This is a genomic window from Streptomyces sp. ME02-8801-2C, from assembly GCF_033793965.1.
In the GTDB taxonomy this organism is placed as follows: Bacteria; Actinomycetota; Actinomycetes; order Streptomycetales; family Streptomycetaceae; genus Streptomyces.
On record NZ_JARAXP010000001.1, the window covers coordinates 673,534 to 730,432 of the forward strand.

Sequence of the window (56,899 nt, forward strand, 5' to 3'; positions counted from 1 at the left end):
GGCCCGAACGGGATCGAGTTCGTACTGAAGCGGCCGACCGCCGAGTTCCCCAACGTCCTGGCCGCGTTCGGCGCGTACATCGTGCCGGCCGGTGCCACCGGCACCGACTTCGACACCAAGCCCGTCGGTTCCGGGCCCTTCCGCTTCGTGTCCTTCGCGCCCGGCCGGTCCGCCGTGTTCAGCCGCTTCGACGACTACTGGGAGGGCGCACCGCACCTCGACGAGATCGAGTTCGTCGTCGCCAACGAGGAGTCGGCGCGGGTGAACGCGCTGCTCGGCGGGCAGGTCGAGTACGCGCATGAGCTGAACCCGACCACCGCCCGGGCCCATGAGGGCAAGGGGCAGATCGACATCGTGCGGCTGCGCAACAGCTCCATGCAGGGGTTCGCGATGAAGACCGACCGGGCGCCCTTCGACGACAAGCGCGTCCGCGAGGCCTTCTTCCTCATCGCCGACCGGCAGGAACTCGTCGACGGCGCGCTGTCCGGCGCGGGTGTCGTCGGCAACGACCTGTTCGGGAAGGGGTACGAGTACTACGCCGCCGACCTTCCGCAGCGCGCCCAGGATCTCGACCGGGCCAAGGCCCTGCTGAAGCAGGCCGGAGCCGAGAACCTCAAGGTCGCGCTGGACACCTCGACCGTCGCCGCGGGTTTCACCGAGGCCGCCGGGATCTTCCGCGACCAGGCCGCGAAGGCCGGCGTCACGATCGACGTGAAGATGGGCAGCAAGGACACGTACTGGAGCGACGTCCTCGACAACGGCACGATCTGCTGCTACCGCTCCGGCGCCATGCCCATCGAGGCCCACATCTCGCAACGGCTGCTCACCGACTCCACCACCAACGCGACGAAGTGGCACCACAAGGACTTTGACGCGCTCTACCAGCAGGCCCAGTCGACGAAGGACAAGACCGAGCGGACCGCCGTGTACGAGCGGATGCAGCGTCGGCTGTACGCCGAGGGCGGGTTCCTGGTGTGGGGGTTCGCCGACTGGATCATCGGAACCGCCAGGAATGTCAAGGGAGTTGAGGTGAAGGCGCCCGCCAACTCGCTCGACTGGGCGCGGTTCGACAAGGTCTGGCTGGCGTGAGCGGACTGCGCTCCTTCGTCGTCCGGCGGCTGCTCCTCGGCGGCGCGCAGACCGTGGCTGTAGTGCTGCTGGTCTTCGCGCTCACCGAGGCGCTGCCGGGCGACGCGGCCGTCGCACTCGCCGGGGACCAGCCCGACCCGGCGCGTGTCGCGGCCATCCGCGAGGCCATGCACCTCGACCGGCCCGCCCACGAACGGCTGCTGGACTGGGCGGCGGGCCTCGCCCACGGGGACTTCGGTACTTCGCTGACCTCGGGGCGCCCGGTCAGCGGGTACATCGAGAACGGGTTCGGTCCGACCCTGTTGCTCGCGACCATCACCGTAACCCTGTTGATCCCGCTGGGAGTTGGGCTCGGCGTGCTGGCCGCACGGCACGAAGGGCGGCTTGTGGACCGGCTGGTCAGCTTCGTCACGCTGAGTGTGTACGCCGTACCGGAGTTCGCCCTCGGGGTGCTGCTGGTGACCGTCTTCGCGCTCCGGCTCGGCTGGCTGCCGCCGACCGCCCTCGGCTACGGCACCGACCTGCTCGCACACCCCGCCGCACTGGTCCTGCCCGTCCTGGTCCTGCTGTCCCGGCCGGTCTGCTCACTGTCCCGGCTCGTACGCGCCGGCATGGTCGACGCGCTGAACTCGCCGTACGTCGCCCAGGCGCACCGGTACGGCATCCCGGGCGCCCGCGTCCGGTACGCCCACGCCCTGCCCAACGCCGTCGCCCCGGCGGCGCAGCAACTCGCCCGCACCGTCGACTGGTTGCTGTGCGGAGTCATCGTCGTGGAGGCGCTGTTCGTGATCCCGGGCCTGGGCACCGTCCTGATGAACGCCGTCGCCGAACGCGATGTGCCGGTCGTGCAGGGGCTGGCGGTGGTGTTCGGCGTACTCACCGTCGTCCTCAACCTGGGCGCCGATCTTGTCGCACACCGCTTCGCGCCCCGGGCCGGGGTGGCCGCGTGAAGGGCCGTTCGCGTTTCGTGCTCGGGGCGGCCGTCATCGGCGTACCCCTCGTACTCGCCCTGCTCGGGCCGTTGTTCGCGGGTGAACCGGGTCCGCGGGCGGTGTCGTTCACCCTCGGGGGCGGGCACTGGCTCGGCACCGACTTCGTGGGCCGGGACGTGTGGCAGCAGGTGCTGCACGGCGGCCGACCGGTGGTGGTGACCGCGCTCGCCGCGACGGCGCTCGCCTACCTCGTGGCAGTGCCGCTCGGTCTCATCGGCGCGCTCACCCACCGGAGTTGGCTGGAAGAGCTGCTGATGCGGCCCCTGGACGTGCTGATCGCCGTGCCCTCACTGCTGCTGATCCTGCTCGTGGCCTCGGTGCTCGAGCCGGGCACGGTCGGACTCGCCCTGCTGGTAGCGCTGGCCAACATCCCGGACGCGGCCCGGATCGTGCGCGCGGCGGCAGCGGAGGCAGCCGCCCGGCCGGCCGTCGAGGCGCTGCGTATGCAGGGCGAGACCTGGTGGCGCATGGCCGTCGGCTATGTGGGCCGCGCCATCCTCCGCACCCTCGCCGCCGACGCGGGTATCCGGCTCACCGGCGTGCTCTACCTGGTGGCCACGGCCGCCTTCCTCGGCGTCGGGGTCGCGCCGGATGCCGCCGACTGGGCGGTCATGGTGGACCGCAACCGCACCGGGCTGTTCGTGCAGCCCTGGGCCGTGGTCGTGCCCGCGCTGCTGATCGTCGCGCTGACGACGGGCAGCAACCTGCTCTTCGACGCGGCGCTGGACCGGCGTCCCGGCGGCGACAAGCGACCCGGCGACGCCCGACGTACCGCCGAGAAGGGACGACCGGCATGAACGCCCCCGTCAGTGCTCCTCTCGACACTCCTGTCGCCGAGATCGAGAACCTCCGCGTCGAGATCGACGGCCGCGCCCTCGTCGACGGCGTCAACCTCCGTGTCCTGCCCGGCCGGGTGACCGCCCTGGTCGGCGCATCCGGCAGCGGCAAGACCACCACCGGCCTGGCCCTCCTCGGCGAACACCCTCCCGGCGCCCGGGTGTCGGGTGAGATACGGGTGCCCGGGGGCGGGCCGGTCGGCCATGTCCCCCAGCATCCCGCCGCCGTGCTCAACCCCGCTCGCCGGGTGGGCGCCCTCCTCGACGACATCGCCCGCGAACAGGTCCGGGACCTGCCCCGCGCGGCACGCCGGACAGAGGCTCGCAGCCGCGTGCTGCACGCTGTGGCGAACGCCCAACTACCGGACGGAGAGGCCCTGTTGCGCCGCTACCCCCATCAGCTCTCCGGTGGCCAGCAGCAACGGGTGGTGCTGGCGCAGGCGTTGCTGCTGGGGGCCAGGGTCGTCGTCGCGGACGAACCCACCACCGGCCAGGACGCGTTGACGAAGCGCCGCATTGTCGACGAGCTGACAGCCGTCGTCGCCCAGGGCATCGCGTTGGTCCTGCTCAGCCACGATCTCGACGTCGTCCGCGCACTGGCCGACGAGGTGCTGGTGATGCGTGACGGAAGGGTCGTCGAATCGGGCCCGACGGAACGCGTGTGGCTCGCGCCCCGCCATGCGTGGACCCGCGAACTCCTCTCCCAGCAGGCACAGTTCGGAGACAACAGCGCCGACGGCACCGATGGCGGCGCTCACGGACCGACCGGCACCCCCGTCCTGCGCGTCCGAGACCTCACCGCCCGCCACCACCGCACCCAGGTCCTCCGCGTCCCCGAACTCGGCCTCCACAAGGGCGAATGTCTTGCCGTGGTCGGCCGATCGGGCAGCGGTAAGACCACCCTCGCCCGCTCTCTCGCCGGGCTCCACCGGGCTTACGACGGCCAGGTCATCCTCGACGGCCGTCCCCTCCCGCGCAGCCTGCGCGAACGTGACCGGGGTCAACTGGCCGCCGTGCAGTACGTGTTCCAGGACGCACGAGCCGCGTTCGACGAGTACCGGCCCGTTGTCGACCAGGTCGCGCGGACGGCCGTACGACTGCGTGGCACCGAAGCTCCGGACGCCCGGGCAGCGGCCCTCGCGGCCCTCACCGGACTGGGCCTCACCGAGGACCAGGCACATCGTCTCCCCGGTCGGCTGTCCGGCGGCGAACTCCAACGTGCCGCACTTGCCCGGGCGTTGCTGGCCGAACCCCGCGTCCTCATCTGCGACGAGATCACCTCGGGCCTCGACACGGTCACCCGGCGCGGTCTGCTGGACATCCTCGCCGGACTCCGGCGAGGACGCGACGACCTGTCCGTCGTACTCATCACACACGACCTGGACACGGCGGCACTGGCCGACCGGATCGTCGTGCTCGATGCCGGTGAGGTGGTCGAACAGGGTCCGGCGGCAAGGGTGTTGACCGCACCCTCGCACCGGTTCACCAAGCGGCTGCTGGACGCGACGAAGTAGCGGTGTGGGTCACTTGATGCGGTACTGCTTCCAGAAGGGGGTCAGGTCCTTGTTCGTCATGGACTGGGCGGCCTTCTTGAAGTCGGCCGTGGTGGAGACGCCGTACCAGTGGTCGTGGGCGTACCGCTTGAGGAGTCGCGCCATGGTGCCGGCCCCGAGCGTACGCTCCAGATCAGACAGGGCGCAGGGGCCCGCCATGTACACGACGTGGTACTCGCCGCGGTGCGTGGACCAGTACGCCATCGAGTTGGTGAGCGCGGCGCCATCGCTCGGCCAGTTGTCCTCCGACCAGCAGCCGACGGTGTCCCAGCCGTAGAAGCGGGCGTTGGCGTACTGGGCGAAACTCTCGTCCAGCCAGGGCGAGTTGTACTCGTCGTTGCCCACGATGCCGTACCACCACTGGTGGGCCACCTCATGGACGACGGCGCCGACTTCCTCGGTGGTGCCGAGGATGACCAGCCCGGGGTACTCCATGCCACCGCCGAACCCGGGCGTCATCACGAGGTCGATCTCGCCGTACGGGTAGCGGCCGAACTCCTTGCCGAACCGGTCGATGGCGGCCACGCCGTCCTTGCGGGTGAGGCGGACACCCGCGGCGGGCGTGTTCGGCGACCAGTACGACTTCACGCGCACACCGCCGGGCGAGGTCTCGGTCGCGGTACGGAACGGTCCCGCCGCCCACGCGAAGTCCCGCACCCGCTGGGCGACACTGTGGGTGACCGTACGGCCGGGCTTGCCGGGACGGGTCCAAGTGCGGCCGGTCGCCGGGACCTTGAGGGACGAGGGGTGGTCGAGGCGCACCCGGAAGTCGCTCGCCAGCGCGTAGAAGCTCTCGCCGGTCGACACATACGGATCGAGGTGCCAGCCCGACGCGTCGTGCACGGCGAGGACGGGCAGCGCGTTGCCCAGGAAGCGGAACGCGCCCTCGCGGCCGAAGCGGTTGTTCCTTTCGGGCACGGCGATGGACACGTCGAAGGCGATGGCCGTCCGCTCGCCGCGTGTCAGCGGCTTCGGGAGGGCGATGCGCAGCGTCGTGCAGTTCACGGTGAGCCGGCCCGGAGCGCCACCGCGCACCTTGGACACCCGGACCGGGGACGGTTTGCCGGCCGCGCCGCACCCGTCTTCGCCATTGCCCCACAGCCGTACGTACACCTCACGCAGGGGGCGGCTCGAGGCGTTGCGGAACGACACCCGCTGCCGGCCCGTCCAGTGGGAGCCGTCGGCGTCGCCGCGCAGCTTCACGTCGTAGTGGGGACGGTCGGGCGTCGCGGCCCCGGCGGCGGGCCGCGCCTTGACGCCGGTGGCCGTGCCCGCCTCCGCCACAGTGGCGCCCGCCGCCGCGAGCAGCGCCAGCAGGACGACCAGCAGACGACGACCGGTTCTTGATGACCACGCGGGCAACGATGACATGGCAGCGGATCTTGTCACGACGACGCGGCACATGGCCCCGGCCTGCGAGAAGAGAGAGGAACGGCTCCGCTTCGGTCCCGGGGTGCGCGCCGCCGACGAGGGAAAATGCCTGAGTGAGCCGGGTCCGTTCCCTGTACGTTGACGCACAGCAGACATCCAGTTCAATCCCTTCACTGAGGCCTGGCCCACCGTGTTCCTGACGATCAGCACCACCGGCACCCCCGAACGCCCCGCGACCGACCTCGGCTACCTGCTGCACAAGCATCCCGACAACGCGCAGACGTTCTCCACCTCCTACGGCACCGCGCACGTCCTCTACCCTGAGGCGTCCGCCGAGCGCTGCACGGCCGCGCTGCTGCTGGAGGTCGACGCCGTGGCGCTGGTCCGGCGCGGCAAGGGCAAGGGACGAGGAGGCGCACCCGACGCGGCACTCGCCCAGTACGTCAACGACCGCCCGTACGCGGCCTCTTCGCTGCTCGCCGTCGCGCTCAGCGCGGTGTTCAGCAGCGCGATGAAGGGCCAGTGCCGGGCGAAGCCCGAACTCCCCGACCAGGCACGTCCGTTGAGCATCGAGGTGCCCGCGCTGCCCGCCCGGGGCGGCGCCGACCTCGTACGGAAGCTCTTCGAGCCGCTCGGTTGGACGGTGACGGCCGAACCGGTCGCGCTGGACTCGGAGTTCCCGGACTGGGGCGACTCCCGGTATGTGCGTCTCGTCCTCGAGTCGGACACGCTGACCCTCGCCGAGGCGCTGCGTCACCTGTACGTCCTGCTGCCGGTCCTCGACGACGCCAAGCACTACTGGGTCGCACCCGACGAGGTCGACAAACTGCTGCGGGCCGGCGAGGGCTGGCTGCCCGCGCACCCGGAGCAGAAACTGATCACCAGCCGCTATCTGTCCCGCCGTTGGTCGCTGACCCGGGAGGCGATGGAACGGCTGGAGCTGGTCCGGCTGGCCGAGGCCGACGACAGCGACGTCGAGGAGATCGACAACGCCGTCGAGGACGAGACGGAGACCGAGGAGAAGCCGACTTCCCTCTCCGTGCAGCGCCGGGACGCGATCATCGCCGCGCTGAAGACGTCCGGGTCCGCCCGGGTGCTCGATCTCGGGTGCGGGCAGGGCCAGTTGGTGCAGGCGCTGCTCAAGGACCCGGCGTTCACCGAGATCGTCGGCGTCGACGTGTCGATGCGCGCGCTCACCATCGCCTCACGGCGGCTGAAGCTGGACCGGCTGGGGGAGCGGCAGGCCTCGCGCGTCAAACTGCTCCAGGGTTCGCTCGCCTACACCGACAAGCGGCTCAAGGGGTACGACGCCGCCGTGCTGTGCGAGGTCGTCGAACACCTCGACCTGCCCCGGCTGCCGGCCCTGGAGTACGCGGTGTTCGGCGCGGCCCGCCCGCGCACGGTCCTCGTGACGACGCCGAACGTCGAGTACAACGTGCGCTGGGAGTCCCTCCCGGCCGGCCACAGCCGCCACAGCGACCACCGCTTCGAGTGGACGCGCGGGGAGTTCCGCGCCTGGGCGCACGCGGTGGCCGAACGGCATGGATATCAGGCGGAGTTCGTGGCCGTCGGCCCCGACGACCCGGAAGTGGGTCCGCCCACACAGATGGCCGTGTTCACGATGAAGACCGACACCACCGACAGGACCGTGAACGAGAAGGAGGCGAAGGCAGCATGAGCACGATCGAGAGCGACGTCGAGAACAGCGGCGAGAGCGTCGAGAAGAAGGGGCGCGTGCTGCCCGTCACCGATCTCTCCCTCGTCGTGCTGATCGGGGCGTCCGGCGCGGGCAAGTCCACCTTCGCCCGGCGGCACTTCAAGCCGACCGAGATCATCTCCTCGGACTTCTGCCGCGGCCTGGTCGCCGACGACGAGAACGACCAGAGCGCCTCCGGTGACGCCTTCGACGTCCTGCACTACATCGCCGGCAAGCGACTCGCGGCGGGCCGCCGTACGGTCGTCGACGCGACCAACGTCCAGGAGAGCGGCCGGAAGCAGCTGATCGAGCTGGCGCGGCAGTACGACGTACTGCCCATCGCCATCGTCCTCGACGTCCCCGACGACGTGTGCGCAGACCGCAACGCCAAGCGCACCGACCGGGCCGACATGCCGCGTCGGGTCATCCACCGCCACATCCGCGAACTCCGGCGCTCTCTACGCCACTTGGAGCGCGAGGGATTCCGCAAGGTGCACGTCCTGCGCGGTGTGGAGGAGATCGACAGCGCCGAGGTCCGTACCGAGAAGCGCTTCAACGACCTGACCCACCTCACCGGCCCCTTCGACATCATCGGCGACATCCACGGCTGCGCGTCCGAACTGGAGTCGCTGCTCGGCACGTTGGGCTACGAGGATGGGGTGCACCCGGCCGGCCGTACCGCCGTCTTCGTGGGCGACCTCGTCGACCGCGGCCCGGACAGCCCGGGCGTCCTGCGCCGCGTGATGGCCATGGTCGGCTCGGGCAACGCCCTGTGCGTGCCCGGCAACCACGAGAACAAGTACGGCCGTCACCTCAAGGGCCGCAAGGTCCAGCACACGCACGGCCTCGCCGAGACCATCGAGCAGATGACCGGCGAGAGCGACGAGTTCCGGTCCCAGGTAAGGGAGTTCATCGACGGTCTGGTCAGCCACTACGTCCTGGACGGCGGACGGCTGGTGGTCTGCCACGCCGGTCTGCCCGAGAAGTACCACGGCCGTACGTCCGGCCGGGTCCGCTCGCACGCGCTGTACGGCGAAACCACCGGCGAAACCGACGAGTTCGGCCTGCCGGTGCGCTACCCGTGGGCGGAGGACTACCGGGGCCGGGCGGCCGTCGTCTACGGTCACACGCCTGTCCCGGAGGCCAGTTGGCTGAACAACACCATCTGCCTCGACACCGGTGCCGTCTTCGGCGGCAAGCTCACCGCGCTGCGCTGGCCGGAGCGGGAACTGGTCGACGTACCTGCGGAACAGGTCTGGTACGAGCCGGTCAGGCCGCTGCGATCGGAGGCGCCGGGCGGGCACGACGGCCGCCCGCTGGACCTGGCCGACGTCCACGGCCGTCGGGTCGTGGAGACGCGGCACGCGGGCCGGATCACCGTACGGGAGGAGAACGCGGCGGCGGCCCTGGAGGTCATGAGCCGCTTCGCGGTGGATCCGCGGCTGCTGCCGTACCTGCCGCCCACGATGGCTCCGACGGCGACTTCCCAGGTGGAAGGCTATCTGGAGCACCCGGCGGAGGCGTTCGAGCAGTACCGGGCGGACGGTGTCGAGCGGGTCGTGTGCGAGGAGAAGCACATGGGGTCGCGGGCGGTGGTCCTGGTGTGCCGGGACGCGGAAGTGGCCCGGAAGCGGTTCGGTGTGCACGGCGGAGGTGCCGGGGACGACGCGACCGGTCCGACCGGCGCGCTGTACACCCGCACCGGGCGGCCGTTCGTCGACGACCCGACGGTGACCGAGGAGATCCTCGGCCGCGTACGGTCGGCGGCGGACACGGCAGGCCTGTGGGACGAGCTCGCCACCGACTGGCTGCTGCTGGACGCCGAGTTGATGCCGTGGTCGCTGAAGGCGACCGGGCTGCTGCGGTCGCAGTACGCGGCGGTCGGCGCCGCCTCCGGGGCGGTGTTCCCGGGAGCGCTCGCCGCGCTGGAGGGGGTCGCGGCGCGGGGCATCGACGTGGGGGACCTGCTCGCGCGCCAGCGTGAACGGGCCTCGGACGCCTCGGCGTTCACGGCTGCCTACCGGCGTTACTGCTGGCCCACGGAAGGGCTGGACGGGGTCCGGCTGGCGCCCTTCCAGGTCCTCGCGACGGAGGGACGCAGCCTGGCGGGACTGCCGCACGATGAGCAACTCGCCCTGCTGGACCGGCTGGTGGAGAACGACGGTACGGGTCTGCTGCAGACGACGCGGCGGCTGTACGTCGACACCGGCGACGCGGAGTCGGTGCGGGCGGGTGTCGACTGGTGGCTGGAGATGACCGGGCGGGGTGGTGAGGGCATGGTCGTCAAGCCGCTGGGCGGGGTGGTGCGTGACGGGAAGGGGCGGCTGGTGCAGCCCGGGATCAAGTGCCGGGGGCGGGAGTATCTGCGGATCATCTATGGGCCGGAGTACACGCGGCCGGAGAACCGTGGTCGGCTGCGGGGACGGTTCCTGAATCACAAGCGGTCGTTGGCGATCAGGGAGTATGCGCTGGGGTTGGAGGCGTTGGATCGGATGGCGGAGGGGGAGCCGTTGTGGCGGGTGCATGAGGCGGTGTTCGGGGTGTTGGCGTTGGAGTCCGAGCCGGTGGATCCGCGGCTTTAGGGGGTGGGGGGTGTTTTTCGCCCCCGCCGCCCCTACCCGTCCCATCCCGTTCCTGGGGGCTGTGCCCCCAGACCCCCCTCCGGCCCTGAACGGGCCTTGTCCTCAAACGCCGGACGGGCTGATGGTGCGGGCCGGCGCTAGAGGAGTCGGAGTCTGTCCGCGCACACCCCCACCCGGACCGTCTGGCCCCATGTCAGTTGGACCGCGTCCTGTTCCATTCCGTCGCCGAAGGCGACCAGGCGTTCCGACTCCACTGTGAGGTGGAGGCCGGTGCCCGCCGCCAGTTCGCCCGCCACCAGGGACGTTCCCGTGGCCGGGGACGGCCACGCCTCCCGTACGAACCACAGGAGGCGGTCGTCGGTGGGGCGGGGCAGGGGCAGGGTGGCGCCGCGTTCCTGCCACACCGAGCGCAGCCATCCGCTCGCCCCGGTCCCCGTCCCCACCAGCACCCCGGAGGAGGCCTGGGCCTCGACGGCACCCCTGTCGTCGTCGAGACCCAGGCGGTACCGGACCGTCTGGTGGCCGGGTGCCCCCAGGTAGATCTCGTTGAGGGCGACCAGCCGCTGCGTGTCGTCGGCCACCGCCTCGACCATGGTGAGTTCGTCGGCGCCGGTGCCCTGCGCGAGCGCTGCGGGCAGCAGGCCCGCCACGGTGTCGGGCCTGTGCCGCACCAGCACGCCGGGGTTGCGCCCGGGATCGGTGTCGACCCCGACAACCGGCTGACCCGTGAGGTACTTGGCGACATTCGCCACCAGCCCGTCCTGCCCGACCACGACGATCACGTCCTCGGGGCCGAAGAGGAAACGGTCCAAGTCGGCCCGCTCCACCTGGGTCTGACGCCAGGTCAGGGGAATCGCCGCCGTCACCTCCGCCATGGACCGACGGGTCAGGCGGTGGCGTTCGGCGATCTCCTCGATGTCCCGGCCCCGCGAGCGCAGAAAGAAGGCGGCCTGGCCGTGCGTGCCGTGCCGGGCCACCAACTCCTCGTACTCCGTGGTGCGATGGACCAGGACGGCCCGGGGAGCGAGACTCACTGCTGTGCTCCGCCCAGCCTGGCGAGCAGGCCGGTCAGTACGTCCGGGGACACCGTCACGCTGTCGATTCGGGGCAGGTTCTCCGCGAGCCGTGTGCCCGTCAGGGCGTGCAGCAGCGTCACGTCCGCGTCGGCGTGGGCCTGGAGCCACGCCACCTGGGCCTGGGCCCGCGCCTCGCCCACCCCGCGCACACTCTCGGCCTCCGCCTCCGCCAGCCGTATGACGCGCGCCGCCTCGGCGTCCGCCCTTACCGCGTCGGCCGCCGCGTACTCCTCGGCTTCCCGGCGGGCGTTCGTACCCCGCTGGTCGACCAACTGCTCCTCCCTGCAGGCGAGTTCGATCTGGCTGGCCAGTTCGTTCTCCGCGATGGCCCGCTCGCGCTCCACCGCCACCGCACGGCGTTCGTACGTCGCCCTGTCGGCCTCCTGCTGGATCTGCTCGCGGGCGGGAGTTCGCAGCGCCCGCTCCACCTCGGGCTCCGGCCGCAGCGCCACCACCCGCACCGCCACGACCTCGATGCCCGTGGCCGGCAGCCGTGGCTCGGCGGCAAGCCCCGCCGAGACCCGTTCCCGCACCGACGCCACCCCGTCGACCAGCGCGGACGACAGTGCCGTACGGGCGAGGACGTCCAGAGCGTGCTGCTGGGCCGTCTCCGTCAGCAGGGTCGCCAGCTGCTCCAGGGGCGCGCTCCGCCAGACCCCGGTGTCCGGGTCGACGGAGAAGTCGAGGCGGCCGGCGGCCAGGGCGGGGTCGCTGATGCGGTAGGTGACTGTCGCCTGGACCGTCACATCCTGGAAGTCGGACGTACGGGCGTGGAAGGTCATCGCCAACTCCCGGTCGTCGACCGGGACTTCCGAGAGCGTGGCGGTCAGCGCGCGGAACCAGAAGCTGAGTCCGGGGCCGTCGTGAGCCAGTCGGCCGGAGCGGTGGTGGCGGATGTGGGCCGTGGGTGTGCCGCGCAGATGGCGCCAGCCGAAGCGCCGGGTGATGTCGGCCATGTGCCTGTCTTCCATTCCCTCGTGGTGGGGCACCACTTGTCGTCACATGGACGATATGCGGTCGACCTGCTTATCGTCAAGAGGACGAGATGGGGGAGGGGGAGGGAGGAGCGGGAGGGGGAGGGTTATCGCACATATACCGTCGACCAGCGGGTGAACAGGGTGCGAAGTGGTCAGGATGGAGGCATGGGATTCCACGTCGACTCCGAGGCCGGGCGGCTGCGCCGCGTCATCCTGCACCGGCCGGATCTAGAGCTCAAAAGGCTCACCCCCAGCAACAAGGACGCCCTCCTCTTCGACGACGTCCTGTGGGTGCGCCGGGCGCGCGCCGAGCACGACGGCTTCGCCGATGTCCTGCGTGACCGGGGCGTCGCCGTCCACCTCTTCGGCGACCTGCTCACCGAGGCCCTGGCGATCCCGGCGGCCCGCACCCTCGTACTGGACCGTGTCTTCGACGAGAAGGAGTACGGGCCGCTCGCCACCGACCATCTCCGGGCCGCCTTCGAGAACCTGGCCGCCGCCGAGCTGGCCGAACTCCTCGTCGGCGGCATCACCAAGCGCGAGTTCCTCGCCGCGCACGCGGAACCGACCTCGGTCCGCTTCCACGTCATGGACCTGGACGACTTTCTCCTCGGCCCCCTCCCCAACCACCTCTTCACCCGCGACACCTCCGCCTGGATCTACGACGGCGTCTCCATCAACGCGATGCGCTGGCCCGCGCGCCAGCGGGAGACCGTGCACTTCGAGGCGATCTACCGGCACCACCCGCTCTTCCGTGACGAAACCTTCCGCCTCTGGTCGGAGGGGCAGGCGGACTACCCCTCCACCATCGAGGGCGGCGACGTCCTCGTCATCGGCAACGGCGCCGTACTCATCGGCATGAGCGAGCGGACCACGCCCCAGGCGGTCGAGATGCTCGCGCACAAGCTCTTCGCCGCCGGTTCAGCCGAGACGATCGTGGCGCTCGACATGCCCAAACGGCGCGCGTTCATGCACCTCGACACGGTGATGACGATGGTCGACGGTGACACCTTCACCCAGTACGCCGGACTCGGCATGCTCCGCTCGTACACCATCGAACCGGGCGTGGGAGACAAGGAGTTGAAGGTCACCGACCATCCGCCGGAGCACATGCACCGGGCGATCGCCGCCGCGCTCGGGCTGAGCGAGATCCGCGTCCTGACCGCGACCCAGGATGTGCACGCGGCGGAGCGCGAACAGTGGGACGACGGCTGCAACGTCCTCGCCGTCGAGCCGGGCGTGGTCGTCGCGTACGAGCGCAACGCGACCACGAACACGCATCTGCGGAAGCAGGGGCTCGAGGTGATAGAGATCCCCGGCAGTGAGCTGGGGCGGGGGAGGGGTGGGCCGCGCTGTATGAGCTGTCCGGTGCAGCGGGACGCGGTGGTGTAGCTCCTCCCGTCCGTAGCCGGGCTTCCTTGGCCGCATAGAAATGTAAGTCGTCGTATAGACTTCCATTCGTCTGTTGTTGCGATGTCATGTAAGTCCTGCCGGATCACCTGGAGCGTCCCCATGGCGACTGTCCCGACCGCCCTCGCCGGGCGCCACTTCCTCAAGGAGCTCGACTTCACCGAGGAGGAGTTCCGGGGGCTCCTCGACCTCGCCGCCGAGCTGAAGGCCGCGAAGAAGGCCGGGGCCGAGACGCGGTACCTGGCGGGGAAGAACATCGCGCTGATCTTCGAGAAGACCTCGACGCGTACTCGCTGCGCGTTCGAGGTCGCGGCGGCGGACCAGGGCGCCTCGACGACGTACCTGGACCCGTCGGGCTCGCAGATGGGGCACAAGGAGTCCGTGAAGGACACCGCCCGGGTGCTCGGGCGGATGTACGACGGGATCGAGTTCCGGGGCGACAGCCAGGACGCGGTGGAGGAGCTCGCCGCGTACGCGGGCGTCCCGGTGTTCAACGGTCTGACCGACGACTGGCACCCCACCCAGATGCTGGCCGACGTACTGACGATGACCGAGCACACCGACAAGCCGTTGAAGGAGATCGCCTTCGCCTACCTGGGCGACGCGCGCTTCAACATGGGCAACTCGTATCTGATCACCGGCGCGCTGCTCGGCATGGACGTACGGATCGTCGCGCCGCAGGCCTACTGGCCCGCCGAGGGCGTCGTCGCCGACGCGCGGAAGCTGGCGGAGGCGAGCGGTGCGCGGGTGACGCTGACCGAGGAGGTGGCGGAGGGGGTGCGGGGTGTCGACTTCGTCGCCACCGACGTGTGGGTGTCGATGGGGGAGCCCAAGGCGGTGTGGGCGGAGCGGATCGCGGCGTTGGCGGGGTACGCGGTGACGATGGATGTGCTGCGGGCGACGGGGAACGCGGATGTGAAGTTCCTGCACTGTCTGCCGGCGTTTCACGATCTCGGTACGAAGGTGGGGCGCGAGATATACGAGACGTACGGGCTGGAGTCGCTGGAGGTCACGGACGAGGTGTTCGAGTCGGGGCACTCGGTGGTGTTCGACGAGGCGGAGAACCGGCTGCACACGATCAAGGCGGTACTGGTCGCGACGCTGGGCTGAGGTTCGTTTTCTCGCCCCCGCCGCCCCTACCCGTCCCATCCTCCTCGGGGGCGCTGCCCCCGAACCCCCGCTCCTCAAACGCCGGAGGGGCTGATTTTCAGCCCGTCCGGCGTTTGAGGACGAGCGCGTTCAGCGCGAAAGCGGGGGTCTGGGGGCGGCAGCCCCCAGGAAGGGATGGGACGGGTAGGGGCGGCGGGGGCGAAAACCCTTACGCCCGGTGCCACTGGGCCGGTACCACCGGGACCCTGAACCACACCGCCTTGCCCGACGCTGTCGGCCGGTGTCCGCACGACGAGCTCAGCGTCCGAATCAGCAGCAGCCCCCGCCCATGCTCCTGCCAAGGATCCGGCTCCTCGTACACCGGCCGCGTCAGATTCCCCGGCGGCGCCGGATCGGGATCGTGCACCTCGACCTGACAACTGGTCGGCAACAGCTCCACCACCAGCTCTATCGGCGCGCTGCCCGCCGTATGCTCCACCGCGTTCGCCACGAGCTCCGCGGTGAGCAGCTCCGCCGTGTCACAGTCCGCCGCCGCGTGTTCCAGCTCGGCCAGTGCCGTGCGAACCAGCGCGCGGGCGACAGGCACCGCCGCTGCGGTGTGCGGCAGCGCGATACGCCAGGAGGCGGGGACGGGGGCGGGGGGTTCTTGCACGGCGGTTCCGTTCATGGAGCAGGCTGTCCTGCTTTCAACAATGGGAATGGTACGGCGGGGTCCGGCAGAGGCGCTGGTCGGGCGCCGAGGGGACCTTCGGCCCCGCTCACCGTCGACTTACCCAGACCAACGGCCCGTCTCCCTCGCCCACTCCCACTGTTACCGCGCTATCGACACCTCGTGACGGGACCGGATCACACCCACCGAACCACCTATATCGCGCCCTCGTGACGACAGTCACGGACAGATGATAAATTCATGCGAAGCCGTCCCCCGTTCGCCGAGGAGACCGCGCATGAGTCCCTTCACCGGCTCGACCCCCCGCACCTCCGCCTGGCGTCACCTCCGCCTCGACGTCACCACCACGGGCGTGGCCACGGTCACCCTCGCCCGTCCCGAGAAACTCAACGCCCTCACCTTCGGCGCCTACGCCGACCTGCGCGACCTGCTCGCCGAACTGTCCCGGGAGAGGACGGTTCGGGCGTTGGTCTTGGCGGGGGAAGGCCGCGGGTTCTGTTCCGGCGGTGACGTCGACGAGATCATCGGCGCCACCCTGGCCATGGACACCGCCCAGCTGCTCGACTTCAACCGGATGACCGGGCAGGTCGTACGGGCCGTACGGGAGTGCCCGTTCCCGGTGATCGCGGCGGTGCACGGGGTGGCGGCGGGCGCCGGTGCGGTTCTCGCGCTGGCCGCCGATTTCCGCGTCGCCGATCCGTCCGCGCGGTTCGCCTTCCTCTTCACCCGGGTCGGCCTCTCCGGCGGTGACATGGGCGCCGCCTATCTGCTGCCCAGGGTGGTCGGGCTCGGCCACGCGACCCGCCTGCTGATGCTGGGCGAACCTGTCCGGGCGCCGGAGGCGGAGCGCATCGGCCTGATCAGCGAGCTGACCGAGGAGGGCCGCGCCGACGAGGCCGCCCAGACGCTGGCCGGCCGCCTCGCCGGGGGCCCGGCGCTGGCCTACGCCCAGACGAAGGCGCTGCTCACCGCCGAACTGGACATGCCACTGTCGGCAGCCGTCGAACTGGACGCCGCGACCCAGGCCCTCCTCATGACCGGCGAGGACTACAGGGAATTCCACGAGGCGTTCACGCAAAAACGCCCCCCGAAATGGCGGGGCCGATGAGACCTCCCTCCCGGGCGGCGGACTTGGCGACAGCGGGCTCGGGGACAGCGGACGCAGGGGCGGCGGACCGCATCGCGATCATCGGCGGCGGCCCCGGCGGTCTCTACGCCGCCGCTCTCCTCAAACGCCTTCGCCCCGATCGCGACATAACCCTCTGGGAACGCAACGCCCCCGACGACACCTTCGGCTTCGGAGTCGTCCTCTCCGACGAGACCCTCGGCGGCATAGAGCACGCCGACCCTGTCGTCTACGACGCCCTGCGCCGGCACTTCACCCGCTGGGACGACATCGACATCGTCCACCGCGCCACCCGCCACACCTCCGGAGGACACGGTTTCGCCGCCCTCGGCCGGCGGCGGCTCCTGGAGATCCTGCACGCCCGCTGCCGCTCACTCGGCGTCGAGCTGCGCTTCCGTACCCGAGCGCCGGACCCGGCGCGGCTGGCAGAGACGTACGACCTGGTCATCGCCGCGGACGGCGTGCACAGTGCCACCCGCGAGGCCTACGCCCAGGAGTTCCGGCCCCGGGTGACCACCCACCGCTGCCGCTACCTCTGGCTCGCCGCCGACTTCGCCTTCGACGCCTTCCGCTTCGAGATCGCGGAGACGGAGCACGGCGTGATGCAGCTCCACGGATATCCGTACGCCGCCGACGCCTCGACCGTGATCGTCGAAATGCGTGAGGAGGTGTGGCGGGCGGCCGGTTTCGACGAGATCGACCCGCCGGCATCCGTCGAACGCTGCGCCAAGATCTTCGCGGACGCCCTCGGCGGACGGCCGCTGCGCGCCAACAAGTCGGCGTGGACCACCTTCCGTACGGTCGTCAACGACCGCTGGTCGCACGGCAACGTCGTGCTCCTCGGGGACGCCGCCCACACCGCCCACTTCTCCATCGGCTCCGGCACCAAACTCGCCGTCGAGGACGCCCTCGCGCTCGCCGCCTGCCTGGAGGAGCGGCCGACCCTGGCCGAGGCGCTGGCGTCGTACGAGGAGGAGCGGCGGCCGGTCGTCGAGTCCACCCAGCGGGCGGCCCGCGCCAGTCTGGAGTGGTTCGAGAACCTGCCCCGCTACCTCGACCAGCCGCCCCACCAGTTCGCGTTCAACCTCCTCACCCGCAGCCGCCGTGTCACACACGACAACCTGCGGCTGCGCGACCCGCGCTTCACCGCCTCGGTGGAGCGGGAGTTCGGCTGCCCTCCCGCCACCCCGCCGATGTTCACGCCGTTCCGGCTGCGCGGGCTGACCCTCCGCAACCGCGTCGTCGTGTCCCCCATGGACATGTACTCGGCCACGGACGGCGTCCCCGGCGACTTCCACCTCGTCCACCTGGGCGCGAGAGCGCTGGGCGGCGCCGGCCTGGTGATGACCGAAATGGTGTGCGTCAGCGCCGAGGGGCGCATCACTCCGGGTTGCGCCGGCCTCTACACGGACGGGCAGGCCGAGGCCTGGCAGCGCGTCGCCGCCTTCGTGCACGCGCGGGCCCCCGGCACCGCGATCGGCATCCAGCTCGGCCACTCCGGCCGCAAGGGTTCGACGAAGCTGATGTGGGAGGCCGTCTACAGCGCCGAGCCGCTGGAGGAGGGGAACTGGCCGCTGGTCGCCGCGTCCCCGATTCCGTACGGTCCGCGCAGCCAGACTCCACGCGAACTGACCATCGCGCAACTCACCGCGATTCGCGAGGAGTTCACGGCAGCCGCCCGCCGAGCCGCGCACGCGGACTTCGATCTCCTCGAACTCCACTGCGCCCACGGGTACTTGCTCTCAGGCTTCCTCTCCCCGCTCACCAACCACCGCACGGACGCATACGGCGGTCCGCTCACCGCCCGGCTCCGTTTCCCCCTCGAAGTCTTCGACTCCGTACGGGAGGTATGGCCCGAGGACCGTCCCATGACCGTCCGTATCTCGGCCACGGACTGGGCCGACGGCGGTACGACGGCCGAGGACGCCGTACCGATCGCGCGCGCCTTCGTCGACCATGGCGCCGACGCGATCGACGTCTCGACCGGTCAGGTGGTGGCCGACGAGCGTCCGGCGTACGGCCGTTCGTACCAGACCCCGTTCGCGGACCGGATCCGCCACGAGACCGGCGCCCCCGTGATCGCGGTCGGCGCGATCTCCTCCTGGGACGACGTCAACTCCCTGATCCTGGCGGGCCGTACAGACCTGTGCGCGCTGGCCCGCCCCCATCTCTACGACCCGAACTGGACCCTGCACGCGGCAGCGGAGCAGGGGTACGAGGGTCCGGGCGCCGGCTGGCCGGCACCGTACCGCGCGGGCAGCCGACGCCCGCGCACCGGGCGCACGGACACCCCCAAACCCCGGCTCACACTGGGGAGTTGACCCTGCGTGTCACAGTCCCGCGAAAGCGGCGCCCGCGTCCCGCAGTCGCGCGTGCAGCCCCTGGAAGACTGCCGCCGAGCGGACGCCCGGCCAGTCGGCCGGCAGCAGATGGGCGGGCAGGCCGGGGTCGGTGTACGGCAGGTGGCGCCAGGAGTCCAGGGCCACCAGGTAGTCGCGGTACGCCTCCTCGGGCGGGGTGTCCTCGCGCGACTCCCAGTCGTGCAGCACGCGCGCGTGACGGTCGAGGAACGCCTCGTGCTCCTTGGCGATCGCGGCCAGGTCCCACCAGCGGGAGACGGCCTCGGCCGTCGCCGCGAACCCCAGGTGCTCGCCGCGGAAGAAGTCGACGTACGCGTCGAGGTGCAGCCGCTCCAGGGTGTGGCGGGTCTCGTCGTAGAGGCGCGCCGGGGCCACCCACACGCCCGGCGCCGCCGTGCCGAAGCCGAGTCCGGCCAGCCGGGAACGCAGGACATGGCGCTTCTGGCGTTCCGACTCGGGGACGGAGAACACGGCGAGCACCCAGCCCTCGTCCTGCGGGGGAGGCGCGGCGGCGTACACACGCCGGTCGCCGTCCTCGAGCAACTGGCGGGCGTCCGGCGAGAGTTCGTACCCGGCCGCGCCCTGTGCCGTACGGGCAGGCAGGAGCAGGCCGCGCCGCTTGAGGCGGGACACGGACGACCGTACGGAGGGCGCGTCGACGCCGACCGCGGCAAGGAGCCGGATCAGCTCGGCCACGGGGACCGGGCCTGGCATGAAACGGCCGTAGGCGCCGTAGAGCGTGACGATGAGGGACCGAGGGGCGTGCTGTTCGGACACGTTGATCATTTTAGGCCGCCGGGATCACTGCTCGTCGCCATTTCCGCTGGTCAACTACCCTCGGCGGTTGATTTCTGGTCAAGATCACTTCAACCCCGCAGCCGGAAGCGCTGAAGCTTTCCCGTCGCCGTCCGTGGCAGCGCGTCCAGGAAGACGATCTCGCGCGGACACTTGTACGGGGCCAGCTCCCCCTTGACGAACGCGCGCAGCGCCTCCGCATCCCGTCGTACGCCCTCCCTGAGCACGGTGTACGCCACCACGATCTGTCCGCGCACCTCGTCCGCCCGTCCCACCACGGCCGTCTCCACGACGTCCGGATGGCGCAGCAGCGCCTCCTCGACCTCCGGTCCCGCGATGTTGTACCCGGCCGAGATGATCATGTCGTCGGCCCGTGCCACGTACCGGAAGTAGCCGTCGCCCTCCCGGACGTACGTGTCCCCGGTGATGTTCCAGCCGTCCCGCACATACGCGGCCTGGCGCGGATCGGCGAGATATCGGCACCCGACAGGGCCTCGTACCGCGAGCAGGCCGGGCGTACCGTCCGGCACCGGCTCGCCGCTCTCGTCCTGCACGCGCGCGTGCCAGCCCGGCACCGGAATCCCGGTCGTGCCGGGCCTGATGTCCTGGTCTGCCGCCGAGATGAAGATGTGCAGCAGTTCGGTCGCGCCGATACCGTTGATCAGCCGCAGGCCGGTGCGCTCGTACCAGGCCTGCCAGGTGGCCGCGGGCAGGTTCTCGCCCGCCGAGACGCAGCGGCGCAGCGAGCCGGTGTCGTACGCGTCCAGCTCGTCGAGCATCGCGCGGTAGGCGGTCGGGGCCGTGAACAGCACCGACACGCGGTGCTCGGAGATGGCCGGCAACAGCTGCTGGGGACCCGCCTGTTCGAGGAGTAACGCGCTCGCCCCGGCTCGCATCGGGAAGACCACGAGCCCGCCGAGCCCGAAGGTGAAACCGAGCGGCGGGCTGCCCGCGAACACGTCGTCGGCGCGCGGTTTCAGTACATGCCGCGAGAACGTGTCCGCGACGGCGAGCACGTCCCGGTGGAAGTGCATGCACCCCTTCGGGCGGCCCGTGGTGCCGGACGTGAACGCGATCAGCGCCACGTCGTCGGCAGCGGTGTCCACGGCCGGATACGGCGTGCCGGGCACCGGACGGTTCAGCAGGTCGTCGAGACCGTGACCGCCGTACGGCATGATCCGCAGCCCCGGTATCGCCGCCTCGGCGAGGTCGTCGAGGGCCCGGATGTCGCACAGGGCGTGGCGCACCTGAGCGATCTCACACATCGTACGCAGCTCGTGCGGACGCTGCTGGGCCAGCACGGTGACCGCGACCGCGCCCGCCTTCAGCACCGCCAGCCAGCAGGCCGCGAGCCATGGAGTCGTGGGGCCGCGCAGCAGGACCCGGTGGCCCGGCACCACCCCGAGATCCCGGGTCAGGACATGCGCGACCCGGTCGACACGGGTACGCAGCTCGCCGTACGTCCACACCTCGCCGGAGGCGGTACGGAACACCGGGCGCCCCTGATCGTCACCGGCGCCGTCCAGCAGCTCGGCCGCGCAGTTCAGCCGGTCCGGGTAACGCAGCTCGGGCAGGTCGAAGTGGAGGCGGGGCCACTGGTCCGGGGGCGGGAGACGGTCGCGCGCGAAGGTGTCGACATGGGCCGAGGGGATCCGGCGGGCGGGGTCGGCGCGGTCCTCGAGGTCCGCACGGTCCTCGGGACCCCCGCCGTGTCCGGGCTGCCTCGGACACATGGGCTGCACAGACTGCATGGGCTGCATGGGGTCCATGGCGGTTCGCCCCCTTGCCGTGTGGGCGTAGTGGTGGGCTCGCCCTAGGAGCGTATCGTGTTGGTGACGGCAGTCAATGGTGCGCGATACCGTCGGGGTGGGGTCGCGAACGACGGCCCCGGAGAGAGGACCGGCGATGCCCGCATTCTCGCTCGAACCGGCACAGACCGTCTGGTGCGCGGAGCTGCGCGCGCTGGCCGCCGACCGGCTGCGCCCGCTCGCCGACAAGGGCGAACCGGGCCGCGTCAACCGTCCCCTCGTCGCCGAACTCGGCCAACTCGGCCTGCTCGCCCGGCTGTTCACCTCCGGTGCGCTGGACCTGTGCCTGATGCGCGAGTCCCTCGCCCACGCCTGCACCGAGGCGGAGACCGCCCTCGCCCTCCAGGGCCTCGGCGCCCACCCGGTCCACGCCCACGGCACCCCGGCCCAGCGCGCACGCTGGCTGCCCCGGGTGAGCGAGGGCAGCGCGGTGGCCGCGTTCGCACTGAGCGAGCCCGGCGCGGGCTCCGACGCGGCGGCCCTCTCCCTCACGGCCACCCCGCACGGCTCCTCCGGCTGGCGCCTCACCGGCGAGAAGTGCTGGATCTCCAACGCCCCCGAGGCCGACTTCTACACCGTCTTCGCCCGTACGACAGCGGGGGCCGGGGCCCGTGGAGTCACGGCCTTCCTGCTTCCCGCCGACCGGCCGGGCCTCACCGGCACCGCCCTCGACATGCTGTCCCCGCACCCGATCGGCGCCCTCGCGCTGGACGCCGTACCGGTCACCGAGGACGACGTCATCGGCGAACCCGACCGTGGATTCCGGGTCGCCATGGGCACGTTGAACCTGTTCCGGCCGAGCGTCGGCGCCTTCGCGGTCGGCATGGCCCAGGCGGCCCTGGACGCCACCCTCAGCCACACCCGCCGCCGGGACGCGTTCGGCGGCAAGCTGATGGACCTCCAGGCCGTCGCCCACCAGGTCGCCGAGATGGCTCTGCGCACGGAGACGGCTCGCCTGATGGTCTACGCGGCAGCGGCGGCGTACGACGAAGGCGCCGAAGGTGTCCCGGCGCGCGCCGCGATGGCGAAGCTGCTGGCCACCGAGACCGCGCAGTACGTCGTCGACGCGGCCGTCCAACTGCACGGCGCGCGAGCGCTGCGACGCGGCCATCTCCTCGAGCACCTCTACCGGGAGGTACGGGCGCCGCGTATCTACGAGGGGGCCAGCGAGGTCCAACGGACGGTCATCGCCAAGGAGTTGTACCGGCAGCCGCAGGCGACGGATGCGATGGATGCGACGGATTCGGCGGAGGAGGTCCGGTGACCGCCGAGCGGGTCAACCCGCCGGACCTCGCGCCGCCCGTGGGTTTCTCGCACGCCGTCGTCGCCACCGGCTCCCGGCTGGTGTTCCTCGCGGGACAGACCGCGCTCGACGACGGCGGGAAAATCGTGGGGGACACCCTGCCCGAGCAGTTTGAGCGGGCCCTGGGGAATCTGCTCGCCGCACTGCGCGCGGCCGGCGGTACGCCCGCTGACCTGGCCCGAGTCACCGTGTACGCCACGGACGTCGCCGACTACCGCGTCCAGGCCTCACAACTCGGCCGTATCTGGCGGAGGTTGGCGGGACGTGACTATCCGGCGATGGCGGTCGTCGGCATCGTAAGGCTCTGGGACGAGCGGGCCCTGGTGGAACTCGACGGCTTCGCGGTGCTGCCGTAGCGAACCAGAGGTGGTTCAGGCAGCGGTCGCCAGACGGTGCGGCAGGATCACGCTGCCGTCGGGCAGCAGTTCGCCGGTGTCGTCGAAGACGATCGCGCCGTTGCACAGGAGGTTCCAGCCCTGCTCGGGGTGGAAGGCGACGATGTGCGCGGCGTCCCGGTCGGGACGGTCGGCCGAGGGGCACGGGGGCTGGTGTGAACACATGGTGTGCCTCCGGATCGGATGCTGGTGCTCGGGTGGCGCTTCCTTGCCACTTCCTTGCCACTTCCGACGATGCCCGGGCCCGGGGCCGGTGCCAAGTCGTGTCGAGGAAGCGTGACAGCACACGGACGTGCTGTGACACCACCCTGACATTCGGAAGAGATACGCGGTCCGAAAAGCTCCCGAATCCGCAAAGCGGGGCAGTCGGCGCGCACGACTCGCCGACGAAGGGGTGATGATCACGCGCGCGAGCGCGCGGGGCCAGTACCTGTGGAGTTCCCCCCGAGTCCCCCAGGAGGTTCTCCCATGGCATTTCCCCGCTCCCCGATTTCCCCGATCTCTCCGGTCTCCCCGATCTCGTCCCGCTCGGCTCGCTCGGCCCTCTCCCGCGCCGTGGCCGTCGCCGCCGGTGTCGTGCTGCTGGCAGTGTCGCCCGCCGTGGCGGCGGCCCAGGCCGCCGACGAGGGATTCGACCAGGTGACGGTCGAATCCGGCCGCATCACGCCCGACGGCGAGCTCACCCTCGCCGGCAGCTACCGCTGCCTCAGCACCGGCGACTCCGTCCGCGTCGCGGCCTCGATCGAGCGCGGCGAGAACGTCTGGTACGGCATGGACAGCGTCCCCGCGAGCTGTGACGGCTCCTGGCACCAGTGGTCGAACACCAAGCCCACCGAGCCGGGCGCGTACGAACCCGGCCCGGTGCGGGTGAAGACCAGCCTGGTGGAGTTCCGCCGCACCGGCTTCATCCCGATGCCGACCGTCCACTCGGAGCAGATCCAGGAAGTCGTCCTCACCGAGGCCTGAGACGCGGACAACAGGGCCCTCTCCTCAGGGCAGGGCCCTGTCGACTGGCTGTCATGCCGGATGGGAGCCCGGTCCTTCCCATGCGACCTCGCAGGTGTCGCAGTTCCAGTGGAAATGCTGATGAGTCCGGCTCCTGCGCGGCACGAGCTTTCTCACCGTTCTCTCGCACGACCAGCACGCGGCCAGGATCTCTATGTGGTTGTTGTCGAGAGCCGCGGTCACGGTCGGCGAATCCGGTGATGAAACAGTACTCAAGATCAATTCCTCATACACGCAGTGCTATAGATATTTGCCTATTGAACCACATTCGTGAAATTGGCTTTCCTGATCATGGGTGAGGGCCCGCCAGTCACTGGCGGGCCCTCACCCGTGATCAGGACTAGATGATGCCGACGTCCCGGAATGCCGATCGCACCGTTTGCGGGGCGTGCCTCGCCACCTTGCTCTCGCGGGCGAGAATTCGTGCCTGTGCGCTGAGAACTGCTGCCGCGTCCTCGAACTTCGCGGTCGACCAGAGGTTCTGCAGCCCCGCGTACCAGATCTGGCCGGCGTGGGCGGTGCCGATCTCGGACGCCACCAGATAGAACGCCCGGTTGGGGATACCGCTGTTGATGTGGACGCCCTGGTTGTCCTCGGGTCCCGCGAAGTACTTGTTCATGTGCGCCGGCTGCGGGTCCTTCCCCATGGTGGGGTTGTCGTAGGCGGTGCCGGGGTGAGCCATCGACCGAAGGGCTTCGCCGAACAGCTCCTCCGCCATCACCTCGTCACCGATGAGCCAGTTGGCGGTCCCCGCGTCCTCTTTCCGCATCCGCTGCTCGATCAGGCTTCCGAACACGTCGGCGAAGTGCTCGTTGAGGGCTCCGGACTGGCCCTGGTATTCCAGGTTCGCGGTGTACTGCACGACGCCGTGCGTCAGTTCGTGCCCCATGACGTCGGGCGACTTGCAGAAATCCGTGAAGATCGTTTCGTCGCCGTTCCCCAGGACGATGTTCTGGTTGTCCCAGAAAGCGTTGTCGAAGTCGACGCCGTAATTGACGTAGACGTTGATGCTCATGCCGCGGTTGTCGATGCTGTCCCGGCCGAACGTGTCGACGTAGAAAGAGCGCACCTCGCCGACGTGGTCGTACGCCATGTTCGCGTTCTTGGGGCTGCCGACCGCCGGGTCGCTCTCCCCGCGGACCTGTTGGGCCAGGGCCAGGTCCCACTGGTTCTTGGAGTCGTGGACCACTCGGTCTGATTTACCCGGACGGGGTGTAGTCAGCGCTGCGAGGTTGATTGCGGCGCGGGCCCTTTCGTCCCGGAACTGCGTGCTGGCAGTCGCCGACAGGGTGGCCGGGTGTGGCTCCCTGGTGTCCATTCCCGTGGCTTTGGCGATGTGATTGAGAATGTGCGGGGGGACGAACTGGCACTTCGGGCCGCCATGACTGGGGCATCGCATGCGACAGAACCTTTCGGTCGGGTGAGTGGGGGGATATGTCAGGGTTACCACGTCGGCGGGTGACGACTGATCAGTCGCTGTGCCAATCCCCCACGCCTGTCACCCCTATGGCTCTGCGAGGGGTACGGGAGTTCCGCGGTTCGATGTCGGCGAGCCGGGCGTCGGCGGGGACGGCTACGGCTGCGACGACGCCCGGCGAGGCGGCGAGTCGAGCCCGGGCGCCCTTGGCACGGTCAGGAGTATGTGACATTGTACTGACGTGAGCAAGCGACTGACCTGCGATGTTGTGGTCATCGGTGCCGGAATGGTGGGCGCCGCATGCGCCCTGTACCTCGCCCGGGCGGGCCTCACGACCCTCGTCCTCGACCGGGGTCCGGTGGCCGGCGGCACCACCGGCGCCGGGGAGGGCAACCTGCTCGTCTCCGACAAGGAGCCGGGGCCCGAGCTGGACCTCGCGCTGCTCTCCGCACGGCTCTGGCACGACCTCGCCGGCGAACGCGGTCTCGGTGGCGCCGTCGAGTTCGAGGCGAAGGGTGGGATCGTCGTCGCCTCCGACGCGGCGGGCATGGCCGCGCTGACCGGCTTCGCCGCCGGGCAGCGGGCGGCGGGAGTCGAGGCCGACATCGTCGACGCCGCCCAACTGCGCGACCTGGAACCGCACTTGGCCCCCGGCCTCGCGGGCGGCGTCCGGTATCCGCAGGACTGCCAGGTGATGCCCTCCCTCGCCGCCGCCCATGTCGTCCGGGCGGCCCGGCGGGCCGGGGCCGAGCTCCGCACCGGTACGACCGTCACCGGCATCCTGCGCGCGCCGGACGGCTCGGTGTGCGGCGTCCGGACGGCGGGGGACGGCGACATCCACGCCCCGGTCGTCGTCAACGCGGCCGGCACCTGGGGCGGCGAGGTCGCCGCGCTCGCCGGCGTCCACCTGCCCGTGCTGCCCCGCCGGGGCTTCGTCCTGGTCACCGAACCGCTGCCGCCCGGCACCGTCCGGCACAAGGTGTACGCCGCCGACTACGTCGCCGACGTCGCCAGCGGTGACGCCGGGCTCCAGTCCTCGGCGGTCGTCGAGAGCACGGCCGCGGGCCCGGTGCTGATCGGCGCCAGCCGCGAACGCGTCGGCTTCGACCGGACCTTCTCCCTGCCCGTCGTACGCCGACTGGCCGCCCAGGCCACGGCCCTCTTCCCGCTTCTCGGCACGGTCCACGCGATGCGCGCCTACCTGGGCTTCCGTCCCTATCTGCCGGACCATCTGCCGGCCATCGGGGCCGATCCCCGGGCGCCGGGGCTCCATCACGCGTGCGGTCACGAGGGGGCGGGGATCGGGCTCGCGGTCGGCACCGGGCACCTGATCGCGCAGTCGCTGACGGGCCGGACCCCCGATCTGGACCTCGCCCCCTTCCGGCCGGACCGCTTCGAGGAGACGAAGGAGGCAGGGCCACGATGAGGAAAACCCCCCTGGAGCTGGCCCAGGCACATCCCGGACCGGCGCACAGGGTCACCGTCGACGGACGGGAGATCGCAGCGCTGCCCGGTCAGACCGTCGCCGCCGTGCTCTGGTCGCAGGGCATCACCTCCTGGCGCAGTACCCGGGGTGGCGGGGCGCCGCGCGGGATCTTCTGCGGCATCGGCGTCTGCTTCGACTGCCTTGTCACCGTCAACGACCGCCCCAACCAGCGGGCCTGCCTCGTCCCGGCAGCGCCCGGCGACGCGATCCGCACCCAGGAGGGAACCGGTCATGACGACCTCGGCTGAACCTTCTCTGGCTGTCATCGGCGCCGGTCCCGCAGGCCTCGCCGCCGCGCTGACGGCGGCCGACCGGGGCGTACGGGTCGTGCTGCTCGACGCGGGCGCGCAGGCCGGCGGGCAGTTCTACCGGCAGCCCGCGGCGGTGCTGAAGGCCCGCAGACCGCAGGCCCTGCACCACGCCTGGGGCACCTGGAAGAAGCTCAGCGCCCGCCTCGCGGCCCATGTCGCCGCAGGTCGGGTCGATCATCTGGCGGATCGTCATGTGTGGTTTGTGGAGCGGCAGTTCGGGGGTGGGGGCGGGTTCGGGGTACACGCTCTCCTCGGTCCCGCACAGACGGAGTCGCAGACCGTCACCGCCGACGCCGTCCTCCTGGCCACCGGCGGCTACGAGAAGGTGCTGCCCTTCCACGGCTGGACCCTCCCCGGTGTGGTCAGCGCGGGCGGCGCACAGGCGATGCTCAAGGGCGGCCTCGTCCTGCCAGGCCGGACAGTGGTCGTCGCCGGGACCGGGCCGCTGCTGATGCCGGTCGCGGCCGGCCTCGTGGCGGCGGGCGCCGAGGTCGCCGCGTACGTCGAGTCCACGCACCCCGCCGAATTCGTACGGCACACCGCGACGCTCGCCGCCAACCCGGCGAAGGTCGCGGAGGCCGCCCGGTACGCGGCCCAACTACTGCGCCACAAAGTGCCGGTGACGGTACGTCACACAGTCGTCGCGGCGCACGGCACCGACCGCGTCGAGGCCGTCACCGTCGCCGCCCTGGATCCGCACGGCCGGGTACGGCCGGGCACCGCGCGACGGATCGCCTGCGACACCCTCGCCGTCGGGCACGGCATGCTCGCCCACACCGACCTCGCCGAGACCCTCGGGTGCGCGATCGACACCACCGGGGACCCCTTCGTCGTCACCGACGCCGAACAGCGCACCGGCATCGACGGTGTCTGGGCGGCGGGCGAGGCCACCGGTATCGGGGGAGCGGCGCTCGCCCTGGCCGAGGGCGAGCTCGCCGGGCACTCGATCGCCGCCCGCCTGAAGGGAGTTGAGCCTCACCCCGCCGACCGGGCGAGGGCCGCCCGGACCCGTACCCGGCTGCGGAGGTTCTTCGCGGCCCTCCACACCGCGTACGCCCCGCCCGCGCACTGGGTGGAACAGGTCGCCGACGACACCGTCCTCTGCCGCTGCGAAGAGGTGACGGCGGCCGAAGTCCGGGAAGCCGTCGATGAGTTGGGCGCGACCGACCTGCGGACCGTCAAGCTCCTCACCCGGGCCGGCATGGGCTGGTGCCAGGGGCGGATCTGCGCACCCGGCGTCGCAGGGATCGCGGGCTGCCCTGCCGGGCCGGCGAAACGGCCGTTCGCGAGGCCGGTCCCGCTGGGTGTGTTGGCCCAGGAGCCCGGACAACCATGAGGTCCACGTCGTCTGCGGGTCCGTTGTGGCTGGTCGCGCAGTTCCCCGCGCCCCTATAGGGCGTTTCCCCAACCCGGATTCCGAAAGCTGAGGCACCCATGAGCAGCACCGCCCCCACCCCCGTCTGGCGAGGCGTCCTCGTCGCCACCGCGCTGCCGCTGAACGACGACCTGAGCGTCAACTACGACGCGTACGCGGACCATTGCCGCTGGCTCGTCGAGAACGGCTGCGACGGTGTCGTACCGAACGGCTCGCTCGGCGAGTACCAGGTGCTCACCGTCGAGGAGCGGGTGAAGGTCGTCGAGACCGCGGTCGCCGCGATCGGCGGGGACCGGGTCATGCCCGGTGTCGCCGCCTACGGCTCCGCGGAGTCCGCCCGCTGGGCCGCGCAGGCCAGGGACGCCGGCTGCGCCGCCGTCATGCTGCTGCCGCCCAACGCCTACCGCGGCGACGAGCGTTCGGTGCTCGCGCACTACGCGGCCGTCGCCGAGGCCGGTATCGACATCGTGGCGTACAACAACCCCATCGACACCAAGATCGACCTCACCCCCGAACTGCTCGCCAAGCTGCACACGGCCGGGCTCATCAAGGGCGTGAAGGAGTTCTCCGGGGACACCCGGCGCATCTACCAGATCCAGGAACTCGCCCCGGAACTCGATGTGTTGATCGGCGCCGACGACGTCCTGCTGGAGCTGGCCACGGCCGGCGCGGTGGGCTGGGTCGCCGGTTACCCCAACGCCCTGCCCCGGGCGACGGTCGAGCTGTACCGCGCCGCCGTGACGGGCGACCTGGCCACCGCCCTGCCGCTCTACCAGCAGCTGCACGCCCTGCACCGCTGGGACTCCAAGGTCGAGTTCGTGCAGGCGATCAAGCTGTCGATGGACATCGTCGGCAGGCACGGCGGCCCCGTCCGCCCGCCGCGCATGCCGCTGCTGCCGGACCAGGAGAAGGCGGTCCGCGAGGCCACCGAGAAGGCCGTCGCGCTGGGCCTCGCCTGAGGCACGAGGCACGAGGCACGAGACACGACCCCCACGACCTGAGAGGATCGCCGTATGCGCAGCAAGCTCGTCCTGCACGCCGTCGACTCGCACACCGAGGGCATGCCGACCCGCGTCGTCACCGGGGGGATCGGCACGATCCCCGGCGACACGATGAACGAACGCCGGCTGTGGTTCCGCGAACACCGGGACGACGTACGGCACTTCCTGATGGACGAGCCGCGCGGGCATCCCGCGATGAGCGGGGCGATCCTCCAGCCGCCGACCCGGCCCGACTGCGACTACGGCGTGGTCTACATCGAGGTCTCCGGCTATCTGCCGATGTGCGGCCACGGCACGATCGGGGTGGCGACCGTGCTCGTCGAGACCGGCATGGTCCCGGTGGTCGAGCCGGTCACCACGATCCGCCTCGACACCCCCGCCGGACTCGTCGTCGCCGAGGTGGCGGTGGAGAACGGCGCGGCGAAGGCGGTCACGATCCGCAACGTGCCTTCGTTCGCGGTGGAGTTGGACCGCAAGGCGACCCTCGCCGACGGGCGCACGGTGACCTACGACCTCGCCTTCGGCGGCAACTTCTACGCCATCCTGTCCCTCGACGAGTTCGGCCTGCCTTTCGAGCGCGAGCGCAAGGACGACATCCTCGCCGCCGGGCTCGCCCTGATGGACGCGATCAACGACGCGGAACCGCCCGTACACCCCGAGAACCCGACCATCAACGGCGTCCACCACGTCTACCTCGCGGCCCCCGGCTCGAACGCGGTCCGCTCCCGCCATGCGATGGCCATCCACCCCGGCTGGTTCGACCGCTCGCCCTGCGGCACCGGCACCTCCGCCCGGATGGCGCAGCTGCACGCGCGTGGTGAACTCCCGCTGCACCAGGACTTCCTGAACGAGTCGTTCATCGGCACATCGTTCACCGGGCGGCTCGTCGAGAGCACGGAGGTCGCCGGACGCCCCGCCGTGGTGCCGACGATCACCGGCCGCGCCTGGATCACGGGCACCGCCCAGTACCTGCTGGACCCGGACGACCCGTTCCCGGCCGGCTTCGTACTCTGACACCGCCACCACAAACCGGCGAGACGAGATCTCGCGCGTCCCGAGTTCCATCCAGGAGAGCCCATGGCCGCTCAGCGCACCGGCCCCGCCCTGCCCAGCATCGGCGGGCCCCGGCCCAGTTACCGGGCGAGCGTCGCCGACGCGCTGCGGGCCGCGCTCGTCGCCGGTGAGCTGCGGCCCGGCGAGGTCTACTCGGCGCCCTCGCTCGCCGCCCGCTTCGGCGTCTCGGCGACCCCGGTGCGCGAGGCCATGCTCGACCTGGTCAAGGAGGGCATGATCGACCCCGTGCCCAACAAGGGTTTCCGGGTCACCACCGTCTCCGAGCGGCAGCTCGACGAGTACACCCACATCAGGTCGCTGATCGAGATCCCGACGACCGTCGGCCTCGCCGCGACCGCCGACCCGGCCGCGCTGGAGGCACTGCGCACGCACGCGGAGGAGAGCGTGGCCGCGGCGGACAGCGGCGACCTCATCGCCCATGTCCAGGCCGACCGCCGATTCCACCTCGGTCTGCTCGCCCTGGCCGGCAACCAGCACCTGGTCGAGGTCGTCGGCGACCTGCGCAAACGGTCCCGCCTTTACGGGCTGACCGCGCTGGCCGAACGCGGTCTGCTGAAGTCGACCGCCGAGGAGCACTTCGAGATCCTCGACGCGCTCCTCGCGCGGGACGCGGAGCGCGTACGGGCCGTGATGACCCGGCATCTGGGGCATGTGCGGGGCGACTGGGCCCACTGAGCGCGTTCGGACGTGTTCGGTTGTTGCCGTTCGGGCGGGGGGAGGACACTGATTCCATGGTCTCCGCGCACGCTGACGACGAACATCAGGACGGACGCGACCTGGTGGAACAGGCGTTCCGGCAGGCCTCGTACTCGATGTCGGTCTTCGACATCGAGCAGCGGTACCGGCGGCTCAATGACGTGGCCTGCCAGGTGATGGGCGTCGACGAGGACGTGCTGCGCGGCCAGGTCTTCCCGCACGGCGTTCCGGAGGACGTGGACTGGCGCGGCACGCTGCAGGCCCTGAAAGACGTGGCCACCACGGGCGAACCCGCGCACTACGAGAGCTTCACCCGGGCGCCCTCCGGGATCCGCGAGCACGCCTGGAACCTGGAGCTGTGGCCCGTGCGGGACGCCTCCGGCGAGGTGTGCGCGGTCGGCATGGCCGGGTTCGACAGCAGCGAGCAGCCCTGGGCGCGGCAGCGGCTGGCGGTGCTCGACGAGGCGGCCGTGTCGATCGGCACCAGCCTGGACCTCGACCGCACCGCCCAGGAACTCGCCGACCTGGTCGTGCCCCGGTTCGCCGACTTCGCCGGCGTCGACCTGCTGGAGGCGGTCATGCGCGGCGACGAGCCCGCCGACGCCGGCCCGGACGGCGAGGTCGTGCTGCGCAGGGTCGCCCACGCCACGGGTACGGAGTGGGGGCCCGGGGCCGTGCTCGGCCTGGGCAGCACCGACACGTACCCGCCGTACTCCCCGCCCACCCGGGCGCTGCGCACCGGGCAGACGGTGCTCAGCCGCAGCGGGGCCGCCGACTTCGACCAGTGGATGGCGAGTGCGCCCGTACGGGCCCAGAGCCTGGGCGGAGTCGTCGTCACCTCGCTGGTGGCGGTGCCGCTCATCGCGCGCGGCACGACACTCGGGGTGGCCGTCCTGCTGCGCACCCGGTCCGATGTCTTCAACGAGGACGACTTCGTGCTGGCGAAGGAGCTGGCGAGCCGTGCCGCCCTGTGCGTCGACAACGCCCGCCGCTTCACCCGTGAGCGGACCACCGCCCTCGCCCTCCAGGAGAGCCTGCTGCCGCGCGGGCCGTCCCGGCAGTCGGCGGTGGACGTCGCCTCCCGCTATCTGCCCGCCGACTCGGGCGCCGGGGTCGGCGGCGACTGGTTCGACGTCATCCCGCTCTCGGGCGCCCGCGTCGGCCTCGTCGTCGGCGACGTGGTCGGCCACGGCATCCAGGCGTCGGCGACCATGGGCAGACTGCGTACGGCGGTCCAGACCCTCGCCGACGTCGACCTGCCGCCCGACGAACTCCTGGCCCACCTCGACGACCTGGTCCTGCGTCTCGCCGCCGACGACGACAACGCCACCGGCGGCGCCCGGGTGGCCGTCGGCGCCACCGGGGCGACCTGCCTGTACGCGGTGTACGACCCGGTCTCCCGTGAGCTGACCGTCGCCAGCGCGGGCCATCCGCCGCCCGTGCTGGTCCTGCCGGACGGCGAGACGCGGGTCGTGGACGTGGGCGTCGGTCCGGTGCTCGGGGTGGGCGGGCTGCCCTTCGAGACCACCGAGATCCAGTTGCCGGAGGGCACCCTCGTCGCCCTGTTCACGGACGGCCTTGTCGAGGCCGCCGAGCCCGACCCCGACCTCGGGATCGCCCTGCTGGCCCGGACCCTCGCGGCCGGTCACCGCGCGGGGGCCTCGCTGGAGGACGGCTGCGACCAGGTCCTCTCCGCCCTGCTGCCCGAGCATCCCGACGACGACGTGGCCCTGGTGCTGGCCCGCACCCGTGCGCTGGACGCCGGCCAGGTCCGCGTCTGGGACCTGCCGGCCGACTTCGAGGTGGTCGCCGAGGCACGCAGGCATGCCGTCGCCCAGTTGGAGCAGTGGGGCCTCGATGAGGCCGCCTTCGTCACCGAACTGGTCGTCAGCGAACTGGTCACCAACGCCATCCGCTACGGCGCCGACCCGATCCAGCTCCGGCTGATCCACGACCGCACACTCATCTGCGAGGTCACCGACGGCAGCTCGACCTCACCACACCTGCGCCGAGCCAGAACCTTTGACGAGGGCGGCAGGGGCCTCCTGCTGGTAGCCCAGCTCACCACCAGCTGGGGCACAAGACACACCAGAACCGGCAAAACAATCTGGGCGGAACAGTCCCTGACATGAGCGACCTGCCTCGGGTGCGCTCAGCCCTCGGTCCGGCCCCCCCGCCGTACGCAACCGCCCCGGTACCGCCCACCACTGGTCGGGGCGGTCCACCACCGGTGACCGCGGTCCTGTTTCCAGGAAGCGGGACAGCCGTAGGAGGTACGCCGCGATGCCCGCCGCGCCCTGCATCCATGTGGTGTTCGGGGGCAGCAGCGGCGGCTCCTTGCGGTACTCGACGAAGCGCCAGCGGGTGCCCGCTGCGTCTCTCACCGCCCGCTTCGCCAGCGCGTCCCCCATCGTGCGGGCCCCCCGCACCAGCGTCGCCGCCGTGGCCGCGTCCGTGCAGTCCTGTGCCGCGTCCAGGAGTACGTCGCCCACGCCCGCCGTGCCGCAGCAGCGGCCGTCGTTGTCCCAGAACCCGGGGCGCAGGCGCTCCGGGAGGCCCGAGGTGAGGATCGACGTCAGACAGCGCTGCCGCAGCTCGCCGACGCCATGACCCGCCACCTCCGTCACGCCCGCGTGGGCCAGCGCCGTGAACAGGTGCGAGGTGCCCGCCGGGCCGTGGCACCAGGTGTACGTCACCGGCTCCACCTCCCGCTTCGACGGCGGGATCGTGTGCGGAACGACGAAGCCGCCGTCGTCCAGCGAACCCACCGACAGCACATGCCGGGCCCCCTGGACCGCGGCCTCGACGAAGTCCTCCCTGCCAAGTGCCGCCCCGGCAACGGCCAGCGCGGAGGCCACCCCGGCCGTGCCGTGGGAGTAGTTGGGCGCCCGCCACTCCGTAGTGGCCCCGATGCCCCAGTCCAGGCCCGCCGCCGTACGGTCCGCCACCCGCAGCAGCGCCTCGCAGCCCGTCGTCGCGATCGACTCCGCGAACTCGCCGCCCGCCCAGACCGCGGTCAGCACCACACCGGCGCTGCCCATGATGATGTCGTTGAGGGGCGCGTCGGACCCGGCCTCGAACTGCACGGTGGTCCGCCAGCCGTCGGGTGTCGCCAGCTCCGCCAGCCGTCGCAGCGCCACCGACTCCGTGCCCGGGGCGAGCAGCCGCAGCGCCGTCGCATCGCCCGCGAGACCGTCGTACAGCGACGGTTCCGTCCGCTCCGCCGCCTTCGCCGACAGCCTCGCCACGATGCCGGCCGCCAACGACCGCTCCCGGTCGGTCGGTTCGCGGTAGCGGGCGATCTCGGCCAGCACGGGGGCGAGGCCCGCGATGCCCGCGTACAGACAGTCGCGGTCCTTCCCGGGCGCGATGTCCGAACCGTCCCGCGCCGCGTCCTCGGACACCGTCTCGGGCAGCCAGGGGCCGTCGTCCTCACGGACCTGGTCCAGCACCCACGACCAGGCGTCCTCGCCGAGTTCCCGGTATCCGTCGTACGAATTGTTCGAGGTGCTCGCGTCGTTGTCCGGCATCCGGTCACGTTACAACCGCCTGATCACCGCCGGGGGTTCCGGTCCGCCGTGACGGTCCGGGGTGAGGAAATCTGTTCCCCTCGCGTGCGGGAGCGGTCGCTCCGGCACGGTAGAAAGGAACCATGGGCGTGCACGAGACCCCCGCAGGGGACATGGACGATGTTGACGCGGTGACCCGTGCGGTGCTGACCGCGTCGCGGCTGCTGATGGCGGTCTCCGCCCGCTCCCTCGCCGAGGTCGAGGAGGGCGTGACGCTCCCGCAGTTCCGGATGCTGGTCGTCCTGTCCACCCGCGGTGACACCAAACTGGTCACGCTCGCCGACCTGCTCCAGGTGGCCCCGTCGACCGCGATGCGCATGGTCGACCGGCTGATCGCGGCAGGCCTCGCCGAACGGCACCTCAACCCCGACAACCGCCGTGAGACACAGCTCGGCCTCACCGAGGAGGGGCGTCGCACGGTCGAGGACGTCATGGCCCGGCGGCGGACCGAGGTCGCGGCGATCGTGGCACGCCTCGCCCCGACCCAGCGGGCTGCACTAGTCGAGGCGCTCACTGCCTTCAGCGAGGCGGGCGGCGAGCCCCCGGCCCCGGCGGCGGACGACACGGAGCCGCACCCGCTCGGCTGGGCGGACACGGTGATCGTGTGACGCCGTGCCCGGCGGCGGAGGGCACCCGGGCCGATCGGATCCCGCCCCTCTCAGCCCGCTGACGGCGACGGAGCGGACAGCCCCGTCGGGGCCGGGGCTGCCGTGTTGATGTTCAGGTCCGGGCGTGGGGTGAGCGCGACGATCGGCGCGCCCTGCAGGGGCGGCGGTGGGGTCGTGTCGTCCTTGGGCAGCTTGGGCGGCGTGCTCTGCTGGAAGTTCACCTGGGAGATATTGACCAGGCCGGTGTTCTCCAGCACGGTCATGTGGTCGAGGACGGTGTCGTTGGCCAGGTCGGCCAGCGCCCGGACCATGACGTTCTCGGTGGTGGCGCGGATCTTGGCGATGGTCGGGAAGATCTGACCGTGGGTCACCCGCATGATGGTGACCGCGGTGGAGTCGAACTGTTTCCCGGTGGCCGCGTCCGCGGTGGCCACGAACTGCTGCTGTTGCGGCGAGGCCTGGTTGGGCAGGGTGACCCCCAGCTCCGGGGCGACCTTCCGGCACATCTCGTCGAGCCCCGCGTGACCGACGATCAGGTGCTTGCCCGCCTCCCTCATCTCCGGACTCGTGCCCCGCTGCATCGCCATCTCGCCCAGCGGGTACTCCCACAGCCCCGCCGCGCGCACCTTGACGATGAAGTCCCGGTCGGCCTCGGTCAGCGGGCCGTAGCGGGTGTTGGCGACGATCCGGTTCGGTGAACTCGTCGTGTTCTGCACCCCGACCATGGCGGGGTAGGCCAGCGCGGCGAGGGTCAGACCCAGCGCGCCGAACACGAACAGGTTTCCGGCCTTCTTGGCCGAGATGGGCATGGGACCTCCTGGTGTGAGCGGTCGTACGCCAGGAGGTACGGAAGTCAGCACGGATTCGATCATTGCTCAGGGTAAATTTTGCACTCTGCTAAATCTGGCCCTCCTTCCCAGGGGCTTCCAGGGGCTTCCAGGGGCTTCCCGGGGGGCGGTGCGCTCCACTGCCGGATACACGGCATGATCGGTGGATGCGAGCTGCGGAGAACGAGGGACGAGGTGGTGACATGGCCGAACCGGCGGAGTTGTCTTCGCCTCAGGAAGCCGCGAACAACGCGTTGGTGCTGGCGTTCGGGCGGTTGCAGGGCGCGGCGAACCGGCTCGAGTACATCCTCGGCCGGTCTCTGGAGCAGGAGTGCGGCATCAGCCACCTCATGTTCGAGGTGCTGCTCATCCTGGGGCGGGCGGGAGGGCCGGGGCTGTCCATGCGGGCCGTCGCCCAGGAGCAGGTGCTGACCACGGGCGGGGTGACCCGTCTGGTGGACCGGATGGCGGCGGCCGGGCTGGTCGAGCGCGCCGAGGACCCGGACGACCGGCGCGGCCGGCTGGTACGGCTGACGCCGCTGGGGGAGGAGACCGTCGTACGGGCGTCCCGGCTCCACGTGGAGAACATACGCCGCTACTTCGTGGCGCCACTGCCGCCCGAGGACTTCGAACGGTTCGCCGAGGACCTGCGCATCCTCAGCCACTCGGCACGGGACGAGCTGCCCCGCCTGCCCTGACGTCGAGCCGGGTGTCGATCGTCGCGAGGCCGGCCAGGTGGGAGGGGGGCGCCTCCCACCATCGCGCCGCTGCTCAGGCCCGAGCCACCACCGGCAGGACGATCCGGGACGGTCGGGCGGGGTCGTGGAAGACCTGCTGTCGGGCCACCCGGGCCGTGGTCGCGCTGTCCTCGGGTTCACCCGTGTTGAGGTTGCGGTCCCAGCGGGGGAAGTTGCTGGAGGTGACGTGCAGGCGTATGCGGTGGCCTGCCCGGAAGACGATGCTGGTCGACCACAGGTCCACGACATGCTCGGCCGCCTCGCCCGGCGTCGCCGCGCGCACCCGCACGACGCCGTCGGTGACATTGCGGGAGACACCCTTCTCGTCGACGTCGCACAGCCGTGCCACCCAGTCGGTCGAGGGCCCGTCCGTGGCGGCGAAGAGCACGGCCTTGACGCGGCCGGTGACCTCGAGGTCCTCGGCGAGGGGTTCGGTCGTGAAGACCAGAACGTCCTCACGCGCCTCCACGTCCCGCTGGTCGAGGGGCCCCGGACGGAACTCGTCCGTCATCAGCAGCGCCCCGCCGGTGGTCCGCACCGGGTCCATCGGGTCGTAGGCGTACTCCTCGGGTTGCTCGGCGGCAGCCGGCGGCTCCTGCGTCAGGCGTCCGTCCGCGCGCAGGTGGAAGTCCGTGTCCACGGCCCGCGACAGAGGCCATTCCGTCTCCTCGCGCCACTGGTTGACGCCCATGACGAACAGCAGCACCTTGCCCGTGTCCGGCTCCAGAGCCTCCCCATGGCCGATCGTGCGCTGGAAAAAGTCGAGCTGGAGGCCGTTCAGAGGTCCGCGCATGCCCATGAAGGCGGAGTTCGCGGCGAACCCGAAGTTGACGTCGCCTATGACGTGCTGCTGGTTGGCATGAGACCACGGACCCATGATCAGCGTGGCGGACCGGCCGGCGCGGCGCATGCCGGAGAAGTTGTCGAGTGTGCCCTGGGTGAAGATGTCGTACCAGCCGCCGACGTGGAAGGTGGGCAGGTCGACCTCGTCGTGCCGGCCCGCGACCCGACACGTGCGCGCCCAGCCGGGCTCGCGCCGGGAACGCTCGTAGCCCAGCTCGGGAAGGTCGTGCCGGGCGAACGCGGGGTATCGCCCGGCGGGCAGTTCGCCGTAGCCGCCGTCGGCCAGGCCGTCGAGATCCTGCACGAGACCGCCGATGCCGCCGACGAGCGCGGCAGGGTCGGCGCCGTGCCGGCGCATCAGGGCGTCGGCGCCCATCATGAGGGTCCAGGGCGCGGTGATGCCGAGCTCGATCGCGCCCCCGCGTGTCCACAGTCCGTCGTCCGGGTCGGACCATGCGACGACCGGCGCGATCGCCTTCAGCTCCGGTGGCTTGGCCAGGGCCGCCATCCACTGCGTGTGGCCGAAGTAGCTGGCGCCGATCATGCCGACGGAGCCGTTCGCGCCGGGAAGGGCGGCGGCCCACCGTACGGTGTCGTACCCGTCGTTCTCCTCGTGGGTCCACGGGTCCCACTCTCCCTCGGAGGCGAACCGGCCACGGGTGTCCTGGATGACCACCATGAAGCCACGCCGGGCCGCCGTCAGGGGATCGAGGACCGCGACCGCCAGGGGCATCTGCTTCCCGTACGGCAGCCGGCTCAGCAACACCGGCCACGGTCCCGTGCCTCCGGGGCGGTAGACATCGGCGCGCAGCACGGTGCCGTCACGCATCTCAGCCGGAACATCGAACTCGATCTGCATCTCTGTCACGTACTGCTCCTGTGCGGGCGACGACGCTGTCACGCGACATGGTCGGCCCTCGTCCGCGTCACGCACCACACCCGAACGGGGGTGACCGTGGCACCGGCAGTACGGTCACGCCACAGGCGTGGGCGTCCCGCACGGTCCTGGCCCGTGCGGGACGCCCACGCCGTCGGTCACTGCTGGGTCAGGGTGACCTCGTCGCAGTAGCCGTCGCCGCTTCCGGAGACGAGGTGGCAGTAGATACGGGCGGAGGTCACGCCCGCGGCGGTGGTGAACGTCGTCGACTGCTTCGAGTAGGTGCTCGACGTGGTCGACGCACTCGTGACGGCGCTGCCGTTGTACAGCTTGGCCTCCAGTGCTGTCGTCGTGCCGGCGGTCTGGCTCGCGAGGGAGCCGGTCAGCCGGTAGGTGGTGTTCGGCGTGAGGCCGGTGATGATCTGGAACAGGGAGGCCGAGCTCAGGGACGCGTTGGTCAGCCCGGCGGCGTTGCCGTTGGCCGCCGTGCCCGTGAGCGAGAAGTCGCCGTTGCGCCAGGGCACGGTGTGACCGGACTCGAAGTTGCCGTTGATCGCGTAGTTCCTGACGGGGGTCACGGCCATGTCGTCGCAGTAGCCGTTACCCGTGCCCGAACTCTTGTAGCAGTACAGCCGCACGGTGTTGTTCGTCGCCCCGGTGGTGAAGTCGGCGGAGACGAACGTCCAGGAGGTGCCGCTGGAGCTCGCCACCGTTTCCAGACCACCGGTGTTCTTGACGCCGACGTTCATGACCTCGCCGGCGACCGCCGACTTCACCCAGCCCGAGACGCGGTACGTCGTCCGGGGCGCGACGGGGACGGACTGTTCGAGCGAGGCGGGCGACGGCCCGACACGCCCCGCGTAAGTCCCGGAGTGGGCGCCCGTGCTCACCACCGAGGCGGAGTTCCACGCGCTCCAGCCCGAGGTCGTCCCCTTCTCGAAGCCGAGGTTCTCGTTGGCGAGGCAGGTCGCGTCGGAGGGCGTGCTGAACTGGTCGGCGCCGATGTCGGGTGCGCAGGTCGCGGGGACGGTCGAGCCCCAGTAGTCCTTGCCGCCGTTGTTCGGTACGACGACACCCGCGCCGATGGCCGGCGACGACGCGGTGAGCTGGTAGCCCGCGACGCTGTTGATGCCCGTACCGCCGCTGCCGGGCGAGGAGAGCAGCGGATCCGCCGTGATCTTCCCCGGGTCGGAGGGCTCGCTGGCCGGGTGGTTGCCGTAGAAGAGGTTGTTGCGCCAGGCGAAGTTCGAGGCCGGCTGGCCCGCCGTGTAGACGTAACCGCCGCTGCCCAGGTTGTAGATGATGTTGTTGGCGAGCGTCAGGTCGTTCCAGGCGCCGGTGACCTCGAGGACGTTGGCGGTGGAACCCGACGGCAGGTAGATGGTGTTGTTGTAGAACGCCGAGTCCTGCGAGCCGTCCATGGTGATGGCGCGCAGACGGTCGTCCTCGCTGACGTTGTAGCGGACCACCGCGTTGCTCGCGAGGTGCGATCCGCCGCCGCAGCCGCAGAAGAGGATGAACCCTCCCGCGTTGTCGTGGCTGTAGTTGTACTGGACGACGGTGCCGTCCTGTCCGTAGTCGACGTCGAAGCCCTGGCCGTCGGTGTTCCCGGTGTTCTTCTGGGTCCCGTACGCCTCGTTGTACTGGATCACGGTGCCGTCGGAGTCCCAGGCCCAGATGCCGGCGTTCGCCGCGTTGGGGGCCTTCGCCGCGTTGTAGACGACGTTGTGCTCGATGAGGGCGTTCTGCGACATCTGGACGACGATGCCGTCACCGTCCGTGTCATGGACGGTGTTGTTGTGGACGACGACGCCGCTCCAGGGAGTCCAGGCCGGGTTGTTGCAGCCTATGGACTGACGGCAGAGCCAGGTGCTGGACATGTTGATACCGCTGCGGGCGATGTTGGCCACGGTGTTGCCGTCGATGTCGACGTCGTTGAAGGCGCTGGGGGTGGTGGTCCCGATGACGGAGAAGAGGATTCCGGCGCTGCCGTCGACCTCCTTCGACTGGTTGCCGTTGACGTCGTGGATGTTGAGGTTGCTGACCTTGTAGTGGTCTCCGGTCCCGAAGTTCTCGAGGACCACGTAGACGCCGCGCCGCGCGTTCGCGCCCTTCACGGCGCCGGTGTTGGTCACCTCCAGATCGGAGATCTCCCAGTACTCCTGGTTGTACAGATAGATCGCGTCCGTGCCGCCGCCCCCGGCGATGACCGGCAGGGCGCCGGTGCCGTAGGCGCTCATGGTGATCGATCCGCCGGCCGCGCTGCCCGAGCCCAGCGGGTGCAGCAGGCCGGTGCAGGTCGTTCCCCGCTTGAACAGCAACTGGTCGCCGGGGGCGAACGTCGTCGCGTTCGGGCCCGCCAGCGAGTTCCACGGCGCGGAGGAGGTTCCGGTCCCGTTGGACGCCGCCGAGCAGTCCACGTAATACGCCGAGCCCGCCGCGTGGGCCGGGGCGGCCGGTGTCAGGGCCACCGCGGCGCAGGCGAGCAGCATGGTGACGACCGCGCCTACGAACAGCCGTCTGATTTCTGCGACTTGTCTCATGGTGCTTCTTTCCGTACGACATTGTCGGAAGGGGTGGAGGGGCTCGCCGTCGCCTTGCGGAGTGCGGCGACGAGGGCCTGCGTCGGAGCGGCCTGGTTCGACCATTCGGCGGCGACGTGTCCGTCGGCCCCGATCAGCAGGGTGTGGAGTTGTCCGTCCGTGGGCGGTTGCGCACCCACGGATGCGGAGTCCGCGGCGACCACGAGTTCGGGCGGGAGGGCCCAGTTCGCCGCGAAGTTCTGGAGGGCGGATTCGGTCGTGTGCCCGTCCGAGTCGGTGACGAGGACCCGGACGTCGGGGTACTGGAGCGCCACGCTCTTGAGCGACGGGATCTGACTCCGGGCCGTCGCCGCGTCGACGTCGCCCTGGTCGTCGATGGGCAGGGCCGAGACGATGGTCGGGCCGGAGACCGAGATCCGGTCCCCGTCGAGCAGGGTCACACCGGAGTCCGCCGGCACCTCGGCCCGGCACGCGCCGACGAGCAGGAGCGCGGCGGCGACGACGGGGATCATCCCCGCACGACGGACCCTCACGGCCACGCTTCGGCGAACGGGGTCGCGGAACAGGGGGCGGGCAACGGCTGTCATCGGTTCTTCCCAGGAGTGAGTACGACGGTGCCCCAGGACACCGGTCTGCGGTCGTGCGGTCGGGCGTGCCCGCCGATGGAGGGCACGGAGATGTGGGGGCCCGGAGACGTGCGGGCCGTGCGCGCACCGATGTCAGTGGACCGCGGGTGCGACTGTGGTCGCGTCGGCGGCGAGCCGGGAGCGGCTCCTCGGCCCGGTTGACTTCGCGTCAACTGTGGCCGACATCCAGCGATATCGATATGACCGGCTTCATGGGCTCTGCTCGGACTTGATGGGTTATTTCCGTCTGAGGAAACCGGTTGACTGAAACTTTCGCGAACGTTAAGTTGCGTTACGAGGACGTGTCAAGAGGTCAGAACCCGCCATTCTCGGCCCGCACCGCCGGACCGGGGCGAGACCGGCCGGGGAGGGGGAGCGCACGCGTCAGCGGCCTCGGCCTGGTCGGATGGTCCTTGGAAGGACCACACGATCAGGCCGAGGCCGCTGGATGCCGGGCGAGAGAGTGCCCAGGTGACCTATTCGGATTCGAGGTACATGGAGGCAGAGGTCTTCACAGCCGGCCGCCGGCCGGACGCCCGCTCCGCCCCGGCGACTGCGACGCCAGGAGCTGCTCGGCCCCCGGCCGCGCTCGGCCCCCGGCCGCGCTCGGCCTACTTCGCGAGCTGGGGGTAAAGCCCGGCCGGATCCGCGGCCAGGCCGGCCTTGACCTGCCGTGTGATGTCGTCGCCGAGCACCTCGTACGCTCCCGTCTCCACCCCGTCGAGGGCCTGTACGGCGATGTCGCGGGCGTCTGCCTTGGGCGCGTCGACGCCGGCCGTCAGGTCCGTGTCCACGTACCCCATGTGCAGTCCGGTGACGGAGATACCGCGCGGCTGCAGCTCCAGGCGCAGGGAGTTGGACTGCGACCACAGGGCGGCCTTCGCGGCACCGTAGGCGCCGCCGAGGGCGATCCAGGAGAGCACGGAGTGCATGGTGAGGATGTGTCCGCCGCCGTTGCCCTCGATGACCGGCACGAAGGCGCGGGTGACCAGCAGCGGGCCGTAGAAGTTGGTCTCGAACTCCTGGCGGACGTCCTCGACCGGGGAGTTGAGGAAGGAGGCGCCGTTCGAGCCGCCGGCATTGTTGATCAGTACGGTGACGTCCTGGGCCTGCGCGACCGCTGCAGCGACGGAGGCCGGGTCGGTGGCCTCGAGGGCGACCGGGACGGCGTCGGGATGCGTCACGGTGCGCGGGTCGCGGGCGGTGGCGTAGACCTTGCCCGCGCCGCGCACGTAGAGCTCCTCCACCAGGGCCTTGCCTATGCCACGGCTGCCGCCGGTGACGAACACGTTGGCGCCCTTGAGTGCGGTCATGACTGCCTCCACGAAAAGAAGAATGAGAAACCGATCGGTTTCCAGCACAGTAAACCGATCGGGTTCTCAATGCAAGCCCGACGGGAGGGGGGTGGGGGTGAGGTCGGAAACCGATCGGTTTTCATTTCGTCCGATTCGAGTTAATCTCGCAACATGACCACCGAACTGAAACCAAGCCCCAGGGAGCGGCTGCTGGAGGCAGCGGCCAGGCTCACCTATCGAGACGGCGTCGGCGTCGGCGTCGAGGCGCTGTGCAAAGCGGCCGGAGTGTCGAAGCGCTCCATGTACCAGTACTTCGACAGCAAGGATCAGCTCCTGGCGGAAAGCCTGAAGGGAGGTGCTGCCGCGTTCGCCGCGGCTCTCCTGCCCCCGGCGGGCGACGACCGGGCGCCCCGCGAGCGCATCCTGCACGTCTTCGACCAGGTGAAGGCGCAGGCGGGCGCACCCGAGTTCCGCGGCTGCCGGTATCTGGCCGCGCAGATCGAGCTCAAGGATCAGGGGCACCCCGCGAGCCGGGTCGCCCTCGAGGTCAAGGAGAACCTGACCGGCTATTTCCGTGCCGAGGCCGAACGGGGCGGGGCGAGCGACCCCGACCTGCTGGCCCGGCAGCTCAGCCTGGTCTTCGACGGCGCCAGCGCCCGCGCCGGGATCGGCGCCGACAGTCTGCCGGGGCTCATCGCGCCCACGGTGACCGCACTGCTCGATGCGGCAGGCGTGCGCTGACGGATCGGCGGCAGGCGTGCGATCTCTCCTCTCCTGCTTGGCTTGCGTGCGGAAACCGATCGGTTTACGGTGTGAGGAGTGCGGAAACCGACTGGTTTCTCGATGGTGAGGAGTGCGTGATGACGACGGATCGACCGGTGGCACTCGTGACGGGTGCGTCGTCCGGCATCGGCAGGGTGACCGCGTCCGCGCTGGTCGCGGCGGGGTTCGACGTGGTCGGCACGGGTCGTGACACATCGCGCGTCACTCCGCTCGGCGGTGTGACGTTTCTCGACCTCGACGTGACCAGCGACGCGTCGGTCACCGGCGTGGTCCAGCAGGTGATCGCTCGGTTCGGGCGGATCGACGTCCTCGTCAACAACGCCGGCGTCGGCTCGACGGGCGCGGCCGAGGAGACCTCCGTCGCACAGGCCCAGTCCGTCTTCGACACCAACGTCTTCGGCGTCGTGCGGCTGGTGAAGGAGGTCCTGCCTCATATGCGTGCCGCGCGACGCGGGCGCATCGTCAACATCTCGTCCGTACTCGGGTTCATACCCCAGCCGTACATGGCCGCCTACGCCGCCTCCAAGCACGCGGTCGAGGGCTACACCGAGTCCCTTGACCACGAGGTCCGTGATCACGGCGTCCGGGCGCTCATCGTCGAACCCGCCTACACCAGGACCGGGTTCGAGGCCAACAGCGCGAAGCCGGAGACGCCCCTGCACGCCTACGCCAAGCAGCGGCAGGCCGTCGACCGCGTGCTGGCGGATGCGGTCAGGAACGGCGACGACCCCGCCGTCGTCGCCAAGGCGATCGTCGCGGCGGCGACCGACGCCAGGCCGAAGCTGCGCTACACCGCGGGTTCCATGGCCGGACGCGTGAGCGCACTGCGCCGATTCGTCCCCGCCCGGGCCTTCGACAAGCAGATCCGCAAGATCAACCAACTGACCGGCTGATGCCGGGAACACCGTTGCGCGGCGGGTACCCGACCGCGCGCACAAGCGGAGGTAAGGATCCCATCTGACCGCACCGCCTGCCACGACTGCTGCGGCGGCCGCGGCGGAACCGGCACCCCGATGTGCCGGACGTTGACCTCAAAGTGACCGCCACCGTCGAGGGCTTCCAGCACGTCCTGGTCGTCAGGACACCCAGGGCGGCGGCCGACAAGGCCCCGAAGCAACTCGACTTCGGCATGCACAGCACCGGTCTGACGGCCCGCCGGACCCCGTCCGGGGCGCTGGCCGCCGTCGACGAGGCCGGCCGGACCGTGTTCCGCGCGCCCACGGCGCAGATGTGAGACCCGGCCGGCCAGGCCGCGGAGAGGGCTGTCGGCCGGGTTGGGGCCCGCGTGTTCGCGCCTCTCCATGTCCCGTCGCCGTGCGTCGGTGAGAGTCCGGGTCGCGGTGCCGCCCTGCTGAGCGGAGACCGCGGTCGAATCACCGGTGTACGAGGTGGTGGTCCACTTCTCCACGCCGTAGACGAGGAGTTCGCTGGAGGTGGGGCGCTCGGCCCCGTTCTCTGCTTGTTGTGCGAGTTAGGGACAGCTGTAAACCCTGTCCATGACTTCCGTTCGATCACGAGCGTCCCCAGCGGAGTCCCGTCCCCGCGCCGGCGGTCCTCGAGTCCGTGATCGCCGGCGTGACCGTGGGCGTCAAGCCGTTTCGAGGAAGGGGTAGTCGGTGTAGCCCTCGGCGCCCGGCCCGTAGAACAGTTCCGGTCGCGGCTCGTTCTCCGGGTGGCCGCCCTGCCAGCGCTCGACCAGGTCGGGGTTGGCGATGAGGGCCCGGCCCACGACCACGGCGTCGGCGTGCTCGGCCTCGATGTGCTGGAGCGCCTGCTCGCGGGTGGTCTGCCCTCCGAAGGGGCCGTTGTTGACGATCAGCTTGCCGTCGAAGCGCCGCCGCAGCTCCTGTACGAGGTCGCCGCCCGGCTCGGCGTGCAGTACGGAGAGGTAGGCCAGGCCCAGCGGGCGCAGTTGGTCGAGCAGGGTGCCGTAGGTGGCCAGGACGTCGTCCCGGTCGGTCTCGAAGACGTCCCCGAGGTCGACCTCGGGCGAGATCCGCAGCCCGACCCGCTCGGCACCGATGGCCTGGGCGACCGCCGTGACGACCTCGACGACGAAGCGGGCGCGGTTCTGCGGCGAGCCGCCGTATCCATCGGTGCGCTGGTTGGCCGCGGGGGAGAGGAACTCCTGGAGCAGGTAGCCGTTGGCACCGTGGATTTCCACGCCGTCCGCTCCCGCCTCGACGGCCCGGCGGGCCGCGGCGACGAAGTCCTCCAGGGCCGCCCGGATCTCCGCGGTGGTCATCGCCTCCGGTACGGGGTAGGGCTGCTCGCCCTTCTCGGTGAACGTCTTGTTGTCGATGGCGATCGCGCTGGGGGCGAGGACGCGGCGGCCGCCGTTGATGTCGGGGTGGGTGCCGCGGCCGGCGTGCATGATCTGCAGGACGATGCGGCCGCCCTCGGCGTGCACCGCCTCGAACACCCGCTGCCAGCCGGCCGCCTGCTCGTCGGTGGCGATGCCCGGCTCACCGACATACCCCTGCGACGCGTGGTCGGGATAGGTGCCCTCGGTGATGATCATTCCGACGCTCGCCCGCTGCCGGTAGTACTCGACCATGAGGTCCCCGGGGATGCCGGAGGAACCGGCCCGGACCCGGGTTATCGGTGCCATGACGACGCGGTTGGCGAGCTCGATCTTCCCGAGGGAGATGGGGGAGAAAAGTGATGAAGAGGGAGAAACTTCTGAAATATCGACAGCCATGGGTTTCCTTCTTTCTGCAATACGGAGGAATACGGGATGAAAGTCTGCGACGCAGAGGGTGGTGGTGTTGGCGGCGAACGCGGTGAGAGCCGCATGCCGCCGGCGCCGGCGCCGGCGCCGACGCCGGTCAAGCGCAACTGCCCGCAGGAGTAGGGCATTCGTTCCCTGCGCACGATCAGCAGTCAGCCAGGTGACGAAGTCATGGGTGCCGCCGCCGGAGTCGGTACGGATCGGTGTCTGCAGGCCGTGCCGCGACCGACTACCTCGACGCGCCACCGCGAAGCGGACCGATGGCACTTCTGCCGGCCGATCGCCCATCGGACAGCCTGTTTCACGAAACGAGGCTAGTTGAGCGGGACGTCCGCGACACCCTTGAGGTGGCTGAACGTCTCCAGGGAATACCGGCCGTGGTACCGGCCCATGCCGCTCTCGCCCACGCCCCCGAAAGGCAGGCCGGTCATGAGCAGTTGCATCACCGGCTGGCCCCAGGCGACGCCGCCGGAGGACGTCTCGTTCACCAGGCGCGACTTGGTGGCCTCGGACTCGGTGAAGGCGTAGAGCGCGAGGGGCTTGTCGCGTTCGTTGATGAAGGCGATGGCGGCATCGAGGTCTTCGACTTCGACGACGGCGAGGATCGGACCGAAGATCTCCTCCTGCATGACCGGCGATGCGGGGTCGACATCGGTGAGCACGGTCGGTGCGATGAACAGGTCGTCACGGTCGTGCCGGCCTCCCACCGCCGCCTGGCCGGAGTCCAGCAGAGCGGTGAGCCGGTCGAAGTGCCGCTCGTTGATGATCCGTCCGAAGTCGGCCGCGGTCTGCGGGCTGGTGCCGAACTGGGCGTCGACCGCCGTGCGGAGGGCGGGAACCAGTGCGGCGGCGGTGGCAGGATCGGCCAGGACGTAGTCGGGGGCTATGCACTGCTGCCCCGCGTTGCCGAACTTGGCGCCGACCAGCCGCTTCGCGGTCTCGTCCACGTCGGCGTCGGGCGCCACGAAGACCGGCGACTTGCCCCCGAGTTCGAGCGTGACCGGGGTGAGGTTCTTGGCTGCTGCCGCCATGACGATCCGGCCGACCGCGCCATTGCCGGTGTAGAAGATGTGGTCGAAACGCTGTTCCAGGAGGGCCGTCGTCTCCTCGGCTCCCCCCTCGACGACGGTGAGCACGTCGGCGTCGAAGTACTCACGTAGCAGGCGTGAAGCCACCGCCGATGTGTGCACCGAGATCTCGCTCGGCTTGGCCACCACGGTGTTCCCGGCGGCCAGTGCGCCGATGATGGGGTCGATGAGAAGGTGCAGCGGGAAGTTCCACGGCGCGATCACCAGGACGACCCCGAGCGGGTCGTACTTGGTGTAGGCCGTGGTCGCGGGACCGCCGAAGTGGGCGGGAACCTCCACCGGGCGAGGCTGCAGCCAGCTCTCGAGATTCGCCAGCGTCTCGTCGATGTCGGCGACGGTGAAGTCGATCTCCTGCGTCTTCGCCTCGGCGGCGTTCTTCCTCAGATCCGCCCAGAGGGCTTCGATCAGCTCCTGCTCGTTCTCGACCAGCAGTGCCCTCAGCCGCCGCAGCTGGTTGACACGCCAGTCCAGTGGGCGGGTGACGCCGGTGTTGAACGTCGCACGAAGGCGGCCGACCACCTCCGCGGCCGTGTCACTCTGGCGCGTCCTCGACTCGGTCCCCTGTGTCGCGGTCATGGGTGTACTCCGTTCCTGATGCCAGTCACGCCCCGGCTGCCTTCCAGCCGGGCACGGGCTTCAGCGTGCTGGACGATCCGGTATTCACCCAGGTCACGGCTTTGTGTACCTCCGCTGTGCCTACCACTGGCTTGGGCAGGCTGGTGTGCGTCCGACCGTGGATACTCGGAGGCATGGACGAATACCCCGAACCGGTGCACCAGCCCGCCGACGGCGCTCTGGACCCGCGTGCCGAGCTCAGTGAGTTCCTGCGCACCCGGCGGGCCCGGCTGAAGCCGGAGGACGTGGGCCTGCCGGACTTCGGGCGGCACCGGCGGGTGCCGGGGCTGCGCCGCGAGGAGCTGGCGCAGCTGGCCGGGGTGTCGGTGGGGTACTACACGCGCCTGGAGCAGGGCAACGGGCAGCACGTGTCGGTGGAGGTCCTCGACGCCATCGCCCGCGCGCTCAGGCTGAGCGACGCCGAGCACGCCCACCTCGCACACCTGGCGAAGCCGAAACAGCAGAAGAAGAAGCCGGCCGGCCGCACCCAGCAGGTGCGGGGCCCCCTGCGGACGCTGCTGGACACCATGGAAGGCGGCCCGGCGATCCTCGTGGGGCGGCGGGGGGACATCCTCGCCTGGAACCGGATGGCCGCAGCCGTCTTCGGCGACTGGGCCGAGCTGCCCGCGCACGAGCGGAACTGGGCGCGGCTGGTGTTCCTGAGGCCCGAGTACCACGACCTGTTCGTGGATTGGGAGCGCAAAGCGAACGACGTCGTCGCTCAGTTGCGCCTGGATGCCGGCTCCCATCCCAACGACCCCCGGCTGTCCGCGCTGGTGGGCGAACTCTCCGTGAAGAGCGAGGAGTTCAGACGGCTTTGGGCCGCCCACGACGTCAAGGACAAGTGCCACGGCATCCAGCGCCTGCACCACCCGCTCGTCGGCGAACTCGACCTCCGTCTCGAGTCGTTCCACCTGGCCGACGACCATGAACAGACCCTGGCGACGTACCACGCCGAACCCGGTTCCCCGTCCGCGGAGGCACTACGACTGCTGGCCAGCTGGGGCACCGACGCGACAAGGGCGGGGGCCGGGATGCCGCCGGCGCACACGGCTTGATGAACAGTTGATCATCGGTGGTTGGCTGCGCGCCACGCCCAGTGTCCCTTCGCACGCCAGTCGCCTCCGGGGGGTGTCGGATTCAGGACGGCGCGGGCGGGCTGGGAGGAGGCAGCGGAAGCGTGCGGAGCAGCGCCGGGAGGTTCGCGAGGCCGTCCACCACGGGCTCCCGTGTGACCGCGGCGGCTGCCCCCACGAACTCGCCCTCTGATCGTCTGTCCATGCCGCACATGATCGCGTAGCCACCAGAACCCGCAGCAGCGGAGCCCTGCAGCCCGTCAGCGACATGTTCGTGACCTGCTTGTACAGGTCAGAGTCACTGTGCACATCACGGTCACCCGTCGATGACCAACCAGTCCGTCGCTGTCATCGAGGCGCCTCCTACGGGGCAGGGACTGCAGTCCTACGGCTTCGAGCAGTTGGCGGAGGTTCAGCGGCTCGTGAGGTGGAGCAGGATGAGCTGTTCGGGGTGGAGGTTGGGGATCTGGATTCCGACGCGTTCCAGGACGCTGCCGGGCAGGGTGATGCCGTCCTTGGTGCACCAGGCGGGGGTTCCGCGTTCCATGCCGGGGGCCTGGTCGGCCGGGGGCAGCGGGCGCAGGCGGTAGGTGGTGGTGGGGTCGAGGCCGGGCAGCCGCAGCGTGCCGGGGTGGGCGGTGACCGGGGTGGCCACGGAGGCGAGGGCGAAGACGGCTTCGGTCCGGTCGTGGGAGATGACGCCGTGGGCCCACAGGGCCGGGTCGGGGTGGTCGACGCGCACGATACGGCCGGTGTGCAGCAGGCCGCGGAGCTGCTTGTGGAGGGCGACCCAGCGGGCGAGTTCGGCGCGTTCGCTCTCGCTCGCGCGGGTGAGGTCCCACTCGATGCCGAGGTGGCCGAAGAGCGCGGTGCCGGCGCGGAAGGCGAGGTCGTGGGTGCGGCCGGTGGTGTGGGAGCGGGCGGCGCCGATGTGGGAGCCCACGAGTTCGGGTGGCAGGAGCAGTTGGGTCCAGCGGTTGATGGACTGGCGTTCCAGGGCGTCGTTGCAGTCGCTGGCCCAGACGCGGTCGGTGCGTTCGAGGATGGCGAGGTCGACGCGGCCGCCGCCGCTGGCGCAGGATTCGATCTCCAGGCCCGGGTGGCGTGTGCGCAGTTCGTCCAGCAGGGCGTATACGGCGAGGGTCTGACGATGGACGGCGGGTTCACCGTCCGGTGAGTGGCCGGCGTCGACGAGTTCGCGGTTGTGGTCCCACTTGAGGTAGGCGATGTCGTACTCGGTGAGCAGGGCGTCGAGCCGCTGCAGGATGTAGGTGTACGCCTCGGGGGTGGGTGAGGTCCAGGACCTGCTGGGAGCGGCGGTCGGCGGGGGTGCGGGCGCCGGTGGCCAGGATCCATTCGGGGTGGGCGCGGGCCAGGTCGGAGTCGGGGTTGACCATCTCGGGTTCGACCCACAGGCCGAACTCCATGCCGAGCGCGCGGACATGGTCGATCAGCGGGCGCAGGCCGCTGGGCCAGACGGTCTCGTCGACGTACCAGTCGCCGAGGCCCGCCCGGTCGTCGCGGCGGTGCCGGAACCAGCCGTCGTCCAGGACGAAGCGCTCCACGCCGACCTGCGCGCCGAGGTCGGCCAGGTGAGTGAGCGTGTCGAGGTCGTGGTCGAAGTAGACGGCTTCCCAGGTGTTGAGCACCACCGGTCGGGGCCGGTGTGGGTGCCCGGGGCGGGCGCGGAGGCGGTCGTGGAAGCGGGCGGACAGTCCGTCCAGGCCCTGGTCGCTGTGGGAGCCGTAGAGCCACGGGCCGGTGTACTCCTCGCCGGGGCCGAGGACCACCTCGCCCGGAAGGAGCAGTTCACCGGCGGCGAGGGCCGGGCGGCCGGCGGGCAGCCGCTCGGCCAGGATCCGGTGGTTGCCGCTCCACGCGAGGTGCAGGCCCCACACCTCGCCGCTGCCGAAGCCGAAGCCCGCGGTTCCGGCCGTCATCCCCGAGAAGGCCGGAGAGGTCTGGGGAGGCGCACTCACCGAGGGACTGGCACGTCGGCCTGCGGAACGCGGGAATCTCCAGATCGTCGCGGGCAGCCTCCTCGCCGTGGGGGAGGACGCGGCAGCCGCCCGCGACCTGCTCCGCCCGATGATCGCCCTCTACCTCGGCGGCATGGGCGCCAAGGGCAAGAACTTCTACAACGACCTGGCCCGCGCGTACGGTTACGAGGAAGCCGCCGAGAAGATCCAGGACCTCTACCTGTCCGGGCGGAAGAGGGAGGCGGAGGCGACTGTTCCCGACGAGCTGACGGAACTTGTGTCGTTGCGCGGCCCCGAGGGTTACGTACGCGAGCGCATCGAGGCGATCCGCGCCGCTGGTGTCACCCAGTTGAACGTCCGGGTGGTCGACCCTGATCCCGCCCGTCTCGTGGAGAAGGTCAAGGGCTGGCTCTGACCGGCTGAGCTGCCGTTCCGCGTGGTCGGCACTGCGGGGGCCTTCTGTGTAGCGGTCGTGGGAAGTCGACGCAGGTCAGGGGGGATCTCCTCCCCTGTGAGGCGCGTCGGGGCCGACGTCCCGACGACGGCAGCGCGCCCCTGTTCTTCATTCCGGAACTCACGTGTCCCCGCTCCACCCCGGTGGACCGGGGCGGAGGGTGAACGGGTGGTGACGGTATGCTCACATGCCGGCCCGGAATCCCCGTCGTGCTCTCGTCGGGGGTTTCGAGGATGGGACAAGGAGCCGGGCCAGTCGAGCGCGGGGCAGGGGGAGGCGGCGGAATGCGGCAGGCAGGTGTGCTCGATGTCGGGTGCCACAGCGCTCTGCTGACGGTGGTGCGGCGGCGTCCGGGATCGGTACTGGAGCCGGTGTTCTCCCGCAAGGTCCGGCTGAGACTGCACGAGACCCTCGACCGCAAGGGGCGTCTGGACAAGGTCGGCATGAAGAGTGTCGAGCGGGCTGTGGCCGAGGCCGTCACCGCCGGTCCGCGTCTGGCCGGACCGGAAGTGTTCGCGTTCGCGACCTCCGTCATCCGGGACGCGCCCAACCGTGACGAGATCATCGCGCGAGTGGCACGCGCCACCGGCACCCGCCTGCGCGTGCTGACCGGCGAGGAGGAGGCGCGGTTGGCCTACGTGGCCGCCCGCCAGTGGGCCGGGCCGACGGTTGGGCAGTTGCTGGTCCTGGACATCGGCGGCGGCACCGTGGAGATCGCCTCCGGTACCGGTGACCAGCCCCGCGTCGTCCACTCGCTGCCGCTGGGCGCCCGGAGGATCACCCGGGACCGGCTTCCCGGCGGCACCGTGCCGTCCCGACGCCGTCTCGCCGAAGTCCGGCAGTACCTCCGCGAGTCTCTGGAAGCCGTCCCCGGCCTGCCGCAGGCCGAGCGGGGAGGGCGGGTGCTGGCCTCCTCCAAGACCTTCGAACAGCTCGCCCGGCTCGCCACCGCCCAGAGCAGGACACCGCGTACACAGCGGCTGACACTGCCCCAACTGCGCACGGCGGTCTCTCTGCTGGCCGATGCGACGCCGTCCCGCCGTGCCAAGCTGCCGGGCATCTCCCGGCACCGCGCCGAGCAGTCCCTCGCTGGAGCCTTGATCGCACAGGCCCTCATGGAAGCCTGCGGGGCCAAGAGCGTCGAGATCTGCCCCTGGTCCACCCGGGAAGGGCTCTTGCTCGAACACCTCGGCGTGGCTCCCACCCCGGTCGCCGGCCCCCGCCTCGTCGCCTGAGCGCGGAGAAGCTGGGGCTGGAGCGGCCGTACACGGGCAGCGATCCTGTACCGCGTCGGACCGGGGCCGTGCACGGCGTGGGCGACTTCGTCAGATGTCCCGGAAGAGACCAGGGAACGCGGTGACCTGCCGCGATGAGTGACTTGTGGTCGATGACCTGTGCGAATGACCTTTCGGCTGTTTCACGCTCGTGCCGCTTGCTGGGGCCGAAAGTCCCAGAAAAGTCCCAGGGGACTGAGATGAAGGCAAACCTGAACCAGAAGACTGGGGGCGCCGCTCCGGCCGTCCGGTCCGTGTGGGCCAGAACCCCACACGGACCAGGACCAGATTCCTCGCTGTCGGCGACGACGCTTGCCGACTGTGAGAACACTCCACCGGTGGCGACGGGAAACGTGGACAGGTGCGCGCTCTCGGAGTTGAGAGCGGACAGTAAACGGCTAACGTCATTCGGTTTTCACAGAGGGTCCCAGGCGCGGTACGGTCCGACGGTGACCACCGCACGCAGGCCGAGAGGGCCGTACCGCAAGGGGCTTGAGCGCCGGGCGCAGATCATGCGCGCCGCGCTGGAGGTGTTCGCCGAGCATGGGGACCGGGGGTCGTCGCTGCGGGAGATCGCCGACCGGGTCGGCATGTCGCAGGCCGGGGTGCTGCACTACTTCGACTCCCGCGAGGAGCTGCTGACGGCGGTCCTCGCCGAGCGTGACACCGCGGACGCGGCGGAGCATGCGAGCCCGGAGATCAGCCCCGGTGAAGCGATGGCCCGAACTGCGGAGCACAACACCCGTTCGCCGGGTCTGGTCAGCCTGTTCGTGAACCTGTCGGCCGATGCGACCGACCCGGAGCATCCCGCGCACGGCTTCTTCGCCGAGCGTTACACCCGCCTGCGCGAGACCATCAAGGACGGGTTGCGCCAGGGCCAGGCCGAGGGGAGCGTGCGTACCGACATCCCGGCAGAGCAGCTGGCGCAGCTTCTCATCTCCGTCTCCGACGGCCTGCAGCAGCAGTGGCTGCTGGACCAGGGCATCGACATGGTGGCCGCGATCGACGCCTTCAACCGCCTGTGCCGGCCGCCGGGTGCGTGATGTCCGGAGCCGGACATCACGCACCCGTTCCCGCTCAGGCCGCCTCCACGTCCGCGGCGGGCTTGAGGCGCGGGATCAGCAGCCCCGCAAGCGTGCCGAGGAACACCACACCTGCGGCGAAGTAGAAGGCGTTCTTGTAGCCCCGGTCCAGGTAGAACTGGGTTCCCTCGAGCACCTTGCCGTCGCGGGCCAGGATGACGTACGTGAGCGTGGTGACCAGCGTGGTGACGACGCCGATCGACATCCATTGAATGCCGCTGGCGATGGCCTGCTCCTCCGCCGATACCGCCCGCATGATCAGGATCGGGATCACCGCGACGATCATGCCGAAGCCGATCGCGAAGAGGTTGCCCCACCAGATGAGCTCGGCGTTGGTGTAGTGGTAGGCCGCCTGAGCCAGGTAGCCCACGGTGGAGATCAGGCCGCCGAGGACCAGCGGGAGGCGCGCGTCGACCTTCCGCAGCAGCACCCCTGTGCCGAAGCCGACCGCGAGGATCAGGAGGCTCGCCGGCAGGCCGATCACCGCCGCGTGAGTGGCACTCATGCCGAGGCCGTCCGAGATGGTCGGGATCTTCGGGTAGAGCACCAGCAGCGAGGCGATGATGCCGGTGCCGAAGAGTGCGCCGCCGGTGAGAGCGGTGGCCAGTATGACGGTCCACACCTTGCGACGGCCCAGCATGGTCAGGTGGACAAGGGGCTGGGCGATGTGCTTCTGGGAGACCACGAACAGGGCGATGGCTGCGAGGCCGCCGATGACGCAGCCGAGCGTGCCGGCGGAGGTCCAGCCCCAGTCCGTCCCCTGGCCGATGCCGTAGGTGAGCGCGGTCAGTCCGCCGCCGAGCAGCAGGCCGCCGATCCAGTCCATCCGGGCGGAGGGGTCGCGGTAGTGGGTCTTCGGCACGGCGAACAGGATCAGCAGCAGGCCGATGGCGGTGGCCGCGACGATGGACCACAGGACCCCGCGGAAGCCGTAGTCGTCCAGGACCCAGCCGGTCAGGAACGGGCCGCCGATGGCGACGAAGGCGACACCACTGCCGACGATGCTGCTGGCCGTGGCGGCCTGCTTCGGCGGGAGGACCTCGCGGACGGTGGCGTAGGTGAGGGCGCCGATCGGCCCGTAGAAGCCGGCGATGCTGCGGCCGATCAGCATCATGGAGTAGTTGCCCGCGGAGGCGGCGATGATGTCGCCGACCAGGCCGATCAGGGTGATGGCGATCATCACCTGGCGCTTGCCGTAGAGATCGGCGGCCTTGATCACGAACGGTGTCAGCAGGGTGGAGACCAGCGCCGTGGACAGGATGAACCAGGCGATGTGAGTGGTCTGGAAGTGGATGGCCACGGCCGCCTGTGCGTTGCCCGTCAGCATGCCGACGAGGGTGAGCAGTTGGGTGGGCCACAGCAGTGCGAGCGCGATGAGCGCGAAGCGCGCACCGCGGACGGGGTGGGTGGCTTCGGCTTCGGCCGCAGGCGCGGCGGGGCTGAGTGAGGATGTCACGGCGGTGTGCCCTCTCGATGGATGGGCTCCGGTCGACGGAGCAACAGTAGGGCGTTGAACCCATTCAGTCGGCCGACGCCCCACCCCTGAATTCCGGAGGGGGCGGGAATCTGGGACGGTCATGGCGCGTTGCGCTGGGTTAACGGAGCAGAAACCTAGCTCTGTTTGGGATTCGGCGCTAGGGTTGCCGCCAAGGAATCTCACCGGTGTGCCGAGAGCCACCACCGGGAATTGAATCGTTCCATTCCTCAGTCGTCCTCGTGATCGCCGCAACAGGCGTACGACGCCCGCGCACAGCCCCGACAGCAAGGAACAGACGCCGTGCCTGAAGCCCTATTCCCCGCCCCTGCAGTCGCGCGCCTGCGGTTCGAGCACCACCGCGAGCCGCTCGGCATCGGCGAATCCCGCCCCCGTCTGTCGTGGACCACCCGGACCGAGCTGCCCGGATGGCGGCAGGCGGCCTACGAGATCGAGCGACTGGCCGCGGAGGGCGACGTGGTCGCGACGGCCGAGGCCGAGAGCGATGAGTCGGTCCTGGTCGCCTGGCCTTTCGACGCCCTCGGTTCGCGAGAGCGCGTGGGCGTGCGGGTACGTGTCCGAGGCACGGACGGAGCCTGGTCGGGCTGGAGCGAACCGGCCTTCGCCGAGACCGGGCTGCTGCACCCGGACGACTGGCAGGCCCGCTTCGTGAGTGCCGACTGGGACGAGGACGCGCAGCAGGACCAGCCGGCCACCCACCTGTGCCGCGGCTTCACCATCCGCCCCGGCGTCGCAGCCGCCCGGCTCTACGCGACCGCGCACGGCGTCTACGAGGCGGAGCTGAACGGCTCGCCGGTCGGCGACCACGTCCTCGCCCCAGGCTGGACCACGTACGGCAAGCGCCTGCGCTACCAGACCTATGACGTGACAGCCCTCCTGCAGG

48 protein-coding genes and 2 pseudogenes (2 of these 50 running past the window's edge) are annotated in these 56,899 nt (G+C 70.6%); 30 read left to right on the top strand and 20 right to left on the bottom strand.

What is annotated here, in order from left to right; genetic code table 11:
* From PV396_RS02915 to PV396_RS02930, 4 genes and pseudogenes are all read left to right on the top strand, one after another.
* On the top strand, positions 1-1,089 hold the 3' portion of the coding sequence (locus PV396_RS02915; RefSeq protein ID WP_319199977.1) for an ABC transporter substrate-binding protein. 495 nt of this gene lie to the left of the window's left edge; the window shows 1,089 of its 1,584 coding nt (coding positions 496-1,584); its start codon lies beyond the left edge, outside the window; the stop codon is at positions 1,087-1,089.
* Positions 1,086-2,039 (top strand): ABC transporter permease, encoded by a 954-nt coding sequence (locus PV396_RS02920; RefSeq protein ID WP_319199978.1) that lies wholly within the window; start codon positions 1,086-1,088, stop codon positions 2,037-2,039. The genes PV396_RS02915 and PV396_RS02920 overlap by 4 nt, the downstream gene beginning before the upstream one ends.
* Before the next feature lie 296 nt (positions 2,040-2,335).
* Positions 2,336-2,740 (top strand): annotated as a pseudogene (locus PV396_RS44985) (ABC transporter permease subunit); the annotation flags it as partial.
* The gene (locus PV396_RS02930) at positions 2,683-4,431 is read left to right on the top strand and encodes an ABC transporter ATP-binding protein (protein WP_416071329.1); all 1,749 of its coding nucleotides are present in this window, start codon (positions 2,683-2,685) and stop codon (positions 4,429-4,431) included. The pseudogene PV396_RS44985 and the gene PV396_RS02930, both read left to right, overlap by 58 nt.
* Positions 4,432-4,440: 9 nt before the next feature.
* On the opposite strand, the gene PV396_RS02935 is transcribed toward PV396_RS02930, so the two are convergent.
* Positions 4,441-5,841, bottom strand: coding sequence for a M1 family metallopeptidase (locus PV396_RS02935; protein WP_319199981.1), 1,401 nt, complete (start codon positions 5,839-5,841; stop codon positions 4,441-4,443).
* Between the two features lie 190 nt (positions 5,842-6,031).
* Between PV396_RS02935 and PV396_RS02940 the strand changes: the two genes are divergently transcribed.
* Both PV396_RS02940 and PV396_RS02945 read left to right on the top strand, forming a co-directional pair.
* A complete protein-coding gene (locus PV396_RS02940; protein WP_319199982.1) occupies positions 6,032-7,519 on the top strand; it encodes a 3' terminal RNA ribose 2'-O-methyltransferase Hen1 in 1,488 nt (495 codons plus the stop codon).
* Positions 7,516-10,119 carry a polynucleotide kinase-phosphatase gene (locus PV396_RS02945; protein ID WP_319199983.1) on the top strand — a complete coding sequence of 868 codons (2,604 nt, stop codon included), beginning with the start codon at positions 7,516-7,518 and terminating at the stop codon, positions 10,117-10,119. Before PV396_RS02940 ends, PV396_RS02945 begins: the two co-directional genes overlap by 4 nt.
* 137 nt (positions 10,120-10,256) lie before the next feature.
* Here the strand turns inward: PV396_RS02945 and PV396_RS02950 are convergent, their stop codons facing one another.
* Positions 10,257-11,153 (bottom strand): hypothetical protein, encoded by an 897-nt coding sequence (locus PV396_RS02950; RefSeq protein ID WP_319199984.1) that lies wholly within the window; start codon positions 11,151-11,153, stop codon positions 10,257-10,259.
* Positions 11,150-12,151 (bottom strand): SPFH domain-containing protein, encoded by a 1,002-nt coding sequence (locus PV396_RS02955; protein WP_319200635.1) that lies wholly within the window; start codon positions 12,149-12,151, stop codon positions 11,150-11,152. The genes PV396_RS02950 and PV396_RS02955 overlap by 4 nt, the downstream gene beginning before the upstream one ends.
* A gap of 186 nt (positions 12,152-12,337) precedes the next feature.
* Between PV396_RS02955 and PV396_RS02960 the strand changes: the two genes are divergently transcribed.
* Together PV396_RS02960 and argF are read left to right on the top strand one after the other, a co-directional pair.
* On the top strand, positions 12,338-13,564 hold the full coding sequence (locus PV396_RS02960; RefSeq protein ID WP_319199985.1) for an arginine deiminase: 1,227 nt from the start codon (positions 12,338-12,340) through the stop codon (positions 13,562-13,564).
* Between the two features lie 120 nt (positions 13,565-13,684).
* Complete coding sequence (gene argF, locus PV396_RS02965; RefSeq protein WP_319199986.1) at positions 13,685-14,692, top strand: ornithine carbamoyltransferase; 1,008 nt, start codon at positions 13,685-13,687, stop codon at positions 14,690-14,692.
* A 208-nt stretch (positions 14,693-14,900) separates the two neighbouring features.
* Here the strand turns inward: argF and PV396_RS02970 are convergent, their stop codons facing one another.
* Entirely contained in the window at positions 14,901-15,359 is a 459-nt protein-coding gene (locus tag PV396_RS02970; protein WP_319199987.1) for an ATP-binding protein, read from the bottom strand.
* A 280-nt stretch (positions 15,360-15,639) separates the two neighbouring features.
* Here PV396_RS02970 and PV396_RS02975 point away from each other — a divergent pair, with 280 nt between their 5' ends.
* Both PV396_RS02975 and PV396_RS02980 read left to right on the top strand, forming a co-directional pair.
* Positions 15,640-16,470 (top strand): enoyl-CoA hydratase family protein, encoded by an 831-nt coding sequence (locus PV396_RS02975; protein ID WP_319199988.1) that lies wholly within the window; start codon positions 15,640-15,642, stop codon positions 16,468-16,470.
* Positions 16,467-18,809, top strand: coding sequence for a bifunctional salicylyl-CoA 5-hydroxylase/oxidoreductase (locus PV396_RS02980; RefSeq protein ID WP_319199989.1), 2,343 nt, complete (start codon positions 16,467-16,469; stop codon positions 18,807-18,809). The genes PV396_RS02975 and PV396_RS02980 overlap by 4 nt, the downstream gene beginning before the upstream one ends.
* A 9-nt stretch (positions 18,810-18,818) precedes the next feature.
* On the opposite strand, the gene PV396_RS02985 is transcribed toward PV396_RS02980, so the two are convergent.
* Positions 18,819-19,634: a PaaX family transcriptional regulator C-terminal domain-containing protein gene (locus PV396_RS02985; protein ID WP_319199990.1), complete on the bottom strand. Its 816-nt coding sequence runs from the start codon at positions 19,632-19,634 to the stop codon at positions 18,819-18,821.
* An 80-nt stretch (positions 19,635-19,714) separates the two neighbouring features.
* Positions 19,715-21,376, bottom strand: coding sequence for an AMP-binding protein (locus PV396_RS02990; RefSeq protein ID WP_319200637.1), 1,662 nt, complete (start codon positions 21,374-21,376; stop codon positions 19,715-19,717).
* 172 nt (positions 21,377-21,548) lie between these two features.
* On the opposite strand from PV396_RS02990, the gene PV396_RS02995 reads away from it, so the two are divergent.
* Together PV396_RS02995 and PV396_RS03000 are read left to right on the top strand one after the other, a co-directional pair.
* A complete protein-coding gene (locus PV396_RS02995; protein ID WP_319199991.1) occupies positions 21,549-22,715 on the top strand; it encodes an acyl-CoA dehydrogenase family protein in 1,167 nt (388 codons plus the stop codon).
* Entirely contained in the window at positions 22,712-23,110 is a 399-nt protein-coding gene (locus PV396_RS03000; RefSeq protein ID WP_319199992.1) for a RidA family protein, read from the top strand. Before PV396_RS02995 ends, PV396_RS03000 begins: the two co-directional genes overlap by 4 nt.
* Before the next feature lie 15 nt (positions 23,111-23,125).
* Here PV396_RS03000 and PV396_RS03005 read toward each other — a convergent pair whose 3' ends face one another.
* Positions 23,126-23,314, bottom strand: a complete 189-nt coding sequence (locus PV396_RS03005; protein ID WP_319199993.1) for a DUF5999 family protein — start codon at positions 23,312-23,314, stop codon at positions 23,126-23,128.
* A 303-nt stretch (positions 23,315-23,617) separates the two neighbouring features.
* Between PV396_RS03005 and PV396_RS03010 the strand changes: the two genes are divergently transcribed.
* Positions 23,618-24,115: a DUF6299 family protein gene (locus PV396_RS03010; RefSeq protein ID WP_319199994.1), complete on the top strand. Its 498-nt coding sequence runs from the start codon at positions 23,618-23,620 to the stop codon at positions 24,113-24,115.
* A 379-nt stretch (positions 24,116-24,494) separates the two neighbouring features.
* Here the strand turns inward: PV396_RS03010 and PV396_RS03015 are convergent, their stop codons facing one another.
* Positions 24,495-25,343: a M4 family metallopeptidase gene (locus PV396_RS03015; protein WP_319199995.1), complete on the bottom strand. Its 849-nt coding sequence runs from the start codon at positions 25,341-25,343 to the stop codon at positions 24,495-24,497.
* Positions 25,344-25,812: 469 nt separating this feature from the next.
* Between PV396_RS03015 and PV396_RS03020 the strand changes: the two genes are divergently transcribed.
* From PV396_RS03020 to PV396_RS03050, 7 genes are all read left to right on the top strand, one after another.
* Complete coding sequence (locus PV396_RS03020) at positions 25,813-26,997, top strand: FAD-dependent oxidoreductase (protein WP_319199996.1); 1,185 nt, start codon at positions 25,813-25,815, stop codon at positions 26,995-26,997.
* Complete coding sequence (locus PV396_RS03025) at positions 26,994-27,305, top strand: (2Fe-2S)-binding protein (RefSeq protein WP_319199997.1); 312 nt, start codon at positions 26,994-26,996, stop codon at positions 27,303-27,305. Before PV396_RS03020 ends, PV396_RS03025 begins: the two co-directional genes overlap by 4 nt.
* Positions 27,289-28,704: an FAD-dependent oxidoreductase gene (locus tag PV396_RS03030; RefSeq protein WP_319199998.1), complete on the top strand. Its 1,416-nt coding sequence runs from the start codon at positions 27,289-27,291 to the stop codon at positions 28,702-28,704. The genes PV396_RS03025 and PV396_RS03030 overlap by 17 nt, the downstream gene beginning before the upstream one ends.
* 98 nt (positions 28,705-28,802) lie before the next feature.
* Positions 28,803-29,702, top strand: coding sequence for a dihydrodipicolinate synthase family protein (locus tag PV396_RS03035; protein ID WP_319199999.1), 900 nt, complete (start codon positions 28,803-28,805; stop codon positions 29,700-29,702).
* A gap of 54 nt (positions 29,703-29,756) precedes the next feature.
* Positions 29,757-30,758, top strand: coding sequence for a proline racemase family protein (locus PV396_RS03040; RefSeq protein ID WP_319200000.1), 1,002 nt, complete (start codon positions 29,757-29,759; stop codon positions 30,756-30,758).
* Between the two features lie 63 nt (positions 30,759-30,821).
* The gene (locus tag PV396_RS03045; protein ID WP_319200001.1) at positions 30,822-31,493 is read left to right on the top strand and encodes a GntR family transcriptional regulator; all 672 of its coding nucleotides are present in this window, start codon (positions 30,822-30,824) and stop codon (positions 31,491-31,493) included.
* A gap of 56 nt (positions 31,494-31,549) precedes the next feature.
* On the top strand, positions 31,550-33,646 hold the full coding sequence (locus PV396_RS03050) for a SpoIIE family protein phosphatase (RefSeq protein WP_319200002.1): 2,097 nt from the start codon (positions 31,550-31,552) through the stop codon (positions 33,644-33,646).
* Positions 33,647-33,787: 141 nt separating this feature from the next.
* Here PV396_RS03050 and PV396_RS03055 read toward each other — a convergent pair.
* Positions 33,788-35,044: pseudogene (locus tag PV396_RS03055) on the bottom strand (lanthionine synthetase LanC family protein); the annotation flags it as partial.
* Positions 35,045-35,166: 122 nt separating this feature from the next.
* Here PV396_RS03055 and PV396_RS03060 point away from each other — a divergent pair.
* Positions 35,167-35,691 (top strand): MarR family winged helix-turn-helix transcriptional regulator, encoded by a 525-nt coding sequence (locus PV396_RS03060; protein ID WP_416071322.1) that lies wholly within the window; start codon positions 35,167-35,169, stop codon positions 35,689-35,691.
* A 50-nt stretch (positions 35,692-35,741) separates the two neighbouring features.
* Here the strand turns inward: PV396_RS03060 and PV396_RS03065 are convergent, their stop codons facing one another.
* Complete coding sequence (locus PV396_RS03065) at positions 35,742-36,500, bottom strand: DUF4142 domain-containing protein (protein WP_319200003.1); 759 nt, start codon at positions 36,498-36,500, stop codon at positions 35,742-35,744.
* Positions 36,501-36,721: 221 nt separating this feature from the next.
* On the opposite strand from PV396_RS03065, the gene PV396_RS03070 reads away from it, so the two are divergent.
* Entirely contained in the window at positions 36,722-37,216 is a 495-nt protein-coding gene (locus tag PV396_RS03070) for a MarR family winged helix-turn-helix transcriptional regulator (RefSeq protein ID WP_319200004.1), read from the top strand.
* Between the two features lie 73 nt (positions 37,217-37,289).
* Here PV396_RS03070 and PV396_RS03075 read toward each other — a convergent pair whose 3' ends face one another.
* The 4 genes from PV396_RS03075 to PV396_RS03090 all read right to left on the bottom strand — a co-directional run bounded on the left by PV396_RS03075 (position 37,290) and on the right by PV396_RS03090 (position 43,457).
* Positions 37,290-38,957, bottom strand: a complete 1,668-nt coding sequence (locus tag PV396_RS03075; RefSeq protein WP_319200641.1) for a CocE/NonD family hydrolase — start codon at positions 38,955-38,957, stop codon at positions 37,290-37,292.
* A gap of 176 nt (positions 38,958-39,133) precedes the next feature.
* A complete protein-coding gene (locus tag PV396_RS03080; RefSeq protein WP_319200005.1) occupies positions 39,134-41,518 on the bottom strand; it encodes a carbohydrate binding domain-containing protein in 2,385 nt (794 codons plus the stop codon).
* A complete protein-coding gene (locus PV396_RS03085) occupies positions 41,515-42,105 on the bottom strand; it encodes a hypothetical protein (RefSeq protein WP_319200006.1) in 591 nt (196 codons plus the stop codon). The genes PV396_RS03080 and PV396_RS03085 overlap by 4 nt, the downstream gene beginning before the upstream one ends.
* A gap of 650 nt (positions 42,106-42,755) precedes the next feature.
* On the bottom strand, positions 42,756-43,457 hold the full coding sequence (locus PV396_RS03090; RefSeq protein ID WP_319200007.1) for an SDR family oxidoreductase: 702 nt from the start codon (positions 43,455-43,457) through the stop codon (positions 42,756-42,758).
* 153 nt (positions 43,458-43,610) lie between these two features.
* Between PV396_RS03090 and PV396_RS03095 the strand changes: the two genes are divergently transcribed.
* The 3 genes from PV396_RS03095 (at position 43,611) to PV396_RS03105 (ending at position 45,456) form a co-directional block, all read left to right on the top strand.
* A complete protein-coding gene (locus tag PV396_RS03095) occupies positions 43,611-44,180 on the top strand; it encodes a TetR/AcrR family transcriptional regulator (RefSeq protein WP_319200008.1) in 570 nt (189 codons plus the stop codon).
* Between the two features lie 119 nt (positions 44,181-44,299).
* A complete protein-coding gene (locus PV396_RS03100) occupies positions 44,300-45,115 on the top strand; it encodes an oxidoreductase (protein WP_319200009.1) in 816 nt (271 codons plus the stop codon).
* A gap of 143 nt (positions 45,116-45,258) precedes the next feature.
* On the top strand, positions 45,259-45,456 hold the full coding sequence (locus PV396_RS03105; RefSeq protein ID WP_319200010.1) for a hypothetical protein: 198 nt from the start codon (positions 45,259-45,261) through the stop codon (positions 45,454-45,456).
* 354 nt (positions 45,457-45,810) lie between these two features.
* Here the strand turns inward: PV396_RS03105 and PV396_RS03110 are convergent, their stop codons facing one another.
* Positions 45,811-46,923, bottom strand: coding sequence for an alkene reductase (locus PV396_RS03110; RefSeq protein WP_319200011.1), 1,113 nt, complete (start codon positions 46,921-46,923; stop codon positions 45,811-45,813).
* Between the two features lie 344 nt (positions 46,924-47,267).
* A complete protein-coding gene (locus PV396_RS03115) occupies positions 47,268-48,617 on the bottom strand; it encodes an aldehyde dehydrogenase family protein (RefSeq protein ID WP_319200012.1) in 1,350 nt (449 codons plus the stop codon).
* Positions 48,618-48,790: 173 nt separating this feature from the next.
* Here PV396_RS03115 and PV396_RS03120 point away from each other — a divergent pair, with 173 nt between their 5' ends.
* Positions 48,791-49,714 carry a helix-turn-helix transcriptional regulator gene (locus PV396_RS03120; RefSeq protein WP_319200013.1) on the top strand — a complete coding sequence of 308 codons (924 nt, stop codon included), beginning with the start codon at positions 48,791-48,793 and terminating at the stop codon, positions 49,712-49,714.
* Between the two features lie 82 nt (positions 49,715-49,796).
* On the opposite strand, the gene PV396_RS03125 is transcribed toward PV396_RS03120, so the two are convergent.
* The 3 genes from PV396_RS03125 to PV396_RS03135 form a co-directional block, all read right to left on the bottom strand.
* A complete protein-coding gene (locus PV396_RS03125; RefSeq protein WP_319200014.1) occupies positions 49,797-49,937 on the bottom strand; it encodes a hypothetical protein in 141 nt (46 codons plus the stop codon).
* Between the two features lie 207 nt (positions 49,938-50,144).
* Complete coding sequence (locus tag PV396_RS03130) at positions 50,145-50,999, bottom strand: alpha-galactosidase (protein WP_319200643.1); 855 nt, start codon at positions 50,997-50,999, stop codon at positions 50,145-50,147.
* Positions 50,896-51,711, bottom strand: a complete 816-nt coding sequence (locus PV396_RS03135; protein WP_319200015.1) for an alpha-galactosidase — start codon at positions 51,709-51,711, stop codon at positions 50,896-50,898. The genes PV396_RS03130 and PV396_RS03135 overlap by 104 nt, the downstream gene beginning before the upstream one ends.
* On the opposite strand from PV396_RS03135, the gene PV396_RS03140 reads away from it, so the two are divergent.
* The 3 genes from PV396_RS03140 to PV396_RS03150 all read left to right on the top strand — a co-directional run bounded on the left by PV396_RS03140 (position 51,599) and on the right by PV396_RS03150 (position 54,482).
* On the top strand, positions 51,599-52,126 hold the full coding sequence (locus PV396_RS03140) for an LLM class flavin-dependent oxidoreductase (protein ID WP_319200016.1): 528 nt from the start codon (positions 51,599-51,601) through the stop codon (positions 52,124-52,126). The two genes, PV396_RS03135 and PV396_RS03140, sit on opposite strands and share 113 nt — an antisense overlap.
* A 323-nt stretch (positions 52,127-52,449) precedes the next feature.
* Positions 52,450-53,400, top strand: a complete 951-nt coding sequence (locus PV396_RS03145) for a hypothetical protein (RefSeq protein WP_319200017.1) — start codon at positions 52,450-52,452, stop codon at positions 53,398-53,400.
* 488 nt (positions 53,401-53,888) lie between these two features.
* Complete coding sequence (locus PV396_RS03150; protein WP_319200018.1) at positions 53,889-54,482, top strand: TetR/AcrR family transcriptional regulator; 594 nt, start codon at positions 53,889-53,891, stop codon at positions 54,480-54,482.
* Between the two features lie 34 nt (positions 54,483-54,516).
* Here the strand turns inward: PV396_RS03150 and PV396_RS03155 are convergent, their stop codons facing one another.
* On the bottom strand, positions 54,517-55,977 hold the full coding sequence (locus PV396_RS03155; protein ID WP_319200019.1) for an MFS transporter: 1,461 nt from the start codon (positions 55,975-55,977) through the stop codon (positions 54,517-54,519).
* A 321-nt stretch (positions 55,978-56,298) separates the two neighbouring features.
* Here PV396_RS03155 and PV396_RS03160 point away from each other — a divergent pair, with 321 nt between their 5' ends.
* On the top strand, positions 56,299-56,899 hold the beginning of the coding sequence (locus tag PV396_RS03160) for a family 78 glycoside hydrolase catalytic domain (protein ID WP_319200020.1). It continues 2,231 nt past the right edge of the window; the window shows 601 of its 2,832 coding nt (coding positions 1-601); its start codon is at positions 56,299-56,301; its stop codon lies beyond the right edge, outside the window.

Excerpts from the sequence above, each read along its gene's own strand:
- PV396_RS02935 (WP_319199981.1), bottom strand. The coding sequence starts at position 5,841 with ATGTCATCGTTGCCCGCGTGGTCATCAAGAACCGGTCGTCGTCTGCTG.
- PV396_RS02945 (WP_319199983.1), top strand. The coding sequence starts at position 7,516 with ATGAGCACGATCGAGAGCGACGTCGAGAACAGCGGCGAGAGCGTCGAG.
- PV396_RS02955 (WP_319200635.1), bottom strand. The coding sequence starts at position 12,151 with ATGGCCGACATCACCCGGCGCTTCGGCTGGCGCCATCTGCGCGGCACA.
- PV396_RS02960 (WP_319199985.1), top strand. The coding sequence starts at position 12,338 with ATGGGATTCCACGTCGACTCCGAGGCCGGGCGGCTGCGCCGCGTCATC.
- argF (WP_319199986.1), top strand. The coding sequence starts at position 13,685 with ATGGCGACTGTCCCGACCGCCCTCGCCGGGCGCCACTTCCTCAAGGAG.
- PV396_RS02970 (WP_319199987.1), bottom strand. The coding sequence starts at position 15,359 with ATGAACGGAACCGCCGTGCAAGAACCCCCCGCCCCCGTCCCCGCCTCC.
- PV396_RS02975 (WP_319199988.1), top strand. The coding sequence starts at position 15,640 with ATGAGTCCCTTCACCGGCTCGACCCCCCGCACCTCCGCCTGGCGTCAC.
- PV396_RS02980 (WP_319199989.1), top strand. The coding sequence starts at position 16,467 with ATGAGACCTCCCTCCCGGGCGGCGGACTTGGCGACAGCGGGCTCGGGG.
- PV396_RS02985 (WP_319199990.1), bottom strand. The coding sequence starts at position 19,634 with ATGATCAACGTGTCCGAACAGCACGCCCCTCGGTCCCTCATCGTCACG.
- PV396_RS02990 (WP_319200637.1), bottom strand. The coding sequence starts at position 21,376 with ATGTGTCCGAGGCAGCCCGGACACGGCGGGGGTCCCGAGGACCGTGCG.
- PV396_RS02995 (WP_319199991.1), top strand. The coding sequence starts at position 21,549 with ATGCCCGCATTCTCGCTCGAACCGGCACAGACCGTCTGGTGCGCGGAG.
- PV396_RS03005 (WP_319199993.1), bottom strand. The coding sequence starts at position 23,314 with ATGTGTTCACACCAGCCCCCGTGCCCCTCGGCCGACCGTCCCGACCGG.
- PV396_RS03010 (WP_319199994.1), top strand. The coding sequence starts at position 23,618 with ATGGCATTTCCCCGCTCCCCGATTTCCCCGATCTCTCCGGTCTCCCCG.
- PV396_RS03025 (WP_319199997.1), top strand. The coding sequence starts at position 26,994 with ATGAGGAAAACCCCCCTGGAGCTGGCCCAGGCACATCCCGGACCGGCG.
- PV396_RS03030 (WP_319199998.1), top strand. The coding sequence starts at position 27,289 with ATGACGACCTCGGCTGAACCTTCTCTGGCTGTCATCGGCGCCGGTCCC.
- PV396_RS03035 (WP_319199999.1), top strand. The coding sequence starts at position 28,803 with ATGAGCAGCACCGCCCCCACCCCCGTCTGGCGAGGCGTCCTCGTCGCC.
- PV396_RS03040 (WP_319200000.1), top strand. The coding sequence starts at position 29,757 with ATGCGCAGCAAGCTCGTCCTGCACGCCGTCGACTCGCACACCGAGGGC.
- PV396_RS03045 (WP_319200001.1), top strand. The coding sequence starts at position 30,822 with ATGGCCGCTCAGCGCACCGGCCCCGCCCTGCCCAGCATCGGCGGGCCC.
- PV396_RS03050 (WP_319200002.1), top strand. The coding sequence starts at position 31,550 with ATGGTCTCCGCGCACGCTGACGACGAACATCAGGACGGACGCGACCTG.
- PV396_RS03060 (WP_416071322.1), top strand. The coding sequence starts at position 35,167 with ATGGGCGTGCACGAGACCCCCGCAGGGGACATGGACGATGTTGACGCG.
- PV396_RS03065 (WP_319200003.1), bottom strand. The coding sequence starts at position 36,500 with ATGCCCATCTCGGCCAAGAAGGCCGGAAACCTGTTCGTGTTCGGCGCG.
- PV396_RS03070 (WP_319200004.1), top strand. The coding sequence starts at position 36,722 with ATGGCCGAACCGGCGGAGTTGTCTTCGCCTCAGGAAGCCGCGAACAAC.
- PV396_RS03075 (WP_319200641.1), bottom strand. The coding sequence starts at position 38,957 with ATGCAGATCGAGTTCGATGTTCCGGCTGAGATGCGTGACGGCACCGTG.
- PV396_RS03080 (WP_319200005.1), bottom strand. The coding sequence starts at position 41,518 with ATGAGACAAGTCGCAGAAATCAGACGGCTGTTCGTAGGCGCGGTCGTC.
- PV396_RS03085 (WP_319200006.1), bottom strand. The coding sequence starts at position 42,105 with ATGACAGCCGTTGCCCGCCCCCTGTTCCGCGACCCCGTTCGCCGAAGC.
- PV396_RS03090 (WP_319200007.1), bottom strand. The coding sequence starts at position 43,457 with ATGACCGCACTCAAGGGCGCCAACGTGTTCGTCACCGGCGGCAGCCGT.
- PV396_RS03095 (WP_319200008.1), top strand. The coding sequence starts at position 43,611 with ATGACCACCGAACTGAAACCAAGCCCCAGGGAGCGGCTGCTGGAGGCA.
- PV396_RS03100 (WP_319200009.1), top strand. The coding sequence starts at position 44,300 with ATGACGACGGATCGACCGGTGGCACTCGTGACGGGTGCGTCGTCCGGC.
- PV396_RS03110 (WP_319200011.1), bottom strand. The coding sequence starts at position 46,923 with ATGGCTGTCGATATTTCAGAAGTTTCTCCCTCTTCATCACTTTTCTCC.
- PV396_RS03115 (WP_319200012.1), bottom strand. The coding sequence starts at position 48,617 with ATGACCGCGACACAGGGGACCGAGTCGAGGACGCGCCAGAGTGACACG.
- PV396_RS03120 (WP_319200013.1), top strand. The coding sequence starts at position 48,791 with ATGGACGAATACCCCGAACCGGTGCACCAGCCCGCCGACGGCGCTCTG.
- PV396_RS03125 (WP_319200014.1), bottom strand. The coding sequence starts at position 49,937 with ATGGACAGACGATCAGAGGGCGAGTTCGTGGGGGCAGCCGCCGCGGTC.
- PV396_RS03145 (WP_319200017.1), top strand. The coding sequence starts at position 52,450 with ATGCGGCAGGCAGGTGTGCTCGATGTCGGGTGCCACAGCGCTCTGCTG.